We start from the raw sequence: 57,280 nt of genomic DNA on the forward strand, positions 1-57,280 counted from the left end.
CGGAGCGAAGCGGGATGGGTTGATGGGGTGTGAAGGGCATTAAGGGTTGGATGGGTCGATGGGGTTGAGCGGGTGCGGAGGGTTGGCGGGTGCGGAGGGGTAGCGGGGGTGGGTGTTGTTGGAAACGATGACGGGGATTTTTGACAACCGGGATTGGGGGATGCTGAAAAAATCATGGGGACTTCGGTCTGCCGCACGGCCAAAATTGCTACATTTGAGGCAAATTTTTTGGCCATGACTGAGTTTAATTTTATGGAAATGCTGTCGGCATTTATTGTGCTTTTTGCCGTGATAGATATTTTGGGTTCCATACCCATTGTTCTGGATATTCGAAACAAAGGCGGACAAATCAATGGATTTCAGGCCGCATCCATTTCTTTTGTTATTCTCATCGTCTTCCTGTTTGTGGGGGAAGCCTTGCTGGGGCTCTTTGGGGTGGATCTCTCGTCCTTTGCCATTGCCGGCTCCTTCATTCTCATGATCATGGCCATTGAAATGATACTGGGTGTCCAACTCTTCAAACATGACTCTCCGGCCGGCGCATCCATTGTACCCATTGCATTTCCGCTGGTGGCCGGTGCCGGTTCGTTTACCACCCTTCTGGCACTTAGGGCCGAATTTGCATTGTCGACTATCATTACCGCCCTGTTTCTAAACATTGTCATCGTCTTTTTCGTCCTTCATTACACCAATCGAATTGAAAAAATCATAGGCGGTGGCGGTGTTTATGTGATGAAAAAGTTCTTCGGCATCATTCTGATGGCCATGGCCATTCGACTGTTCATGTCTAACTTTGCCACACTATTGTCGGACTTCCTCTCAAAACTTTAAACCCCCTCCACCGAAAAGCGACATCGCTCATGAGTCAAAAGTATAGCAAAAAAGCCTACTATGTGGTCTGGACAGGCCGAAAACCGGGCATCTATAAAACCTGGGACGATTGTAAAGCCCAGGTGTTCGGTTTCGAAAAAGCGTCGTATAAGAAATTCAACTCCCCGGAGGAAGCCGATGCGGCTCTGAAAAATGGACCTTCTTTCAGCAGAAAACCCTCGAAAATCAGGCCCACAACCAGCGTCTCCATGGGACAGCCCATCACCAACAGCCTGTCGGTAGATGCCGCCTGCAGCGGAAATCCGGGTGTCATGGAATACAGAGGCGTGCATGTCCAAACAGGACAGGAATGGTTTATTCAAAAGTTTCCCCTGGGCACCAACAACATTGGTGAATTTTTGGCCATTGTACATGGATTGGCAGAACTACAACGCAGAAAAATAAACATCCCGGTTTATACCGATTCCATGACGGCCCTCAGCTGGGTAAAAAAGAAGAAATGCGGGTCGAAACTCCCGATCGATGCCACGACAAAACCTCTTTTTGAACTGGTGCGTCGGGCAGAAAAATGGTTGCAGAGCAACACCTGGGAACAAGCACTTCTAAAATGGGACACCGCGAAATGGGGCGAAATCCCGGCCGATTTCGGTCGGAAATAAGCCAGATGATCCTAATTGATCATTAAAGGCAGACTAAAACGGACACGATGGCCCTCTTTTTTGTCGCCATCAAAACGCTCCTCGGTCATAAAACAACCAAAACCATTGACGCCATTCCTGTTTCGTTTCCGACTTCTCAGTTGGTCCAAAGTAACGGCCAGCCCCATAGTCCTGTGTCGTTGTTCCAGCTCAACATTCTTATAGCTGTCCATTCCGACACCATTGTCCTCAATAATCACATCCAGCACATTGCCCCGTCGCACAAAAGCCAGATTCAATTTGGTTTCAGTGGCGCAAGCCAAATGGTCCCCATGGCTCAAAGCATGCTCAAGAAAGGGCTGAGTCATCATCGAAGGCACCATAATCTCTTCAGTATTATGGGCCATGTTGCATTCCACCCTAAAATGAATGGCCTTCTTCATCTGCTGTTCATGAACGGCTATGAAAGATTTACAGTACTCGATTTCCTGACTGAGGGGAATGAGCTCCTCACATGAATGCTCCAGCATCTTTTTAATGAGGGCCGACACATTATCCACCTGCCTTAAGGCATCTTCGCTTTTATGTTCAGAAATGCTGTTTTTTAAAGAGTTCAGCACATTAAAAACGAAAAGCGGATTGACCTTTTGCATCATCAATTGCTTCTTCAGGACATCCATCTCCTTTTGGTCTGTCAGTCGCTTTCGTCGCACAGAAGACATCCAAAAACCCAAAAGTGCCAACAAGCTCACCACCACAATGATTCCCCAAAAAATACGCTCCCTGATTTGAGCCTTATATATGAGATAATCCCGATCGGCCATGCGCTGCTCCATTTCCATGCTTAGGGTTCCGCTTCTAAAATCCGGATTCTCAAGCATCATCTCTTCCTTAATTTCAGAATAAAGTTCGTAGGTATGCAAAGCATCCTGCCATAACTCAATATTCTTATACGCAGCGTAGAGGGACAACAAATTCCTGATGCGGACATCCTTCATCCCCATTTCTTCCGCCAACTCTTCCGCTCTTTGGTACAAAAAAACCGCCTGGTGGTAATCCCGCTTACTGCTATACAAATCCCCCAGCATACTATAGGCATTCACCTCCCCCAACTTATCCCCTTCTGCTTTCAACAAAAACAAGGCCCGCTCAATTAAATGGCTGGCTTCTTCATAATTCTCCTGGCGCATTTCCATGGCCCCCATATTGCACAGCACTCTGGCTTCGTTTTGGCCGTTACGCAAGCGCTGATATATCCCAATGGCCTGATTGTAATAAACTTCCGCCTTATCAAAAACCCCATCCTCCGAGTAAATAGCCGCCATATTGTTATAAACACCAGCGGCATCCTCCAAGGCCTCTTCATCCATATAGACATTCAAAGCATTGTTATAGAATTCAAGGGCCTTTCCGTCCTGATCACCAGCCGCAAATACAATGGCCATGTTCTGGTAACATTGAGCGATTCCAACGGCATTCTCCAGTCCCATCTCAACCTCAAGCGAGGCCGAATACGCGGCCAATGCTTGGTCGTAATTGCCCTGAAATGATTGCACCAATCCAAGATTGTTGTAAGCTGCGGCCAATTTAAGGGAGTCTTCAATCAACAAAAAAGAATCAATGGACTTTTGATAGTGTTCACCCGCTTCCGGCCACTGTCCCAGCGAATAACTCAGTTCCCCTCTATAGTAGGCCATCATCCCACCTACCAAATCCGGATGATAGTCCTCCAACAGCACAAGCGAATCAATAAGGTGCACGGCCTCTTGAGGATTCACCTCAATGGCTTCAATGATTATATCTTCAGCGAGGGAAAGCGCATTACTTTTTGATTCCTCCGGGACAATGGATGCCGCGGCGCCTGAAGCCAAACAAGCAGCAAGGAGAAAAAGAGCAAATCGGATAAAATTCATAATTCTTTGGGTAGATCAGTAACTTAGCTTGGTAAAATTAAACAATTTGTAATTAAAATTCCATTAAACATGACAAACAAAAAGAATAAAGCCATTATCGGTTATATCCGATAATGGCTTCATTCTTTAAACCTCTATAGGCGTATCCTCCTTCGGCTACTCCGTATAGTTAAATTTCGCGCTTAATTCAGCCACATGTACCTCAAATTCTCCCGACTCAGTAACCCTTGAATTCCCTTCATTGATAAAGGAAATATCCGCAGGTGTCAATGAAAAAGTCAATGTTTTTTCCTCACCCGGCTTCAGATTAATTTTATCAAAAGCCCTGAGTCGACGAACATCGGGTGTTATGGAAGCATACATATCAGAAGTATACAACTGAACCACTTCTTTTCCTTCCAGCTCACCGGTGTTGGTCACCGTTACACTTACATCGATCTTGCCATCTTTGCCCAGCTCTGTGTTACTCAACGACAAATTACTGTATTCAAAAGTCGTATAACTCAAGCCATGTCCAAAGGCATATTGAATGGCAAAATCCGATTCATAGTCGTACACACCCGACATACGCGCCTGGTGCTCAGAAGGCTTATGATCATAAGTCACCAGGGAATTGGCATACAAAGGATAGGTAAAAGGCAGTTTCCCGCTGGGATTAACATCACCAAACAGAACATCAGCCACCGCCAGACCGCCATAGTTACCGGGCAAATAGGCATTGATCACACCTTTCATGAGTGGCTCAATGGAGCGGATGATGCGCGGACGTCCCTGATTCAACACCAAAATCATGGGCTTTCTGGTTCTGGCCAAAGCTTGCGCCAAGGCCAACTGATTTTCTGAAAGCGTCAAATCGTGCAAATCACCCGGTTTTTCGGTATAGGTATTTTCGCCCAGCGCCAAAACAATATAGTCCACGCTGGCAGCCGCCCTGACAGCTCCTGCAATATCATAAGCCTCATCAACCCAGTAACTGGCAGCGTTATCGTAGCGCACGCCTTCCCTGAACACCACTCTGTTAGCACCTACTTTGGCTGTAATGGCATCCAAAATGGTTGAATAATCCGCCGTAAAATCATCGATGTTATTACCTTGCCAGGTATAAGACCAACCGCCGTTGAGGGCACGCATCGAGTTGGCGTTGGGACCGGTCACCAAAATACGGGCGTCCTTCGGAAGCGGCAAAACCTGGTCCTCATTTTTCAATAGCGTCATCGACTCCTGCGCCATTTTATGGGCGTCATCGGTAAAGGCCTCACTGCCAAACAACGGATAGTCCTCATAATGGGTAACCGGTGTCTCAAACAATCCCAGTTTATGCTTGGTATTTAAAATCCTGCGGACGGCATCGTCAATGCGGGCCATGGGGACTTCCCCATCGTTTACCAACTCCACCAGATAATCACAGAAGTCGAGTGAATAAGGAATCATCGACATGTCAATACCGGCATTAATGGCCATCTTAACAGCCTCTTTGGCATCTTTGGCCACCCGGTCGCGGTTGTGAAGATTATTGATATCGTTCCAGTCGGTCACCACCAATCCCGTGAAGCCCAGCTCGTCTTTCAGCAGTTCCGTCAACATTTGGTAACTGGCATGCACAGGCACGCCATTGATCAATCCGGAATTTACCATAATGGTGTGCGCGCCGGCTTCAATAGCCGCCTCAAAAGCCGGCAAATGACGTTCCCTCAGTTCAATTTCAGGAATCAGGGCAGGCGTGCGGTCCTTACCCGACAGCGGCGTACCATAGCCCAGATAGTGCTTCAAACAAGCAGCCACCCTTGTGGGATCACTGACATCATTATCATCACCTTCATAGCCTTTCACAATTTCAATCCCCAACTGAGAAGCCAGATAAACATCCTCCCCAAAAGTCTCCCACATCCTTGGAAAACGTGGGTCGCGCCCCATATCCAATACGGGTGAAAAATTCCAGGGAATGCCGGATGCTCTCGTTTCGTAGGCCGTTACTTCACCACCTCGACGCACCAATTCACGATTCCAGCTGGCCGCCTGTCCAATTTGCTGTGGAAAGAAAGTAGCACCGGCCGTGTAGGTCGTTCCATGAATGGCATCCACCCCATATAAAACGGGTATGCCCAGGCGCGATTCATTCATGGCCACATCCTGCAACTGGCTGATAATGGTGTGCCACTCTTCCAGCGTACGGGCACGGTTTCCGGCGGTATTCAAAACAGAACCCACCCCGTATTCAACCAATGCCTTGCGGGTCATTTCTTCATCGAGTCTCAAAGGCTCGGTGGTGCTAAAAGCATCCTCACCAACGGTCAATACATCCACCGTTAGCTGAGCCATTTGGCCCACTTTTTCCTCCACAGTCATCTGTGCAAGGAGTTCTTCAACCTCCGGGATGCGCTCAACCTTAGCTGACGCTTCATCCCCCTGTGCCGACGAACACCCCATCATTAAGCCTGCAACAGCCAGGCTTACCATCCAATTCTTCTTCATTGTGATATAAATTTTAGGTGTGAACATTATTTTCTTTTATGGTAAGTGTAAAAAATACACATTAAAAAACGACGTAAATTAACAATCATTTGAATTAATTTCCAAGTTCAAAAATATACTATTTTGATCCACACGCCTAGAATAAAACCTCACATAAACCTCATCCCAAAAATTGTCGACTACAAAAATAAATCATCTCCTGATATAAACCGGGACCAAAATGTCGTCCATTAGGGCACGGATCGTCTTTTATATTTTGAGAATCAGCCAAGGCTCCTATCTTTGTAAATCAACAAAACACCACCCAGATGCATACATTAATATCCGTACCCGAAAACCTGTGTAGCTCCTTCACCGCACTTTTTCCTGAGAAAAGAGCGACCCACTTTGCCTTGTCAGATCCGGCAGGCGCCAGAATTGGCTCCGGCGGCGGAACCGCCTGGTTGTTGGCGAAGCATTTCAGACAAATGGGCACAACAGACTTCAGCTCCTACCTCCGAGCGAGCCAAAAAATCATCATTCATGCGGGTGGACAAAGCCGTCGATTGCCGGCCTATGCCCCCTCCGGAAAAGTTTTGAGCCCCATTCCGGTCTTCCGCTGGAGCCGCGGTCAAAACCTGCAGCAAAACCTGCTCGATTTACAAGAGCCTTTTTACAAAGAACTTTTAGAAGTGGCGCCAAAAAACAACCATACCCTTATCGCCAGTGGCGATATCCTGATCCTTCCCGGTGAGCACTTCAACCATTTGCCCGAGGCCGATATCATTTGTCTGGGTATCTGGGCCGATCCGCACCTAGCCTCCCGGCACGGCGTGTTTTTCACACCCAGAACCAGGCAGAACGAACTGGCCTTTATGTTGCAAAAACCCAATCACCGTCAGATAGAGGAACTTTCGGCCACCCACCTGTTTTTGATGGATGCGGGTGTCTGGATATTGAGCGACAAGGCCATTGAGCGTCTCATGGTAAAATGTCAGTGGGACGACCGTAAATTCAAAAACGAAATTCCTGCCCCTTACGATCTGTACAGCGAATTTGGTCTGGCCCTGGGCACTGCCCCCTCCGTTTCTGATGCCGAACTTTCCGATTTATCCGTGGCCATTGTCCCCCTTGAGAAAGGAGAATTTTATCACTACGGCACCAATCTGGAACTCATCACCTCCACCGAAAAAATTCAAAACAGGATAAAAGATCAGCGCGCCATTTGGCACAACAGAGTAAAACCGCACCCCTCCCTGTTTGTGCAAAATGCCGTTACCGAAAAGCCCTTCACCCAACAAAACCACCACATTTGGGTCGAGAACAGTCACATCGCCAGTGGATGGCAACTCCAACATCACCATATCCTGACAGGCATCCCTCCAAACGACTGGTCGCTGCATCTGCCAGCGGGTATTTGTCTGGATGTGGTTCCTCTGAATGATGCACAGGTGGCCATCCGCCCCTATGGCATGGATGACACTTTCAGCGGAGAAGCAAAGGCGGCCCTGTGGATGGGGCAGGCGCTTCAACTGTGGTTGAGTGCCAGAGGCCTGACCCTTGAGGAGGCCGGCATTTCACCGGCTGACGACATTCAGGATGCACCGCTTTTTCCGATCACTGAAAAATCCCGGCTCAGACCGGAACTCATTGGCTGGATGACCGGGGAGAATAGCAACGAGGAGATGAAAGCCCTGTGGCTTTCATCCGAAAGAGTTTCGGCCACCGGCCTTAATGAACGGGCCGATTTAGTGACCCTATTCCGACAAAGAGCGATCTTCGCACATTCCACCCTCCCCAAATTGGCCGCCAACTATCAAAAAAGCATCTTTTACCAAAGCGACCTGAAAATACTGGCGCAGACCTATTATCAATCGGGACTCGACCTGCCCGCCTCACCACAACCAACGGAAGATCCTTTGCTGATGGCCCGCGACAGGATGTTCCGGGCAGAGCATGCCCGTGTATCAGGTAAAGCCAGCGTCCCCTTTGAAAACCAGGCCTACCACGCCATTCACGAGGCCTTTCTGAAATCGGTGCAGCACCCCACCGTCCCGAGACTCAGCGTATTTACCGACCAGATCGTCTGGGCCCGCAGTCCGGCCCGCCTCGATCTGGCCGGCGGCTGGAGCGACACGCCGCCCTATTGCCTGCAAAGCGGCGGTTCGGTGGTCAACATCGCGGTGGATCTCAATGGCCAACCCCCTTTGCAAGTATTTATCCGATTGTCAGATAAGCCGGAAATTACCCTGCGAAGCATTGACAACGGCGTTTCAGAAACCATTACCAACTACAATGAGTTGGTGGATTATACCAAGGTGGGATCCGCGTTTTCCATTCCCCGGGCCGCTTTGTGTCTGGCCGGTTTCCATCCCAACTATGGTCCCACCCAATACCCATCGCTGGAAGACCAGCTAAAAGAATTTGGCGGAGGCATTGAAATATCCTTGCTGGTAGCCATTCCCAAAGGCTCTGGTCTGGGCACCAGCTCCATCCTGGCCGCGACCATTCTGGGTGCCTTATCCGATTTCTGCGCTCTGGATTGGCATCACTCCGCCCTTTGTCACAACACCCTGTTGTTAGAGCAGATGCTGACCACCGGCGGCGGGTGGCAGGACCAGTACGGTGGCATATTGCCCGGCATCAAGCTGCTACATTCAACACCCGGCATGCAGAATGAAGTCCGTGCGCATTGGCTGCCCGACCGTCTCTTCAAAGCCCCCGAATACCAAAACAATTGGCTGCTGTACTACACGGGCATCACCCGGGTAGCCAAAAACATACTCTCAGAAATTGTTCAGGGCATGTACCTGAACGATGGAGAAAAATTGCGCATTCTGGACACGATCAAGGACCATGCCCAACAAACCGCCGAAGCCATTCAGAAGTGCGATTACCGGCAAACGGCCCAAATGATTGGGCGGTCGTGGCAACTCAACAATCAACTCGACAAGGGCACCAACACACCTGAGATACAATCCATTCTCAACCGGATAGAACCTTACACCTATGGCTACAAGCTACTGGGCGCCGGAGGTGGCGGCTACCTGCTGATCTGTGCCAAAGACACCGAAGCCGCCCAAAACATCCAACAATTACTCAAGGCCCAGGCCCCCAACAACAAAGCCCGCTTCGTGGATATGCGCATCAGCGAAACGGGCCTGCAAATATCCCGGTCGTGACGACATCGATTACCTTCACAACCACCAATTAAGGAAGATCAACCGGCATGAAATCTCATGTCGGTTGTTTTTTTAAAACGTCTCCTTCAATATCCGCTCAGTGGCCCCACACATACTTTGAACATAGCGATGTGCAGCATCACCGGAAGCCTTCAAAGAAGCTTCAGAGCCCGGCGACCAGAACTGATCCATCACTTTAAGAAAGTCGGCCTTATCCGAAATGGGAAAGCCGGCCCCCTGCTCAATTAAATCCATGGCCTCCTTAAACTTTTTGTGGTTGGGACCAAAAATCACCGGCATGCCATAAGTCGCCGCCTCCAATGTGTTGTGAATGCCCTTGCCAAAACCGCCCCCGATATAGGCCACACTGCCATAACGGTAGATGGATGACAGCAGTCCGATGGTATCAATAACCAATACCCGGGCATCGGCCGGAATGGCCCCACTCAGTTGGGAATAACGGCAAACAGGCACCTTGAAACGCCCCAGCAGCTGCGTGATGTGCGATTCGTGCACTTCGTGCGGCGCCACAATGCATTTCACATTTGGTGCAGCATGGTTGAGAAACTCTGCCAGAATAGCCTCATCCTGCGGCCAGGAACTACCAGCCACCAGCACTTGAGCATCTCTGGCAAAATCGGCGATAACAGGCACCTCCGCCGCACTGGCCGCAATGGCCGCCACCCGGTCAAAACGCGTATCCCCCGCCACCACATGGTTCGAAAGGCCAATGCTTGTGAGCAATCGGGCCGAGGGTTCATCCTGCACATAAAAACGGGTAACGCATGTCAGAATACGCCGAAACCAGGCACCATACCAACGAAAGAAAACCTGCTCTTTCCTGAAAATGGAAGAAACACTGTACAAAGGAATATGGGCACGTTTGAGTTGACTAAAATAGTGGAACCAATATTCATACTTCACGAAATAAACCTGGTCGGGATGAATGGCCCGGATAAAACGCTGCGCGTTTTTTCGGGTGTCTGCCGGCAAATAAACCACCACATCCACCTGATCGTAATTTTTCCGCACCTCGTAACCCGAAGGCGAAAAAAAAGTCAGCACAATTTTGTACTCGGGATGGGCCTCCCGGATGGCCTCAATCAAGGGACGTCCCTGCTCAAACTCCCCAAGGGAGGCACAATGCACCCACACCACCTGTCCGCGCAGATCACTGCCGGCCAGCTGATCCCATACCTGCCGGCGCCCCTTCGTCATCAAAGCCGCTCTGCTGTTAAACGGAGCTACCAGTCGGGCTACCCAACCAAAAAGACCAATACCTATATTATATAAAGTCTGCATGTTAAATATTTTTTTCCACCAATCGAAGATTGACGCAGTCAATAACGCCAATGACACTTATTTAAAAACAACCAAATGTATGAATCAATAATAAGCCTTGGCTACATCCCTCCCCTTCGTGTTCTTTGGCAAAAATATTGGATATCATTTTTACGGCATAAAAATACAACAAGCTGACCGACTGTCTCATCTTTTTGTCTGAAAAAAGCAGTTTGCGGTCAAAATCTTTTACTTTTGTGTTCTGTAATTACAAGACACCAACTATGAGTAACGAAGCATCAAAACCGAGCGTTGAAGAAGTTAAAACCAACTTTATTTTTCAGGAAATAGACAAAGATCTGGCAGCGGGTAAAAACGGAGGGCAAATACTGACCCGTTTCCCACCCGAGCCCAATGGCTATTTACACATCGGACATGCCAAATCCATTTGCCTGAATTTTGGCATTGCCAAGCATTATAAGGCAGGCTGCAACCTGCGCTTCGATGATACCAACCCCACCAAAGAAGAGGTGGAATACGTGGATTCCATTCAGGAAGACATCAAATGGCTGGGTTTTGAATGGGAAGGGGAGCCCAAATATGCCTCCGATTACTTTGAGCAACTCTATGAGTGGGCCGTTCTCTTAATAAAGAAAGGCAAGGCTTACGTCTGTGAGCTCAACGCCGAAGATATTGCTGCCCAAAAGGGCACACCCACCACACCCGGTAAAGAGAGTCCTTATCGCAACCGGTCGGTGGAAGAGAACCTCGATTTATTTGCCCGCATGAGAGCCGGCGAATTTAAAGATGGTGAAAAAATATTGCGCGCTAAAATCGACATGGCCTCACCCAACATGCACATGCGCGACCCCATCATGTACCGCATTTTGCACCGCCATCATCACCGGTCGGGCGACCAGTGGTGCATATACCCGATGTACGACTTTACGCACGGACAGAGCGATTTCCTCGAAGGCATCACCCACTCCATTTGCACCCTCGAGTTTGAAGTCCACCGTCCCCTCTACAACTGGTTTTTAGATCAGATACTGGAGGGAGAAACCCCTTCAGTTCGCCCGCGTCAAATTGAATTTGCACGGCTCAACCTGAACTACACCGTCATGAGTAAGCGCAAGCTGCTCGAGTTGGTGCAAAAGGGCATCGTATCCGGTTGGGACGATCCCCGCATGCCGACCATTTCGGGCTTGCGTCGCAGAGGCTACACACCGGAATCGATTCGCATGTTTGCCGACCGGGTAGGCGTGGCCCGTCGGGACAATGTCATCGACATTGCCCTGCTGGAATATTGCGTGCGCGAAGACCTCAACAAAAAAGCCATGCGCGTCAACGCCGTGCTGAACCCCATCAAACTCATCATCACCAACTACCCCGAGGGACAGGTGGAAATGATGGAGACCGTCAACAACCCCGAAGACGAAAGCATGGGCCAGCGGACCATTCCCTTTAGCCGGGAAATCTACATCGAGCGGGACGATTTCATGGAAGATGCCCCGAAGAAATTTTTCCGTCTGGGCCCGGGCCGTCAGGTCCGCCTCAAAAGCGCCTACATCATTCAGTGTGACGATTTCAAAAAGGAGGCAGACGGGACGATTTCAGAAATCTATTGTTCCTATTTCCCGGATTCACGCAGTGGCTCCGACACCTCCGGACTCAAAGTCAAAGGTACCCTGCACTGGGTATCGGCCCAACATGCCGTAGATGCCGAAGTAAGGTTGTACGACCGTCTGTTTATGGATGAAGAGCCGGACGGGCACAAGGACAAGGACTTTAAGGAATTCCTTAATCCAGAATCCCTGACCATCCTGCCGAACTGCAAACTGGAACCCTTTCTGGCCAATGTTCAGCCATTGGACAACTTCCAGTTTCAGCGCCTCGGCTATTTTGCGGCAGACAAAGCCTCAAAACCCGACCAGCTCGTATTCAACAAAACAGTGGGACTGCGCGACAGCTGGGCCAAAGCCAATAAATAGGCTGTGGCAAAAGCCCTTCGGCAACTGCCTTCAGGAAATAACAGTTAAGCAGCGGCCCTTTTTAGCGCCCCAATTGCAAATGATGCAGAGTCGGTATATCGGTAAATTACCGCCTTCGAGAAATATCGTTAAAAAATGAAGGATGGTTGCCGTAAAGAAGCCCGCGCTGTTTGTCCGGGAGTCGAAGTGAACAGCGTGAACACATACTTTCTGTAAAACCAGAAGTTTTTCCTGCCTCAGATAATTTCCGTAAAGAAAATTGTCGGTAGCAGCGGCCCTTTTTAGCGCCCCAATTGCAAATGATGCAGCGTCGGTATATCGCTAACTTACCGCCTTCGAGAAATATCGTTAAAAAATGAAGGATGGTTGCCGTATAAAAGCCCGCGCTGTTTGTCCGGGAGTCGAAGGAAACTGCGTGAACACATACTTTCTGTAAAACCAGAAGTTTTTCCTGCCTCAGATAATTTCCGTAAAGAAAATTGTCGGTAGCAGCAGCCCTTTTTAGCGCCCCAATTGCAAATGATGCAGCGTCGGTATATCGGTAACTTATCGCCTTCGAGAAATATCGTTAAAAAATGAAGGATGGTTGCCGTAAAGAAGCCCGCGCTGTTTGAGCGCAGCGAGTTCGCGGGGTTTAGGCGAGCAACCTTCATTTTAGATATTCATCGTCAGCGGCGGCCTTTTTTAGCTTCGCTGAATTTTGCTACGTTCGGCATTGATGCAAACAAGTTTGACCACTGCGCTCACTAAACGCAAAATTTGCTTACTTTTTTTGGCTGGAGCTGGAGCGAAGCGGATCATGAATGCCATAAATAGATAAACACAACATGAGTAAAAAAGTAAGATATAAGAATATTGTAACCTTGTAGCGGTTTTATAAGTTTAAACCCTTACAAGGTTTTCATATTTTATCTGTGATGGCATACTTCAAAAATACCGCTCGTTTTTTTCTACTACTGCTTGTTTTTTTTGCAGTCAGCACACCAACAGTCGTATACGGACAGGAAGGCTCGGTGAACCAACTGGACACGCAAGGAAAAAAAACCGGCCTTTGGCAAATCTCTTCAGATGAGGGCTATATTTTAGAAGAAGGATCTTATACCGAAGGACGCAAAAACGGTCTGTGGAAAGGTTACTATCCGGACGGGACCCTCAAACATGAAATCACTTTTGTGGAAGGCGTTGCCAACGGTCCGGCCCGCTTCTACTTCGAAAATGGTCAGGTTTGGGAAGAGGGTGTCTGGCGCGAGGCTTTTTGGGTGGGCGACTACCGCCTGTACCATTCCAACGGACAAGCAGCCTATGAGTTCACCTACAATAAGGTGGGCAAACGAGAGGGCGAGCAGCGTTACTACTACCGCGACGGCAACATCATGTACAAGGGGAAATGGGACAATGGCACGGTGGATGGCCATGTGGAGGTGTACGACTCAACCGGCACCTTGCAGCAAATAAGAAACTACCAGGACGGCAGCTTTGAAACCACTACTGACCTGCGGCAGAACAGGCCGGAGGACAATTCTGCCCGTCCCGACAAAATGATTACTCCTTTCTATGGAACCGGCTACCACACAGCCCGAAAACTCAATGGGAACATTTATCAGAAAGGTTACTACCGGGAGGGTGTACTGCACAACGGAGAAGAATACATTTACGACCACAACGACGCGTTGCGTCAAATCAGGGTCTATGAAAATGGTCGCATCATAAAAATAAAGTCGGGCTCAGAACTCAAAAACCTGCCCGAGTAGAAGGAAAAAAACGGCTTAGTCGCCCCGCACACAGCGCACCGAAAAGCCATATTTTTTTGAAAAACTGCCCCGGTACAAATAGTCATAATCGGGCAGTATATATCTGCTCCAGGCATTCTCCTCATCCCTTGGAGAGGCGGTCCACCAATAAGCATAATCCCCCACACTGTTGAAGTGGCCCTCATGGCTGCGACGCCCGGCTGGAAGCGCCGAGAAGCCAAAAAGATTGGTCCCCTTTTGGCCATTCCATCCCCGCAAGGTCTTCATTTTAAGGGCACCATCCTTACCCCGCCAACCGGTAGCAGAAGTAACATCAATGGCAGGATCCATCACTTTTTCAAGTTCCAGCCAATCCTCATCTGTTGGAAGCCGCCAGCCTTGGGGACAAAGCCCCGCATCTGACACCGCATACCAATTATACAAGGCGCCATACTGGTATCGATGATGATCATTGTTTTGGTACCAGCAATAAGCCGGAAGCGCAAGATCCTGCCAGTCATTATTATCCCGAACCTCCGGTAATTCCTCGCCCGAAACCAAATGGGTTGTGCGTAAATTTTCGGCCATCCAGAACCGTCCCCCAATTTCGACCGTGGCATAAGCATTTTTGTCCCCATCCACACAAGGCATAAATTGAAAAACCACCACAGAATCCTTGGTGGGGACCAGCGTCACATAATGGACCATCTCACCCGCCATCCCTTTCATAAGGAGGCGGTCCCCTGTCGCATACGGCCAGGAAATGGCCATTTTTGTCTGCTCCTGAGGGCTTGCGGCCTGCTTGCTCCAGACCACCAGGACCTTATTCGCAGCTAGGCGAGCGTCCGATCTGATCCAGTGGGTATGTTCGGCATGGGGTGTCATCAAAGACACTTTGTAGGCGCCACTTCTCAACCCTTCTACCCGCAATTGGTGCTGGCCGCGGGGCAGCTCCCGCTCCTCATTGACCACCACCCGCCCCATGGCATCCGAAATGCTTAGGAAAACATAACCCGGCCGGGCCAGCGCAAATGCGATGTCGCAAGCGCCTGCCGCCATATCCGGTGAAACCACCATGTCAGATATGGAATCGTTCTGAAGATCGCCACCGGAACCTCCCAACCATAAATACTCTCCGTTAAAAACCGACACCCTGCTGCCTGAATTCAGGTTCATCACTTCCACCTCATCCAGATAAGCCGCTGCCCCCTCAGCCTCAAAATCCAGAGAAAGCGGCTGGGAAATCGCCCAGCTTCCCGACAAAAAACAAATCAAACCCAAAGCGCATCTCACCATAATTCCTGGTAATTATTCCATTTCACTCAAGATATCCCGAATGGTAAGCCATTCCGCATACATCGATTCCATTAATAATTGTTTGACTTTTAGTTCTCCCCTGGCCTTGTTCTCCATTTCACGTGCCATAGCGGCCAAACGCTCAAAACCCATATTCAGGCTCAAGCCCTTAATGGTGTGACTCACCTCCTTGACCACCCCTTCATCTTCAAGCCCGGATGCCAATTGATCCAGAATACCAGACATCTGAAACGATACGGAATGAATCACTTTTTCCATCAATTCTTCATTGTAACTGATCCGTTCCATCAAATCCTTCACATTGAAATGGGTGGTATCTTCATTCGAACGAATGAGGAATTCAAGCACCTCTTCATCCACCAGTTCGAATCCCTCCAGAAATTTCATCAACACCTCCAACAGCTCACGAGAACTCACCGGTTTCGGTAAAAACTCATCCATACCAGAGGAGAGACAAGCATCCCGCTCCTCTTTATGGGCTCCGGCCGTCAGCGCCACAATGGGGATATGGACGCCGGACCCGCTTTCTAAATCACGAATGGCCATCGTGGCTTCAATTCCGCTCATCACCGGCATCTGCACATCCATTAAAATAAGATGGACCCGATGCTGCTTTAACAGATCCAACACCTCCCGTCCATTGGAGGCCTCGAGGATGCGTGCACCAGGGATCAACCGATGAATCAGAATCAGGATCAACTCCATATTCATAGGAATATCCTCCGCCACAATGAGCGTAGCGACTGCCGGTTAATCATTTTCCCTTTGGTATCCGGAGCCACAAAGCTCTTATCCAGATCCGTTGAAGGTGCCAATGGCGCCTTAATGGTGAACGAGAACACCGACCCCTTACCCGGCTCACTTTCCAGCTCAAAATGGCCACCCATTTTTTCAACAATGCGGTTCGAAATAATCAATCCAAGTCCCGTTCCCCCATACTTTCGCGTTGTGCTGGTATCGGCTTGAGAAAAAGCTTTAAACAAGCGGGTTCTTTGTTCATCGTTGATGCCAATCCCGGTGTCTCTGACAAAAAAAGTAAAAGCCCCCTCATCAGCACCCAGGGGGACATATTTTACAGAAAGCACCACGCCTCCTTTGTCAGTAAATTTCACAGCATTGGCCAGCAAATTTACCAGAACCTGTTTCAGGCGCGTTGGATCAGAGAAAATAAAACGGGGGACCTCCTCATCCATCACCCATTTTGCCGTCAACTTTTTCTTCCTGGCCTGCAAACGCACCATCTCAACAGATTGGTAAACCAATTCATGCAAATCCAACCCAACATTTTCGAGAATCAATTTACCGGCTTCAATCTTCGAAAAATCCAAGATGTCATTCACCACTGCCAGCAGAGCGTGACCGGATGAGCAGGCATTATCCACATAGCGCTTCTGGATGGAAGTCAGCGGGGTACTTTTCAGCACCTCGGTAAAGCCAATAATGGCATTTAAGGGGGTTCGGATTTCATGGCTCATATTAGCCAGAAACTCCGACTTGGCCTGATTGGCCGCCTCTGCCTGCTCTTTGGCCTGAATGAGCTGTCGCTCCACCTCAATTTTCAACAGAGTATCGGCCAGGGAATTGGCCAAAACATGAATGAGCGATATATCATTGGACGTCCATATTTTCGGTGCTTTAACCGCATCAAAACCGAACAATCCAACAATTTTTCCATTTTCAACAATGGGCACCGAAAGCAAGGACTGGATGTTCTGACCAATAAAAAGCGCTTTTTCCAAAGCAGCTTCTTCAGGAATGGCCTCTACACTGGCTATGTGCACCACCTTTTTTTGTAAAATCTGGTTCGACCACCAGGGCAGGGAGCTCAGGGGCAGCCGTTGCATATTGTCCATTTCGTGACTAACCCCTTCAGAACACCACTCATGCGTATTGGTGATACAGCGCTCTTCACTGGAAATTTTAAAGATATAAGCCCGGTCAACCCCAAAGAACTCACCGGTCACCCGCAGCATATGATCGATTTTTTCATCAATATTATCCGCCGAAGAGCTGATAAAATCATAGGAGATATCGGCCACCAACTTCTGAAAGCGCGTTTGATGTTCCAAAGCCTTCTGGGACCTGTAAATCTCGGTAATATCCTCTGCAGCCCCTTCCATCCAACCTTTATCCACCACCAAAGAAGCGGATAAGCGCACCCGGATAAGCTGATTCAACACCGTTCGAAATTCCGTTTCATACTTACTCACTTCCCCGTCCCGCCGCAAAAGATCCACCAACCGGGCTCTGTCCTCCAGGTTCACGTAGCGCTCCGACAAATAAAAGGGTTGCTTCATCAACTCCTCCCGGTTGTTAAATCCGCACATCACCGCAAAGGCTTCGTTCGCATCGAGCAGTCGGCTCGACACCAACTCCGTCCTAAAGAGTCCGATCTGCGAATTCAAAAATATATTTCGGTAGGTCTCCTCCGCCCTGCTAATGGACGCCTGCCTACCCGAATTCAACTCCCCTTTACCCTTCTCCATATTTAAATGAATTAAGTTTATGCCCCCCGGCATCTCACCCCACCAACCCCATCTTCCCATTTTACCTATTCTTCCCTATTTACCTCTCGACCTAATGACCCTTCCTACCCCATCATCCCTATCGACCCATCCTACCCCATCATCCCTATCGACCCATCCTACCCCATCAACCCTTTCTTCCCTATCTTCCCCTATTTACCTAATGACCTATCGACCTATCAACCTAATAACCTACCCAATAAACAACCAACCCCCCACAAAGGATTATTACCCATACGCACATTTACCAACAAAGTAGGCATTTTTTATCAATTTCTTTAATAGGGCTCATTTCCGTCTAATTTTGTAAATTAGCCGTTTCAAACAAATCACCAAACATCATGAAGTCAGAATTAAAGATTTTTAACACCCTTTCGAGGAAAAAAGAAATATTTACCCCTATTAAACCGCCCCATGTAGGATTGTACGTCTGCGGTCCCACCGTCTATGGTGACCCCCATCTGGGCCATGCCCGTCCGGCCATCACCTTCGACATCCTCTTTCGTTACCTGTCCACCCTGGGTTACAAAGTTCGTTATGTGCGCAACATCACCGATGTGGGGCACCTCGAAAACGATGCCGATGAAGGAGAGGACAAAGTGGCTCAAAAAGCACGGCTCGAAGAGCTGGAGCCCATGGAAGTGGTGCAATACTATACCGAGCGCTACCACACCTTCATGAATGCCCTCCATGTCAAGAGTCCCTCCATCGAACCCCGCGCCTCCGGGCACATCATTGAACAACTGGCCATCGTGGAGAAAATCCTGAAAGAAGGCTTTGCCTACGAAAGCAACGGCTCGGTCTATTTTGACGTAGAGCGCTACAACCAGGAACACCAATACGGCACCCTGTCGGGACGCGTCTTAGAGGATCTGCTCAGCACCACCCGACAACTGGAAGGGCAGACAGAAAAGAAGAACAGCTACGACTTTGCCCTGTGGAAAAAGGCCACCCCCTCGCACATCATGCGATGGCCCTCCCGCTTCAGCGACGGCTTTCCCGGCTGGCACCTCGAATGCACCGCCATGAGCGCCCGGTACCTGGGCGAAACCTTTGACATCCACGGGGGCGGGATGGATCTGCTGTTTCCACACCACGAATGTGAAATTGCTCAATCCACCATCGCCCACGGCCATGGGCCCGCCCGTTATTGGATGCACAACAACATGATCACCATCAACGGTCAGAAAATGGGCAAATCACTGGGCAACTTCATCACCTTAGAGGAGTTTTTCACCGGTAACCACGCCCTGATTGAAAAAGCCTACGGTCCCATGACCATCCGATTTTTCATTCTCCAGGCCCACTACCGGAGCACCGTGGACTTCTCCAACGACGCCCTAATGGCGGCAGAAAAAGGCCTGCTGCGCCTGATGGATGGCATGGCCCAATTAGCAAAAATAAAAGCCGGAACGTCCACCACCTTCGATGTAGAAGCTTTTAAAAACAAATGCTTCGAGGCCCTCAACGATGATTTAAACACCCCCATTCTCATCGCCCACCTCTTCGACGCGGTCAGAATCATCAACCAGTCCGTCAGCGGTCAGGCCCATTTCACAGAGAAAGACCTGACCTCCTTTACAGAGTTGCTCCACTTATTGGTCTTTGACATTTTAGGCCTCGCACCGCCGGAAAATTCCGGCAGCAAAAGTTCGGAGACACTGGACGGTGTCATGCATCTGGTACTCGACATGCGTCAGCAAGCCAAAGCCAATAAGGACTGGGGCACGGCCGACCAGATCCGGGATGCTTTATCAGCTCTCGGGATCGTTGTCAAGGACAGCAAAGAAGGCGCCACCTGGGAAATAAAATAACAAAAATGGCATTCATACATACGGTAATATGACACAATTCCTCCTTTCCATCACATTGACGCTGATTTTGTCGGCTTGCGGACAAAAATCGGGTCAGCAACAATCGGCCTCCAAGCCTTTACAGCTAGCCAGGCCCGATTTAGTCACCCCCGATTTCAATGCCGACTCGGCCTGGCACTACATCGACACGCAAGTGGCTTTTGGTCCCCGCGTGCCCAATACCCCCGAACATCTGGCCTGTGCCGCATATCTGTCCAACCAGCTCAGCGCCTTCGGGGCCGAAGTCATCGTACAGGAAGCGCAGGTAACCGCTTTTGACAACACCCGTCTCAACATCCGCAACATCATCGGGCAATTTCAGCCCGAAAAAAACGACCGCATCGTGCTGTATGCCCATTGGGATACGCGGCCGTTTGCCGACTACGACCCGGATCCGGCCAAACGTGACCTGCCCATCGACGGCGCCAATGATGGCGGAAGCGGCGTCGGCGTGTTGCTCGAAATAGCCCGCCACTTGTCGGACCACCCCACCTACCCCGGCATCGATATCATCTTTTTTGATGCGGAAGATTATGGGCAGCCCGACCATCGGCAGCTGGCTTATCAACCCGACACCTGGTGCCTGGGCAGTCAGTACTGGGGCCAAAACCCCCATAAAAAGAATTATTATGCCCGCTTTGGATCTTACTCGACATGGTAGGTGCCAAAGATGCCCAGTTCTACCGCGAACAGTATAGTCTGCAGATGGCCCCCAAACTGGTCGATCACATCTGGGGCATTGCCGGCGAGCTGGGCTATTCGGCCCGCTTCAACTACCAGCGTGGCGGAATGATTACCGACGACCACGTTTACGTATACAAGCACCTGCAAATCCCCAGCGTCAACATCATCCAGTACGAACCCGGAAGTCAGACGAGCTTTGGCCACTACTGGCACACCCACGATGATACCATGGACAACATCGACCGGGAAACCCTCAAGGCAGTGGGACAAACCGTTATGGAAGTCATTTACCGCGAAAAATAAGCACGGAGAAAGTCTGGCAGCATGATAAAAACCCCCTTACAAGCCTGCTTTAAACAGGGAGAAACAGAGGCCGGCTGCGACGAAGCCGGAAGGGGCTGTCTGGCCGGCCCCGTGGTCGCCGCCGCCGTTATATTGCCCGACCACTTCAGCCACCCCTTGCTCAATGATTCCAAGCAACTCACCCACAAGCAGCGAAATTTGCTGCGCACCATTATCCAGGACCAGGCCATCAGCTGGGCGGTGGCCATGGTACACAATCAGGAAATCGATCAAATCAACATCCTCAACGCCTCCATCAAAGCCATGCACCTGGCCATTGAACAACTGAGCACCAAACCCACCCTGCTATTGATAGATGGGAACCGCTTCCACCGCTACCCTGACACCCCCCATCAATGCATCATCAAAGGCGATGCGACCTTCTTAAGCATCGCTGCGGCCTCCGTGCTGGCCAAGACCCACCGCGACGAATACATGGAAGCGGCCCACGCCAGGCATCCCCATTACGGATGGGACAAAAACAAGGGCTACCCCACCAAAGTCCACCGTGCCGGCATCGCCGCCCACGGCATCACCCCCCTTCACCGGAAATCCTTTCGGCTGACCGATCAGCAACTAAGTCTGGAACTCTAAAAAAAGGGCTAAAGAGATGAAAAAGTCCTGATTTTAGGCCAAAAAACTGCCCAAATTAAGCCGCCAAACAATAAAAATGACCTCTGAAACCGATTTTCCACCCAATTAATGAGGCATGTATTCAAAAAAAATATATTTTCGCACATATCTTAATTCCATTAAAAACTAAATTATGAAAAAATTGCTCTTTACGCTGGCCCTGATAACAGGTCTGGCATGTTTTAGCACCGACGCTTCTGCATCGTACACCATTGATGACAATCAGGTAGAAGCTTTATTCAGCAGCGCCAGTGAGGCGTCTTTTTCAATCATGAACGAAGCTCTGGAAATGGCGCCTTCAATGGCCATTGCCTCAGCCAACGGCGGTTCAAAAGATGCTTTAGTGGCCATTTTACTTGACTTTTTCCTGGGTGGTTTGGGTATTCACCGTTTCTACCTTGGAACCAAAACAATGACAGGTATTGGTTACATCCTGACTTGTGGTGGTATTTTTGGACTGGTTCCATTTATTGACCTGATTGTTTTGGCCATCAACTTTGATGACATCAGCGCCTTTGTTGATAATCCGAAATTCTTTATGTGGTAGTCACTCTATCGCTTAAAACACTTTAAGAGGCTTAAAATCATAAAAAACAATCCTGTTTTTTATATCTTTAAGCCTCTTAATATTTTAATCACTCAGCATGCCGATCCGCCACACTATTTCAGCCGCATTCCTGATTCTAATCCTGCCACTGGCCCTGCATGGCCAGTCATACAAAGGAAAGGTTTCCGTGAATGCCACCCATCAGGTGCACAAGAAGGGGCAGCTGTTCACTGTGCATTCCACCACCTTATACGATGGCAGCACAGGGGCCATTACTTGCCACTACACCTCCCCTTCCGAGTTTTACAAAACCATCAACACCCAGGGCGAAACCACCATTTACGTCCCCGAAAAAAACGAGGTATCCTTCACCCAAAACAGTCAGTATGGCAGCGACAGCGAGCTGCTGTATTATTTCGTCAACAACTTCACGCAACATCTGGGACTTGAGAGAGAGGGTTTTATTCGAAACGGTGCCAGAACAGAAGGCGCCTATTACATAACCACCTGGCAGGCCCCTGCCGGACTCAAGCCGGTTCATACCGTAGAGCTGGTCTTTGAAAACTTCCTGCCGGTCTATGCCGAATACCAGAACCTGAGCGGAAAACCCCTCAAGAAAATTTACTATTACGAATACCACCATGCCAATCATTTTTCGCTGCCGCGAAAAATCACAGAAATATCCTACACCTCAGAGCGCGATTCCACAGTCAGAAGAACCACCTTCTCCGATATAAAAACGGGCATGAACATGGAAGATGCCAGGTTTAACTTTCAAATACCGGACGATGCGGTTAAATTGGATTTATAAAGCAATATCGCTCCTGTTATGGGGCATGGTCATGGCGCCTGCTGGCGCCATCTCTCCGGAATTGCTGAATGATTTGGCGTTGATTGAAGCCAGGTCCCATCAGGCGACCGCCAAAGCCCAAAAAGCGCGCAGTCCCCAACGCCACTACCTGGTTGATAAGAACGATCCTTTGAGCGTCAAAATCAACCCGGCCTACCATGTATTTGGTGGCTTGCTATATTTTTACCAGACCTCACTTTCGCGCCAATTTTCGGCCGACTGCCTCTACGAGCCCACCTGCTCCTCCTTTTCCATGGACGTAATTGCCCATTATGGACCGGTAAAGGGTCTGGCCCTGACAGCGGACCGACTGTGCCGGTGTAACAGAATTGCCCAAACCGATCTGCACCCGCTCAGCATCAACGAAAAGACTTTGCGTTCCCGGGACAGTTATCAAATATACCGCCACCTGCATGCTAAACCTGGTCACGAAAACTGTGACCACCAGACTTTCAAACACGAGTAATGATGGCCCCATCGAAGACCATAAAGCATCTGATTTTTGTCCCCCTCCTCCTGTTATTGACCGGCACCGGTCATGCCCAGTCATTGAACCGGCAAATCAAATTCATCAACCACCTGACCAACTCGGGTTATTATGAGGAGAGCCTGGCGGAAAACCTGCGCACGCCCCGTCAGGGGCTCAGCCAACCGGCCAGTGACTCCCTCAACTATCTGGCCGGCTGGGCCGCTTACTATCTCAAAGAATTGGCGACATCCACCTCCTATCTGACCAAAGTGAGCCCGTCATCCGAGCTTTATCCCAAATCACATCTCTTTGCTGCCTACAACCAAATACACCTGAGCCATTACCAGGAAGGGCAGAGCATTCTGTCCGATTTTAAGCCCCAAAACACCCCCGATCAACACTTTGTGCACTACCTGAGCTCGGGGGTCCAACTTTTACAAAGGGACCTGGCAGGATTTGACAGTACCCTTCTTCAACTGCCCAAAGACTACTTTGGCTTTTCAAAAGAACTGGCCAACCTGCAAAGCATCCAAACAGACCTGCTCGCGCGCAAAGACAAATCCGTTTGGTTGTCGGGCCTACTGTCCGCCATCCTACCGGGCAGCGGTAAAATATATGCCGGAAAAACGGGGCAGGGCATCACCACCTTTTTACTCACCACGGGACTGGCCCTGGTCACTTTTGAAAACTATCACAAGAATGGCATAGAATCGGCATCGACCCTCCTGTTTGGATCTGCCTTTACCGTATTCTATGCCGGCAACATATATGGTTCCATGTATTCAGCTAAAACGGCCAACGATGATTTCTACCACTTACAGAATCAGAAAATTCTCTTTAATCTTCATATTCCTCTGCGCAACATTTTTGACTAAGGCCGAATCGCCCTTCATCCTGGCAGATTCGCTTTTTGCCAGCGGTCAGTATTTCAGAAGCGCCATTGAGTATGAAAGAATCCTCTTTGAGCAGGAGGATGCAGGCATGCAACGCCGCGCCTTGCTGCAAAAGGCCCTGTCGCTCAAGCATCAGCAGAGGTATGCCGACGCCATCCAGGAGCTCAACCGCATTGCCATCCGACATGCACAGGACACCCTATTGGCCGAAAAAAGCTATCAACTGGCGTCCTGCCACTACCTCAGCCAAAACTACCAGCAAAGCATCGATGCCATCAGCATGGTAGAGCAGGCATTAAAAGGACACCCGGTGCTCCCCGATCTGCTGACACTTAAAACACTGGCCTACAACCAACTGTTTCAACACGAGGAAGCCAAACAAACCCTGCTAACGCTTTCCCAACAGGCGGACAATGGCCCACTGTACCAACAAATCGCGCAGGATTTGTACCAAAACAAAAAGCCCAAAAAATATAAGAATCCCGAAAAAGCCCACAACCTGTCCATGATCATTCCCGGCACCGGTCACCTCTATTCCGGCGCCATTGGCGAGGGAGCCATCAGCTTTTTGCTGAATGCCTCGGCCCTGGGCTTTGGCGCCTGGCATGTATACACCGGTTACTACTTAACCGGATACGTCATTGGGGTAACTACCCTGGAGCGCTTTCATACCGGTGGTAAAAAGAGGGCCGAAAATCTGGCCATCTGGAAAAACACCGAAAACGCCCATCAACTCAACCTGAGAATCATTTCCTACCTCAACGGCGAGGCACAGTAGGACGAAATACGAATAAATATCATCTATTTCCCAAGCATTTTTCGCTATTTTTGTGTCTTAAAAGCAATTATAAAAAACACGATAATGAGAAAAATTTTAACAGTTTCCCTGATTTTTCTGGTAACACTGACGGCTAAAGTCAAAGCCGATGAAGGCATGTGGTTATTGCCACTGGTGCAGCAACTCAATATGAACACCATGCAGGAAATGGGGCTGGAACTGTCGGCCGAAGACATTTACAGCGTTAACCAGTCGAGCCTCAAAGACGCTGTCGTCATTTTTGGCGGCGGTTGCACCGGAGAAATGATATCCGATCAGGGGCTGCTGCTGACCAACCACCACTGTGGCTATGGACAGATTCAGGAATTAAGCACTTTGGAGAACAACTACCTCGATGATGGCTTCTGGGCCGCCTCCTTTGAAGAAGAATTGCCGGCACCGGGACTCAGCGTCACCTTTCTGAAAAGAATGGAAGACGTCACCGCTCAGGTACTGGCCACCGTTACGCCCGAAATGAGCGCCACCGTAAGAGCCGATTCCATTCGTGCCAGTATCAAAAGAATTACCGACACGCATAGTGCCGACAACGACTATCGGGTGTTGGTGCGCGATTATTTCGCCGGCAACCAGTACTTCCTGGTGGTGTATGAAGTCTTCACCGACGTCCGTTTTGTAGGCGCCCCCCCCAGCTCCATTGGCAAATTTGGTTACGACACCGACAACTGGATGTGGCCCCGCCACACAGGTGATTTCGCCCTCTTCCGTGTATATGCAGATGCCGATGGTAATCCGGCAGATTACTCGGCCGACAATGTGCCTTACCAACCGGCGCACCATTTGCCCGTTTCCCTAAAAGGCTATGAGAAGGGTGACTTTGCCATGACCCTTGGTTACCCGGGCAGTACGCAACGCTACCTGCTCATGGGGGATTGAAGAGCGCATGGATATTTCCAACCAGACCCTGATCACCGTACGTGGCGAAAAGCAGGACATTTGGGCCGAAGACATGGCCGCCAGCGACCAAATCCGCTTACAGTATGCCACCAAATTCTCCCGCAGTTCCAACTACTGGAAAAACAGCATTGGCATGAACCGCGGTCTGGAAGCCCTCGACGTCCTGTCGCAAAAACAATCGCTGGAAGCCGAGTTTGCCCAATGGGTAGCCGCCTCAGAAGCACGCCAGAAAAAATACGGCGATGTCCTATCAACGGTACAAGAGGCCTATACCTCGCGCGCTGCACACTACCTGGCCAGCAACTACCTGCGCGAAACGCTCATCAGAGGCACCGAAATCCTGTCCTTTGCCACCAACGCCAAAGACCTGGAAGAAGCCCTTAAAAAGGATGATCCGGCCAAAACAGACTCGGCCATCACCGAACTTCGGGAAAGGGCCAAGACCTTCTATAAGGATTACAGTGCCGGCACCGACCGCAAGGTCCTCGCCGCCATGCTCAACCGCTATGCACTGGATATTCCCTCAGAATACCATCCCTCCCTTTACAAGGAGATCAACAAAAAATTCAAAGGGAATTTTGTGGCCTATGCCGATAAGCTATTCGACCAATCCATTTTTGCCAGCGAAGCCGCACTGAACGACTTTCTGGACAAGCCCAAACACAAAAAGCTGATCAAGGACCCAGCCTATAAAGCAGGTCTTTCAGCCATGGACCAGTATCGCGAGCTACTCAAAATGAACCGGGAGGCCGGACAGCATATTGACGAGGCTTCCCGTTTGTTCATTGCGGGCTTGATGGAGATGCAACCCGAAAAGGTCTTCTATCCCGATGCCAACTTCACCATGCGTTTGAGCTATGGAAGCGTGGGCGACTACGAGCCACGTGATGCCGTTATATACAAGCACTACACCACTCTGGAAGGCGTCATGGAAAAAGAAGATGCCGAGAACTTCGAATTCCACGTTCCCGAAAAACTCAAAGAGCTGCACGCCAAGAGAGACTACGGACCATATGCCGATGCCGACGGCCGACTGTATGTCAATTTCACCTCCAACAATGACATCACCGGTGGCAACTCGGGCAGTCCCGTCATCAACGGCAAAGGCGAATTAATTGGTCTGGCCTTCGACGGCAACTGGGAAGCCATGAGTGGCGACATCGCCTTTGAAACCCAACTGCAAAAGTGCATCAATGTAGACATCCGCTACGTCCTTTTCATCATCGACAAATTCGCCGGTGCCACTCACCTGATTGATGAGATGACCATCGTTAAATAAAGCATCCACTGCTTTAAGCAGCACAGCCTTTAAACAGACAAAAGCCGGTTTTAACCGGCTTTTGTTATATCCCCGGGTAACACTGTTGCCCGTATAAAAGAGATGCATTATCTTCGCGCCATCAATCAAACAACAGCTCAAATGGAATCCAGTCAAAATATCGCCACCATCGATTTGGAAGAGATGGTCTTTTACGCCTATCACGGCTGCTTTAAAGAAGAACAAATGGTCGGCAACCGCTTCCTGGTCAACATCTCCCTGCAGACCGAAGTCAGCCTTCCCATGCAGTCCGACCGCATTCAGGATGCCCTCAATTACGTCAAAGTCTACGATGCCGTCAAGGAAGAGATGATGATCACCTCCCACTTGCTGGAACACATTACCGGCCGCATCATCGAGCGCCTGATGAATGACTTTCCCGCCATTTTACATGCCCGGGTCAAAGTCTCCAAAATGAATCCCCCCATGGGCGGTCAGATGCAAAACGTCAGCGTCACCCTCGAGCGCTAATATTTTTCATAAAAACCAGCCCAAAGCTATAGCCGTATGGAATAATTTTGTATTTTTGCACACTCTAAACGGTCGGTTGGCCGAGTGGCTAGGCAACGGTCTGCAAAACCGTCTACGGCGGTTCGAATCCGCCACCGACCTCCAATGAAAAGCCTCCTTGTAATTATCAACGATTACAAGGAGGCTTTCTTTTACTATATATCACTACTTAAAAATTGAATGCAACTTCTCCTTAAGTACCAAAATAATAAACTTACTATTACCAATAAGATATCGTTTCCACATTCTATTTGGTTCTTGAATGAACCGATAAAACCATTCTAATCCTGATTTCTGCATCCAGATAGGAGCCCTTCTGGTTTTACCGGCCAATACATCAAAACTTCCGCCAACCCCCATTACAAAGGGTAATTGAATTTTGTTTTTTATCTTATTTACCAGGTATTCTTTTCTCGGAGAACTAATACCAACAAACAGGAGATCAGCCCCACTATTAACTATTTCGTCGGTTATCTCCAGATCCCTTTCTTCATCAAAATAACCATGATGATATCCACCAATCACCTCTTTACCATATCGTTGCCCCACAATAGACACAAGTTTCGCTAAAATATTACTTTCAGCACCTAAAAAGTAGCATTTAAGCTGATTCTCTTTGGCTATCGACAAAAGTCTTAACATCAGATCTATGCCTGGCACCCTTTCTGGAAGAGGTTTTCCTAAAAATTTTGACGCCCAAACAACCGACATACCATCCGCATTAATAATGTCCGCATCAAGGACGGACTCCCGTAAATAAATATCATCCTGTATGGCGACAACCTTTGCCGCATTCAAAGAAATCTGTTGGGTAAAACGACCTTCTTTGATTCTTTCAAGGATTAAGGAGACTGTTTCATCCATTGTTAAAGCATTAATTCGGGTGTTAAAAATTAAGTATTCCTTTTCCATACCTCCTTAATAAAATATTTCATTTTTAGCATTACATTATTCTTATCATAACAAGTGGCAGTTTGCAATGCACAACCCCTCATTCTAATTTTTTCCTCCATACTCAAACCAATATACTTCTCCACAGAATTACATAAGTCTAACGCATTGCCAGCTTCAAACGCAATTCCATTAACCTCATCTTTTAAATAGGAAGAAATCCCATCAATTCGACTTCCTATCACGGGCGTTCCGCACGCCATGGCCTCAAGACCGACCAACCCTAAACTCTCTCTTAAACTTGGAAAGACAAAAATGTCGAAATGATTATAGAAATCAGTAAGCTGAGATCGTGGTTTTTCTCCATAAAAAGTAACATGCTCTTTTAACTTTTTAGAATTGTTCACCTTTGTCCGATAAATTTCCTCAAGACTTCCACATCCAACAACGTGGAGATGAAGCTGCTCATATTTCTCAATTAGCAAGCTAAAACCATTAATCAAGGTATCAAAACCCTTACCGGGATCTAAGCGACCCACAAACCCTATGTGAACAACATCAGATTGAATTTCACCATTAGGTTGAAAAACCAAACTATCAACACCACCCGAAGGAGAAACAAAAATCTGTTCCGAAGATATCCCATAATTTTCTGCAAACGTTCTGCCATAATCTGCAGACGGTACAACAAAAGCCCCAATATGGGAAAAAAAAGTACTTGTAATGCGCAACAAAAACTTTCCAGCCCAACGTCCGGGAAACAAATCACTTCCATGAAAGTTAACTATCACTCTTTTAAGTACTCTTTTTCTATAAAACAATAAGGGCAACAAAGAGTGATTCCCAAAATGGAAATAAAACAAAGCATTAGAATCACCCAATACCCATAATATTCGTAAATAAAAAACAAAGTATTTAGCGAGTTTGGCTATAATATTTGTTCCACGCCCTCTTATAAGGACAGAGCTAATTTTGAACGTACAATCATTTTTTAATTGGTCCAACCATTCTTTCACAAAAATACCATAACGTGGCTGTTTTCCGGTGGGAAACATATTGGATACAACCACAATTTTCAAGTTACTCATTATAAGATAAAAAAACACTCAGAAGATAAGCGTAACGTTGTTCATAACCATTTTCATTAGCTATATTTAAAAACCGATTCGTCAAGAGCCTATACCTCTCTGGATTGTAATTATTACTTAGCATTTGGTGAATATTATTGTAATCAGCCACTGATGCAAACAAAGGGTAATCTACTCCAAGTAACTCAACCAATGGAAGATGCTTCTCTGTCACAAATGGCAGCCCTAAAGCCAAAAAATCCATCACCTTTATTGGAAAAGTTAAATCATCATAATCATTACGTGGCCGACTATGAAATGCATAGGCAATGTTATTCTGGGCCAAAAAATCCGGAATCTGGAGCAAAGGTAATTGAGTCCAGACCACATAAGGCAAATCAGAAAGAACTTCTTTTAAACTATTGTCTCCTGAAAGAACAAAAAAATCATAATACTTCTGATAAAGCTTGGCAAACTCCAAAAACTGTTCGAAGCCAGAATTTTTGTAACCAGTACCTCCCAAATATACTATACCAGGCCTTGCGCCAAAATCGGGCATATCCTGTCTACTAAGCCCAATAGGCACCCCGGGAGGCAGCAGGTAGTACGGCTTTTCAACATAAGTGCCCCTCCTAAAAAAGACAGCTCCCATTTTATTGGTAGGAAAGAAAAAACAATCGGCAATCCAACTAAAGAAAAGGTTTGTAATGTGATTGGCCAAAGTCAATAAGCGCCCTTTTGGAGAACGGTAATTCTCCGGAAAAAAATCAAAATACACATCTCTTATAAAAACGAAGACTCTTTTCGATTTTAAACGTAATATAGACAATGATAAAAGATCTATTAACGCTATCCTGTTCGTTGCGGACTCAACATAAGTAAAATTAACGGATGGGGATTTTATTGCTTTCAATAGCTTCTTTTCACCCACTATGATACTGTCCCCCTTATGCTTAAACACCTGCCCAAGAAGGCTTATCCTATTGCGTGGCCCACCTGAAACCTTTTTCAAATCGGGCACGACGTATAAAACATTTGTATTAGATTCCATTGTATTATGAACCAGATTTCTTAAACACATTTAAGGCGGAAAGCAGTGTCAAAACTTGGGCTTTCTCTGTACCTGTGCCATCAAAATATAATCTTTCACAGTCTCCTTTTAGCTTAGGAAAATTATTTAACAATACGATATGATCACGGAAATAATTTTCTAAAAAGGAATTTAATTGTTCATTGTTATGAATCCAATACCCTAAGGGATTCATATCCTTTTTTGTATTACTTCCATAGGTGTTAATGCCAATCTTTGACAAAAGCTTGGTATAAAGTTGAGAGAGAGGCACGTGCTTTCCGCCAAACGATACCATTAAAGAATAGTTTACTGGAACTTTTTCCTTTTCCCAAATATATTTAGCAGCTTTAGGGTATTTCGTATTAATCCACTTTTTATAAATATGATGCTTGCTCCTTAGCTTTATAGGGATACTTAAAGCGAACTCCATAAAATCGATATCATAAAAGGGCGACCATGTCTCCGTGTATTCTAATGCGGCTAATAATCCTTGATTAGCCCCATTAAAGCCCCTTATGTAAAGTTTAAAATTCTCTTTATCTGGATAAAAGTCTTTAAACGTGAAGTTTTTTAGAACAGGAACAAGCTTTTGCGAGTAGCCTCCATCGCCAAATTTATAATGCTTATGCGCTTTGATATTAGAAAAACTCCCTAACACAACATCTCCTAATTGCCCAGAATGAAGTAATCCGAAATCAGTAAAATTAATGTATTTATAAAGGCTCAAGGCATGAGCTAATCCTGAATATAGAGCGTTTCCCCCGGTAACTTCTGTCGTTTCATCCAGATTTTTTAAATACATACCATTATCTAATGATTTAAACAACCATTCATGTTCTAGATCTGAAGATATTTGCTTCGCAACCGTTTCATCCAAATAATTACTTTGAGAAAAGGTAATATTTAACTGGTTGGTATAACCTAAATCATGAGCAACCCACACGGTCATTCTAGAGTCAAGCCCCCCACTTAAAGCAGCAAGATGTTTATAACCATATTCCTTGTCCTTTTCAAATGCTAAAGACACAGCAGCTCGAAATCGAATATCTATTTGGTCAACAGCTTCCTCTTCGGATATTTCTATTGGGTTAAGGCCTAACTTATAAAATGCTGTTAACGATAATGAATTATCTTTAATGGTAGCAAAATGACCAATCATCAATCGTTTAACTTCCTTGCAAATAGTTAGGTCTTCAAAAACAAAACCATAGGTAAGTACCAAATAGGCCGCCTTCTCATTTAAACCAATTGAAACACTTTTCTCCTTTATATATTTCAACAACTCCATGTAGTTATTAGAAAAACAGAAAAAAATCTGATTCTCAAAATAGTAGATTGGCTTACTCCCAATATGGTCAGAAAAAACAATCCATTTTTGCTTCTTTTTGTCAAATAAGCACCCGTAATATGATCCTTTTAACTTGCTAAAGAAACAACTTCCATACTTATCATATAAAGAAATAACATAATTACTCCAAGCTTCACCGGAACCTTCGTTAAAAAGAAGTTTCTTATTAAGAACAATTCCATCAAGAACTAAAATGTAATCTATATTCTCATAATTTATTTTATCATTTCCAAACTTAGTAGAAGTTGAATAGGTGAGTGTGTAGGGTTGTCTATTGTCTCTTCCAGGATATTTTATTACATCCAAAATAAATATTGACATACTTAAAACTATTATCAAATTGAAGAACTAAAAAAAACATTAAAAAGAACCCTTCCAAGCAAGATCTAACGGCATTCCCACATATGCTTTGCGACGTTTAAGGATCAGACTCTTAGGCGGAGTTTAATAATAGATAGTTCCTTTATCGTCTTATAGTCGAAAACAAACATGAAAACTAAATACATAAGAATAACAGTGCCAGTTTTAACCAAAACGCTCACAATTTCACTTTCAAACAATTGAAAGTCAAACATTTTCAATTTCGAAATTAAAACCATGCCAATAAAGAACAAGAAAGGCTTAAAAAATTGTTTTAAATACTCAAGTAGACGAATTTGCCCCATGGGTAATAATTGAACGTACCATAATGGAACTATTAGAATTATGGACAGAAGGGCATACAAAACAGCCACCGTTCCAATATCGAAAAGGGCCCCTACAAATATAAAGATAGGAGAAATTACAACTCTGAAAATAGTCCACTTGAACCCTAAGTCTGTTCTTCCAGTTGCAATTTGCAAACTTCCTACAGGGTTAGACAGTGATGCCAAACAATAGGCAATGGCAAGGAAAACTAAAACCGATGAGCCATCTTCATATTCACTGCCGTATAAAAGATATAATATCTCCTTAGAACTAACAATCAGAATTAAAAAGGTCGGAAAATTAATCAACGCCAAATACTTAATCACTTTCAAATAAGAAATCTTCAGCCGCTCCCGATCCTTCTGAATAGTTGAGAGCAACGGACTTAAAACATTCACAACCACAGGATTAACAACCCTAAAGAGTTTAATTACAATTTGCTTAGAAAGCTATAAAGGCCCAAACTTTCTGCGCCCAACATCTTTCCAATTATTAACACATCTGTTTCCCGCGAAAAAAAATCAAGTAATGTACTTCCCATAGAGAAGCCACCAATTCTTAAAAATGGTCTGACTTCTTTTAGGCAAAAATGCAACAAGATCGAATTCTGTCTTAAATTTTGAATTAAAAATAAGGCATTGGATACAAGAGAGGCAGTTAAAGTTGAAAACACTAAACTATATACGCCATATTCATAAATTGCTAAAATAATGGCTAAAACAACACCTGAGAAAAATGAAATAAGATCAATTAGAGCGATCTCTTTAAATTGAAATCGCTTTTGCATAATAGTTCGATGCTGCCGCCCCATAGCAACAAAAAGCAGATTCAACCCCAAAACAGGTAATAGCATACGTATTTCTGGCTCTTCATAAAACTGAGCTATGTAAGGCGAACTCAAGACAAGCAGAATATACAAGAAACCAGATATAAAGATATTTAGCCAGTAAATACTGCTATACTCCTTACTTGATGAATTTTGGTGATGAAGGATAGCTGAAGACATCCCCATATCAACAAAGACATTGGTAAACTGCACCACAAATAAAGCCATCGCAACTAAACCAAAAGCTTCTTTAGGCAAGAACCTGGTAAGAATAGAAATTTGAATTAATTGAAACAACGAACTTCCAATAGTGCCGACAATCGACCACTTTGCCCCGGACACAGCAATTTTACGTAATATCATGACTAATTTAAAAGCGCCATTGTTAATGAATACAGATCTCCTATAACTTTCTCCCGGGAAAACATTTGTTCCAGTTTTTCCCTGTTTAGAATCTGCTCATGCACTTCCAGTGTTCTGTTGCCATATATCTCAAAATCGTTTTCTATATTAAAAATTGCGATTCCGCTTCTTTTAAAATAAAGATAGGCTGGATTCTTCGTAGAAAGATAAACACGAGCTCCCATATATAACATAGCTATGATATTACCCATCGCTTGTTGTCTGAAGTGATAAAAGATTCCTACAGAACAACTTTGAAGGATTTTTATGTATTCAGCCCGATCTAAAAAATTAAGCAAAGGATGGAATCGGCCTTTTAACTTTTTCTTTCCCTTTTTCAATACAGCTCTACTATGTCCGGGATCATTTCCATAACTCAAAACAAAATAGATTGTTCCAGTCTCCTTAACCCCATAAAGAACATCTATGGCATCCAAATAATTAGATTCTAAAGAATTAGAGTTTCCGACCAAAATATTTCGGGCTTTCCCATCAATTTTTAGATCTTTTGTGCCAGCTAGATATTGATGAATTGTACTAAAAGCAACTTCATGATAACTCAGATTAGTGTGTGGAAATAAGTTTTTAAAAAAAACATAATCTTCATAAATATAAGTCGCCAAAAAATGAATTCTTTTAAAAGATTTCTCTTGCAAGTCAATATATGAATTAGTCAAATTCAAGACATTGTTAGTCACGAACCTTAAATAATTCCACTTCGTCAAATGCCATTTCAACAGGACAAGAGGTCTTTTCTGGATTAAGAACTGCTTCGTCTTCTTAGCATACAAATTTCGGCGGTTTTTGGGATGCATATATATTTCAAACCCCCACGCTATCCATGCTATACGGATATCAATATTAATTTTATCAATTACTTTGGTAAACAAATAATCCAGAGAATGAAGCACTATTGCTTGAGCTTCATTCATTATCAACACCTCATTTATATCATCTCGCTTGATATTATAGGCCTTAATAATTGCTTCATCATTAAAACTAATATGCTTAAAATTTCCAGTATCATCATTCGAAAAAACTAGAAAAACATTATGTTGGGAGACTAATAAAAAATTCTCAATGATCTGATCGATTATCTTTTCATCTTTCACAAAATGTATGATCATTTTACAAACTCCTTGACTTTTTTTAAAACAAGCTCAACATCCATAACAGACAAATCAAAAAACAAAGGCAGACGCACAATTGCCTGGGAATATTTATCTGAGTTAACCAGTTCCTTGCCGATATACTTATCTTTATAGTAGGGGCTGCTATGAAGACTTAAATAATGAAAAACAGAATGAATGGTGTCCCTTTTAAGTTTACTAATTAACCCAGAACGAACTTCCTCATTATTGCATACTAAATAAAACATATGTCCGTTAACTGTAGCATAGTGAGGGATAGAAGGCAGTCTAACCTCCCTTAAATCAGAGTTCGTAAAAGCAGAAAAATAGGTATTCCATAACAGGATTCTTTTCTCCTGAATTAAATCCAACTCCTCCAACTGTGCCCATAAAAATGCAGCAGTTACTTCTGATGGAAGAAAACTTGAACCCGTATCCACCCATCCATATTTATTAACTTCACCCCTAAAAAACTCAGCTCTGTTAGTTCCTTTTTCCCATATTATCTCAGCCCTTTTAATAAACCGTTCATCATTAATCGCCAAAAGACCACCTTCGCCACTCTGAATATTCTTTGTTTCATGAAAAGAAAAGGCAGCAAGATGCCCTATGCTTCCTAGAGCTGCTTTTGTTCCATCCGTATTAATGTAATAGCTATCAATTCCCTGTGCAGCATCTTCAACTACAAAAAGATTGTACTTGTTGGCCAGTGTCATTATTTTCGCCATATCACATGACACCCCCGCATAATGCACTGGCACAATGACCTTTGTCTTAGCAGTTATTAACTCCTCAATCCTTTCTTCGTCCATCCCTGGATGATCACTGCGACTATCGGCAAAAACTATTTTAGCACCTTGTCTAACAAAGGCTAATGCAGTACTCACAAAAGTGTAAGAAGGGATAATTACTTCATCACCAGCTTTTATATCCAACAACAAGGCACACATTTCTAAGGCATCCGTACAGGAGGTGGTCAACAATGCCCTTTTAAACCCAAACCGCTCTTCAAAAAAACTTTGACATAGTTTTGTGTATTTCCCATTACCGGAAATATGACCGGATGCTACCGCGTCGTATATATAGTGTACTTCTTTGCCAGTGATATGAGGTTTGTTAAAGGGTATTATTTGTTCCATATATGGTAAATATATTCAAACGATTTAATAACAAAGTCATTTCTCTCATACAATTTCATTGCCGGCAAATTATTTCTTTGAGTAGATACTTCAAGCGTTTCAAATCCTTTTTTCTGACAAAAACGCATAGCAGCCTTTAACAAGCAACTTCCAATCCCTTTGCCTTGATAATCAACATTTACAGAAATCAATCCTATGTTTGCCGTGGTTAAAGTTTTAGCTCCCAAGGTTACAAACCCACAAATCTGATCATCTATCCGATATACCAATACGATATTTGCTATTGTATGATCGACACTCTTGCCAAGCCATTCACTGTACAACAACGAAAATTCGTTGTTCTGGAAATTTTCATCAACAAGGAATCTGCTATACTTACCACTAAGAAATGCAAGTTCCAACAATTGGTTATACGAATGAATCATATCATTGTATTCCTCGATAAAACCATTATCACCGAAATCATCAAATTCAATTAATTCATCACATGATCTATGCCATGTTATTCTAATATCAGCAAGTTTTAACCTCTCTGGTATCAAAAGCTCCTTATTAGAAAAAATGTACGTAAGTACAAAATCTTTAGATTCATCTATAATCTTATCTACATCAACCTTTCCTGTAGCTTCAATTCTATATTGTCCAACATTATACCCAAAGAAATTTGAATCCCAATTCTTTTTTTCTATCATAAAATCCTATTGAGAAATTCTAAAACACAAATCTTTTGAAGGTCTTCGAATAAAAATATTCATTAAAACATCCTTCTTAGGAAACAATTGTCATAGACTTGATTATCATAACCCCACATCAAGTTTTAAAAAGCCACGCTTAAACCCCCACTCCTTAATGATTAAATAGGGAATTAATAAATAAAACAAATAAGTGAAATAATGAATAGTCAGAAGGTTCGTTACCAAAACGATAAGAGCGAGTGCCAACCGCCCTTTAAGACTTGGAATTAGTTTCAATAAAAAATAGTGGCTCAAAAAAAATATCAAAAGCAATGCCAATCCTCCTCTATGAAAAACATAGTAAAAACCATTGTCAATCTCATGGAAATTATAGTAACCACTTAAGGACGGAGCGATGGTGTTAACCCGGAAAACCCGGGAAGTAGCCCCAAAACCCTCTCCGAAAAAAATAGTTTCAAAATCAAATCGAGTATTGCCTAACACCTGCACCAGATCAATAATCCTCATCTGGAAACTGGCATACTCCCATGGTCTGAATAAATAATTCATTTTGGATGCTAAAATATCTGGCAGAAAATCCCTAAAAACATAACCCGATAAAACCAAAACAATAACAGCCCCCGCAGTCTTCCCAATAGATTGAAAATCCAAAGCAAGTAGCAAAAATAGACCAACCACAATAATAAGGTTCATAAAATTTGTTGTCAATACGATACTTGCCAAACCAATTATAAAAGCTGAGAAGGCAATCCAATCAAGTGGCTTCTCTTTAATAACATAAAAAAACAATAGCAGTATTACACTGATAATTGGTGGTCCATACATTCTTCCTCCCAATCCAAAAGTCCCCCAGCTCCAAAAATTGGGGATCAGGTTAAAACTCAGAGCGATATAAAGAAGCAAAACCAATGCATTTATTATATATAAAACCTCAACTATATATATATCACGGAATTGAATTAGAGCTAACCAAAAAATCAAGTAAAACAATTGAAATTTAATATCAATCTGAGGATCGGTATGATTATTAGATATGCCTATTATTAGGAAAGGCAAATAGACCAAAATGATCAAAATAAAATAAAATGGAATAGCAATTCTCTGCGTAAACGAAAACAAGAGCACCACGCCTAGTAAGGCTAGGACAATAGGTGCCCCTGAATTTACTCCCTGCAGGAAGTAAATCAGGGTCAGCAAAAGAATTATTCCAGCTCTCAAATTAAAAATCCCATTTTACACGCAATAAAGCCCCTACTACCATCTATCACGAACTAGATATCCAACTCTAAAACCCAACAAAACAAGCACACCCATAATTGCTCCCAAGAGAATACTAGTCAGGACAATTCTAGAACGTTTAGGAGAGAACCTCTCAATAGGCACTTTTACAGGTTCAATCACTGAAAAGACAGGCGTATCCCTACTAACACTAATTTTTGCTTGCTCAACTTGCTCGGCCAAATTATTATTGAGCATCTGTGTTAAGGAATATTTGTCTTGAAGTAGTTGATGTCGAAAATCATCTCTTTCACTTACTCTGTTTCGATTTGCATCCCGGTATTCAAACAGTTCGGCTCGTACCGTTTCAAATTCACTTCTCTTTTCTCGATATTGTTCCTCAATAAACTCAAGATTTAATCTTGACTGGCTCGTTTTATATTCAACAATATAATCCTCCAGCATCTGCTGTACCCTTTCTGTCAACTGCGCTGACAAAAGGGCGTCATGTGAATTAACTGTGATAGAAACTAATCCATTATCTTCATTGAGCACAACCGAAACATCCTCTTTAATCCTATCCACGAACTGAGAAGTTATCTCATCAATCAGAATAAAACTGGTAGAATCCTGTATCCAAGAAGATGGAACTTGTTCAACGGGCGAAGAAATCAATTCTTTAACTGTCCATGGCAGTTTGACTGTATATTTAACAATTGTTTTACCTATACCTGCAACCGAATCATTCCTCATCCAGTCAATGTACGTCATCGTATCATTTTCTTCTGGAAAAAAAAACGATGAGTTGATCAATTGAATTATAAATGGAGTGCTATAAACAACATCAGAATATAGCATCGGTGACAACTCAGAGGAACTCCCTATCATCATTCCTCCCAAGTCAACACCGGCCAAATTAGCCAACCCTCCTAATCCCCCTAGACTCCTATCGGAAGATTCGGAATGGGGCAAAATTACTACCCGGCTCTGAAAACGTTCAGGACTCAGAAGTGCTATCAACACTCCCAATACCACAAAAAAGAAAATCATGGATAGAATGACCCCACGCCCAAGCCACAAAGATTTCAGAAGTCCAAGAATCTTCAATTGGTTATCTACCAAAATCGGAGGATAATCCTTCCTGGTCCATCCCTCTATAAATAACTTTTTCATATTCGACATAAAATATTAAACGGGATCCCTCGAGTTAATTCATTAATAATGACATAGAAAGACCTAGCCCTACAACGCATTAATCATTGTCACCAACGTCAGCGCGATGGTTGAAACGCCGCTGCCTATGGCAATCCATGCCGTAACGGGCAGAGATTCCCTCTCTGGCTTTTGAGGCACCACAATTTCACTTCCAGGCGTTATTTTGGGATAAGAGCGAAAGAACAGGAAATTGCTGGTAGCACCGGCACTGCCATTGGGATAAATAACGTAGGTACGGTTTCGCTTGGCACGCAAGGCAAAACCCCCACTGTTTTTTACATAGTACTTAACACCGCGTCCTTCGATGAAAGGCATGCTCAAAGGGTTGAGCACTCCGCCTCCCACCTGTATCGTTTGGTTGCGACGGGGAACGACGAGCTCATCGCCATCGCGCAAATAAATGTCATCCCGGCCTCCGGGGTTGTTCAGCGCTTTGCTCAGATCCACCCCCACCACTTCAAAATTCATTTCATTCAATTCCAATCCCTCATTCTGGGAACGGGCAAATTCTCGTAATCGACGCTCTTTGGCGGTCAGACTGATAGGGCGTGTCAACATCGCCCCGGGCAAGTATGCCTCTGCAGTAAATCCACCGCTGCGCTTAATTAAATCGGACAAACGCTCATTCTTTTTGACCAAAGCATATTCTCCGGAATAATGCACCTCACCGTTAACACGAACACTTCCTTCTCGAATGCCACCCGGAGCTCTTCGTACATAGACCTCATCAAAAGGTGCCAACTCAAAGGCGGCATCTTCACTGTTTAAAGTCAGGTTTCTGGGAATGGTGAACTGAAAAAGATGTGCCGAAACAGCGCCGGGGTCAGCGGCCTCTTCGTAGCTCAAGCGACGCGTCACCTCAATGTAACTTTCCGATGCCCGTTCTTTAAAACCACCAGATAGCATAATCAAATCACCCAGCGACATGCTTTCCCGGTAATCAAAACGGCCTGGGCGCTGCACTTCCCCCATTATTCTGACAGATCGATCTTCTCGCATATCATCGATGGTCGAGATGGTCACCACATCCTCACGCTGAAGGGCGACATCTGAAGCTCCCGAAACCACGCGGGAAACATTGAATGACACATTGGTCATGGTCAGGTCTTCATTGCGACGCAATATCAAGGCACGCTCGACAAAAGCATCCTCACGAACCCCATCGGCCCGCGCAATCAGATCGCTCAACATCATGCCTTCCGACAATTCGAAAGTTCCGGGACGAAAAACAGCCCCCTTGATGGTGACACGGTTGGCAAAACGATCCAGAACCTTACCTACGTATATGCTGTCTCCGTTCTGCAATCCGGTATCGGCAAAGCCTTCCGGCAGTACATCCTTCATGACCCGCTCACGACCATTGTTACGATAAAGTTCCACCCTGTTTCGATAGGCCGTTTCGTTAAACCCACCGGCAAAATCAAGTAATTCAGCCAGCGTCTCCCCTTCTTTGGACTCAAAAATCCCAGAGCGAATGAGTTCACCACCAACGCGTACCCGGCGATTATAGGTAGGTACCATGATCACATCGCCATCGTTAAGAACAACATTAACCGATCCATTGCCATTAATCAGATAATCATAAACATCCAATTGCTGAATAACCTCACCATTGCGAATCACCTGAATATTTCTAAACGTTCCCCGAATATTGGGACCTCCCGATAAATAAAGTGCGTTAAATGCCGTCGCGCTACCCGGCAAAGAATAAGTCCCCGGCGCAAATACTTCACCAATGACATTTACCGTAATCGGCTGTATCGATCCCAAATGAATATTGGCAAAAGTTCGGGGCGGATCAGAAATTAAATCCCGATAAATGAGCGCCAGCTTTTCCTGAATCATTTCACGGGCAACACCCAATTGTCGCCCCCCCACACCTACGGGTCCCACATTGGGAATCCGAATCTGGCCATTTTTATCCACAATGGCCACATAGCTTTGCTGCGATGCGCCGTATACGTCAATGCGAAATTCATCTCCAACCCCAATTTGGTAGGCATCGGTAACCGGAAAGTTAGCTCCGGACTCAAAGGACAGGTTTTCACTGTTAAAAAGCTGGAAACCAAATAAGCGCTCCTCCTCTTGCGTGGGAATAAAAAAGGCTTTCTCAGAGAATTGACCGTCACCGCCAAACAAAAAATCAGACGAAAAACCCGACTCCAAATCCAGACCGGTTTCTGAGCTCCTGGAAATATCCTGATCGGTGTTAACGGACAACATCCGTTGTCGCAACAGATTGATTTGCTCTTCACTCACACCCTTGGCACGTGCCAAGGCCAAGGCCTGATCTTCCGTCATGCCTCTTTTCTGCATCTCTGCAATCAATCTCTGAATTTGTCCCTCACTCAACGCCGAAACATCCACCGAAGCAGGGTTGATATTTTGTCCCCAAATTGGCCCGACCAATAGCAGACATACAGACATCAGAATAAAAAAAACTCTCATGTTAAACACTTGTTATTAAACGAATTACTTCTAGTAAACCATATCATAGGGTACGCTCACGCTTCCTCACCCCCACCCATTTGGCGAGTCGGAAATAACAATTATTCGGTTAAACAAATCCCTGTGCTCACCGACCAATCACGTTATAGTGGCATATTTCAAGCCCGTTGTATCAAACGTGAAATACCTTAAAAAATTGTAAACACTGGGCGCCAAAGATGTCCATTTCATCAAAAAAAGAACATCCGCCACCTAAGCTGTTAAAATCTGAGCTATAATTTACGGCCAATCAACGGCTTAAAACGACCTTCAGAAATAAAAAATCCTGAAAATTGCGGGCGATAAAATCAAAGATCCAGCCTTTCAATGGCCATCTGCACCCTTTTAACCGTTTCCTCCCGGCCTAAAAGCTCTGCAATGGTAAACAAATCAGGTCCAAAAGCACCTCCGGTCAGTGCCAAACGCAGAGCATTCATCACATTGCCAAAGCCTATTCCCCTGGCATTAATGAGGTCTGATGCCTTTTCCTTCAATTCGGTTGCGTCCCAGGCAGCAGATTGTTCAAAAAAGTCTGCCAGCTCCTTCATAAAAGCAGGCACTTCTCCCTTCCAGCGCTTCTTAGCGACCTTTTCATCGTATCCGGTCGGCGCTTCAAAGAAAAAGAAAGTCTGTTCCCACAGTTCACTCACAAAACTCACCCGTTCCTTCACCAAACCAACAATCACCTCTACTTTCTCAGTCTCTACTGCCACGCCCTTTTCCTTCAAAAGAGGCCTGAAATCGGCCGCCAATTCCGCCTCACTTTTCTGAACAAGATATTGGTGATTGAACCACTTGGCCTTTTCAGGATCAAAGCGGGCACCAGCCTTGTTCACCCTTTCCAGAGAAAAAGCTTCCGTTAATTCCGTCAAGGAAAAGAGTTCCTGCTCGGTGCCGGGATTCCATCCCAGAAAGGCCAGCAGGTTATTGACCGCCTCCGGAAAGTAGCCCGACTCCCGATACCCGGAAGCCAGCTCACCGGCAGGTGAGGTATAGGCCAGCGGAAAGACCGGGAAACCCTCCTTGTCGCCATCCCGCTTGCTCAATTTCCCCTTACCACTGGGCTTCAGAATCAATGGCAAATGGGCAAAAGCCGGCATGCTGTCACTCCAGCCAAAGGCTTTATACATCATGACATGCAAAGGCAGGGATGGCAACCATTCCTCACCCCTTATCACATGTGATATCTCCATCAAATGATCATCCACAATATTGGCCAAATGGTAGGTGGGTAGTTCGTCGGCCGACTTATAAAGCACCTTATCATCCAGCGTGGAGGTATTAAAAGTGACCTGTCCCCTGATTAAATCATCGGCCGTCACCTCATAATTCTCGGGCATTTTAAAGCGAATCACATAGGGTTCTCCGCTATCCATACGTGCCTGTACCTCATCGGCAGACAAGTTCAAGGAATTGTTCAAGGTGTTTCTTGTCTGAATATCGTAGGCAAAAGTCTTTTTCTCCGCTTCATACGCCGAACGAATGGCCTCCAGCTCTTCAGGGGTATCAAAGGCATAGTAAGCCCAGCCATCCGCCACCAGGCGGTTGGCGTATTCCTTATAAATGGCTTTCCGTTCCGATTGTTTATAGGGTCCATAGGCACCGCCCTCCTGAACACCTTCGTCCACTGTCAGGCCCAACCACTGAAGCGCTTCATTGATGTAGGCTTCTGCCCCGGGCACAAAGCGGTACTGTCGGTATCCTCAATCCGTAAAATAAAAGTCCCGCCCTGTTTTTTGGCAAACAGGTAATTAAAAAGAGCTGTTCGTACACCGCCAATGTGCAGGGGACCGGTGGGACTTGGGGCAAAGCGCACCCTTATTTTTTGCTGACTCATAGATTCCAATTTTAAGGCTACAAAGGTAATCAAATACGGCATCCCGACAAGCGGTCGAGCGTCTCTAAATTTTAGGTTTTTTAACAAAAAAACCTTATTTTTACCCCCTAAAAACTTAGTCTATACGCTATGCTGACATACCAAACGAAATACCTCCCGCTGATCCTCCTGACCGTCCTGATTACCTATACCACCGTGCCACTTTCAGCACAGGAGCCACCGGCAGTGGCCATCAGTGAATTCATGGCTTCCAACTCCCATACGATTTCGGATGAAGACGGGGATTTTTCGGACTGGATAGAAATCACCAACCATTCCGATGTTCCTGTGAATCTGGAAGGTTGGGGCCTGTCGGATGACGACGGTGATCCCTTCAAATGGGTGTTCCCGTCCATCACTCTGGAGTCGGGGGAGTTTCTGATGGTCTGGGCTTCCGGCAAAGACCGGAAACCCGATCAGAATGGCCTCACAAGCGGCCTTCGTCAGGAAGTCTTCCTCGACCTGTCCGGCACCACCATCAGCCACCTGACCAGCAGTTCCAATTATCCCGGTAATCCTTCCTACCACACAACCATCACCGATTTTTTTGAAGCACCCACGGATATCAATGACGATTACGGGCAGCGACTACATGGTCTGTTACTGGCCCCTGAAACCGGCAACTACACTTTTTGGATCGCCAGTGACGACAATGGGCACCTTTATTTGAGTTCGGATGATCAACCCGGCAATGCCCAGTTGATAGCCAGTGTTCCTGCGTGGACCAACAGCCGCGAGTGGGACAAGTTTGATTCTCAGCAAGCGGACCCGGTTCACCTGACAGCCGGCGAATACTATTACATATCTGCCCTCATGAAAGAAGAAGGCGGCGGTGACAATCTGGCCATTGGCTGGCAACGTCCCAGCGGCGCCATTCAGCGCCCCATGTCGGCCAACCACCTATACACCCCAGCCGGTGAACTGCATACCAGTTTTGCCATTTCTTCCAGTGGCGAGCCATTGCTTCTGACCAATCCACAAGGAGTAAGCATCCATCAAATCCCGCCGGTGGAGTTGGCCAGCGACCTCTCTTACGGTTTAAGGGATGGAGAGGCCGGCTTCTTTTTCTTCGATGCACCCACACCCGGTGAAGCCAATACCACCAGCGGCTATAACGAAATTTTATCGGGCAACATCACCTTTTCACATACCGGCGGATTTTACACCTCGGCTTTTGATCTGAACATTCATTCAGATGACCCGACCGCTACCATCTATTACACCCTCGATGGTTCCGAACCCGATCCGGACAATACCACCGGAACAAGCTATACCTATAAAAACAATTACCCTTCAGGTGGATTCCTGAGCCGATCAACCCAAACGCACGTCTATACAGGCCCCATCAGCATCACCGACCGCTCAGGGGCGCCCTACCAACTGGCAGGCATCAATGCCCGCTATACCGATTCACCCCGTTACCCGAATCAAAACATCTACAAAGGAACTGTCATCCGGGCGAAGGCCGTCAAAGACAATGCCCTGACGCCACATACCGATACGCATACCTATTTCATTACGGCGGAAGGAGACAACAGATACGATCTACCGGTCGTTTCCATCTCCACCAACGAGCCTGATCTCTTCGATTACAACACCGGCATCTATGTGCCCGGGGTGTATGCCGACGAGTGGGTGGCCAATAATTCCATTAATAGCTGGAACGACGGGCGTCCCGCCAACTACAACCAGCGTGGAGACGCCTGGGAGAAACCGGCCCATTTCGAATATTTTCCGAAAAACGGAGACCCCGTTTACAAGCACAATGTTGGCATTCGGGTTCATGGAGCTGGACCCGCGCCTACTACCGCAAATCCCTTCGCTTATATGCCCGCAACGCTTACGGCACAGGAGACACCTTCACCTATCCCTTCTTTGGGGACCTGACGCCCAGGGGAGATGTCAACCAACCAGTCACCGATTTCAGGCGAGTGGTTCTGCGAAACTCAGGTAACGACTACAACATCACCCTTTATCGGGATGCCCTCATGCAAGACCTGGCCAAGGATTTGCCCCTGGCCACCATGGCCTACAATCCGGTGATTCACTTCATCAACGGCGAATACTGGGGCATCATCAACATGCGCGAACGTTACGACGAATACTATCTGGAAAGCCACTATGGCATTAACCCCGATGACGCCGCCATCCTGGATGCCTGGGGCAATGTGGACCAGGGCGTACCGGAGGACCGGACCCAGTTTTTTGAAATTGTGGACTACGCAGAAAACAATGACCCGGCGAACAACCTCCACTACCAGTGGATCAGCGAACGCGTGGATATTGAAAACCTGGCCAACTACTACGCCGCACAAATTTACTTTTACAACAGCGACTGGCCACAAAACAACATGACCTATTGGCGCGACCGCACAGGTGTATATACCCCGGATGCACCAGAGGGGCACGACGGTCGCTGGCGATGGATGCTTTACGACACCGATTTTGGCATGAACATCTGGGGGACCAATCAATGGCAGGATGGACTCAACCGGGTGATCGACCATGCCAATGATCCGTCATCCCGCATCTTTAAAAGATTATTGCGCAACACGAATTTTAAAAACCAGTTCATCAACATTGTCACCGATCAGCTCAACAGCTGTTTCAGTCCCGCCTACATCCAACAAAAAGTAAATGAATACAATGCGCAACTGGCCAGTTCACGTATCGAACACTACAACCGCTGGGACAGCGGCGGCGACCCCGGCCATGCCATTAAAACCTTTGCCGATGAACGTCCAGAGTACGTCTTGACCCATACGGGCAATCAATTCGGCCTATCGGGCACAGCCCTTTTAACCGTCAACCGGGAAGGTCATGGCGGTAAAGTCACCGTCAACACCATCACCATCGACAGCGACATGGCCGGCCTCCCCAATCCGGAAACCCCCTTTCCCTGGTCGGGCACCTACTTTTTAGATGTCCCCGTCACCCTCACAGCCGCAGACGAACCCGGCTACCGCTTTTCGCACTGGCTCATCAATGGCAACCATGTGACCGAAAAAGAAACAATCCTCCACTTAGAGGCCGACACCGATGTTACCGCCGTGTTCAACGCCACCGAATACCACCTGATTCATTACTGGCATTTTAACAATCTGCCGGAGGGATTGCTGGCACCCTTGCAGGCGGATTATACCCAAATGGAAACCCAGGTTTCCATTTCCTACCCCGGCACCGGCGATGGGTATATGGATCGCGTGGATGATGGCTCCGCCATCAATGCCCGCAACAATTTTGAAGCCGTCCGTGCCCTGCGGGTGCGGAACCCCTCCGACACCCGCCACCTGGAACTCTTCATTCCCACCGCGGGCTACGAAGATATCCTTCTGAGCTATGCCGTTACCCGCACCGGCAGCGGGGCCGAATTTCAAAACATCTGGTACCGCACCTCCAGCACCGGTAACTGGATCCTCTTCAAAGAGGACCTGCTCATCACCGAGCTGTATCAGCACGTTGAACTCGATTTTTCAAACCTACCGGCCGTAGAAAACAACGATGCGTTCACCGTAAAAATTGAATTCACAGGACCCACTGTATCCGGCACCTCCGGCAACAACCGTTTCGACAATGTAAGCGTTGAAGGCTATCGCGTCAGCACCAGCAGCCAGGCACCTGAAGCGACCACCATTTTAAACATCTTCCGGTGCCCGCCAGTCATCAGCTCAACATTGCCGCCTCGCAAGCCATGACTCAGGTCGTACTTTACAACACGCATGGACAAACCGTCAGACGCGAATCCGCCCGTGGCCTGTCCCACCAACTAAACATCGCCGGCCTCAGCCCCGGCATATACATCTTAGAAGTCACCACCCCCAACAACCTGCAACGCCAAAAAATCACCATCCAATAAAAAAATCCCCGGTCCAAATCGACCGGGGATTTTTTTAAACATTCCTATGTATCTACTCGACATCGTTTCGTTGTAAGCTCGCCGTAGTCATAAATCGTCCCATCAAACCCCATCTCACCCATCTCACCCTTCCTACCCTTCTCACCCTATCAACCCTTCCTACCCTTCCTACCCTTCCTTACCAAATCACCCACACTTCGAACTCCCACAATCCTGACAAATCAAGCACCCTTCCTGATACACCAGACTGTCCGAGTTACAATTCTCGCAGTGGCCCTTCTTGGCCTTGGTACCATTGGGAATATACTTTTTAAGGGCACGTTCCACACCATTCTTCCAGTTGTTGATGTTCTCATTATCGAGTTGCAGTCCGGCCACCAGATTCAACACATCTTCAATGGCCATGCCGTGGCGCAATACACCTGAAATCAACTTTGCATAGTTCCAGAACTCCTTGTTGAACTTAAAGGACAAGCCCTCAATGGTGGTTTTATAACCCCGCTTGTTCACATACTGGAAATCGTAGCGGGAAGTATCGTCTTCATCGTAATTCTTGATAATGCTTCCCTTCTGCACCGACTTAGGCACCAAAATACCCTCTTCATCGTCGGCCAGACCGGTAAATATTTCATAGGGACGGCCATCCAGCAGACCCACAAAAGCAATCCACCTCTCCTTGTTGTTCTGGAAACGCACCACATCCGCCTCCAAAATCTGGGGACGTTTTTTCGGGAACTTGTAGCCTCCTTCATCGTTCTTCTTTTCATTGCCCGAAATCAACACACCCGCACGAGAACCGTCGCGATAGACCGTCACCCCTTTGCATCCGCTCTTCCAGGCTTCCACATACAACTGGCCCACCAGCTCCTCATTCACATCGTTGGGCAGGTTAATGGTTACGCTAATGGAGTGATCCACCCACTTCTGCACCTGGCCCTGCATGCGCACCTTGCTCAACCAGTCCACATCATTGGACGTCGCTTTGTAGTAAGGCGATTGCTTCACCAGTTCATCCAACTCTTCGCTGGTATATTTGCGTTTCGAATCGTGCCCATTGGCATCCATCCAAATCAAAAACTTATGGTGAAACACCGGATACTCCTCCCAGCTGTCGCCCACCTCATCCACAAAGTCCACACGCGTCTCCGGATCATTGGGATTCACCTTTCTGCGGCGCTTGTACACCGGCATAAACACCGGCTCAATACCGCTGGTGGTTTGGGTCATCAGACTGGTTGTACCCGTCGGTGCAATGGTCAGCAAAGCAATGTTCCGTCGACCACTCTTGGCCATTCTGGCATACAAAGCAGGATCAGCCTCCTTAATGCGCTGCACAAATGGATTATTCTTTTCACGTTCAGCGCTGTAAATAGGGAAAGCACCACGTTCCTCGGCCAATTCCACCGAGGCACCATAGGCCGCCAAGGCCAGACTCTTATGCACCTCTACCGAAAATTCCGTAGCAATGTCGGTTCCGTAAATCAAACCAAGTGCCGCCAGCATATCTCCTTCGCCGGTGATACCAACACCGGTCCGGCGACCCTCCGTCGCCTTGTGGCGGATATTCGACCACAAATTATGCTCCACACGCTTCACCTCTTCTCCCTCGGGATCGGCATCAATTTTTTCAATAATGGCATCAATCTTCTCCAGTTCCAGATCAATGATGTCGTCCATAATACGCTGGGCGAATCCCACATGCTTACGGTACAATTCAAAATTAAATTTCGCCTGAGGGGTAAATGGATTCTCCACATAGGCATATAAGTTCACCGCAATCAAACGGCAGCTGTCATAGGGACACAACGGAATTTCACCACAAGGTTGGTACTGACCGTCTTGTAGCCCAGATCTGCATAGCAGTCGGGCACCGACTCCCGCGTAATGGTATCCCAGAAAAGGATACCCGGCTCAGCCGATTTCCAGGCATTGTGCACAATCTTATCCCACAGCACGCTGGCATCCACCTCTTTGCTGTATTTGGGATTGCGGGCATCCACCGGATACTGCTGAATGTAGGGGGTACCATCCACCACCGAGCGCATAAAATCATCGTCCATTTTCACAGACACATTGGCACCGGTAATCTTGCCCTGCTCCATTTTGGCATCGATGAACTTTTCGGAATCAGGATGCTTAATAGACACACTCAACATCAGGCACCGCGACGACCATCCTGGGCCACCTCACGGGTAGAATTGGAATAACGCTCCATAAAAGGCACAATACCCGTCGACGTCAAGGCCGAATTCTTAACCGGTGAGCCTTTGGGACGGATGTGTGACAAATCATGCCCCACACCACCCCGGCGCTTCATCAGCTGCACCTGCTCCTGGTCAATCTTCATAATACCGCCGTAGGAATCAGAATTGCCATCGTTACCAATCACAAAGCAATTAGACAAAGAAGCCACCTGGAAGTTGTTACCAATTCCCGACATGGGACCACCCTGCGGAACGATATAAGTAAAGTTACGGAACAACTCATACACCTCTTCCACCTTCAGGGGGTTTGGATAGCGCTCCTCAATTCGAGCGACCTCACGTGCCAGACGCCAGTGCATATCATCCGGCGTCAGCTCATACAAGTTGCCGTCTGAATCCTTCAGCGCATATTTATTAACCCAAACGCGAGCCGCCAGCTCATCGCCTTTAAAATATTTTAACGCCGCCTTGAAAGCTTCGTCGTTGGTATAAACATTTTCTGTCCCTGTTTCAGATGGCCGATGCATTGTTGTTACTTCCATTTTGATTGAATGTTTTAATCTCCTGTTAAGATGAAGGTTAATATTTTTGAGTTCTAAAATTATCGTGCTTGCAAGTTAGGCAAGCAATTCTTATTGGACAAATAAATTTTATCAACAATGGCCAAAGTTGTCCATTTCAAAACTTTAAAAAACTAAATATCAGACACATAACCAAACAACAACACCCCAAAAGTTTTCCAAAAAGAAACTTTTGGGGTGTTTACTCATAATTAACGTCTGGCATTTGGAAATGTCTCCCGTCCTGAAAATGCGACGACTACCGCGCCTCTTGAATATATTTTAACATTTGTGCAAAACTATTAAGTACAGGTTTTCCATTTTTTGGAATCGCAATTAACAACTACAACTTTCAATAACCCGTTAATAAACCCATATCTAATTGACAAACAATCAAATTTTAGTTTTGCTGGATTTTAAAGCCCTAGCTCTAAACGCCATCTTCTCCTTCATAGATGCCTTTTTACGTTTTTTAAAAAACTCACTTAAAGCTTTTTCCTCTTCTATAGACAAAGCTTCTTGACTACCTATGAAATCAACATCCAATTTTATTTTCTTGCTTTTCATCCCCACCTGATTTTATTAAAAATTTCTTTCTCACTAAATCTCAATCACCCATTATGAAAAATATCTATCAATAAGCTTTAAAGCAGCATGTGTTTCAAGTATCATGATTCGACCCCCAAAATGGATCGCGCCTAAAGTCTCTATATAATGATCGACAAGTTGTGTCTTAGACAGAAAAGAAACATTACCTTCATGTCCTCTTTGAAATGAAAATTTACATGCAAATGCCACTAAATTACCAGGAACCCCAGAGTACATCTTTGTCTTCCCCTTATTAAAAGGAGCACTTTCAACCAAGTGCATAAAAACGTGATCTTCTTTCACTTCAAGACTAATTAACCCTTGAATAACAGTGGGGTTACCAACAATCGTTATTTTAAAAATATCTCGGGCTGGTTCTTTCATTTCCGTCCGCCAGTTAAACAGCCAGCCTTTCTTCTTGGAAACCAACTTAAGGTCAGATTTTGTCAAAATGGCAATTTCAGTTTTGAAACTGTCACCCGTTACCACGTTTTCAATTGAGTTTGTCAATTTATCAACTATAAAATCTAAGCCTATGCTTTCATTCCTTATCATGATACTAAGTTAAGAAGAAACAGCCGATTTTCACAATCAACTTTCACCTATCTTCTTTCTCTTATTCCTAATTCCTATCTAATCTGCGCCAATGAACAACGATGATCTTCGATTCTAAAAAAAACAGACCTACACCTCCCTGAGCAACTCCAAAAGATCCGTTGTTGAAAGGCGGGCACTTTGATCGGTGCCCTCCAGCAGACTGTTCGCCATATCGCGCTTGGTAGCGTGCAGCTGCACAATCTTTTCCTCAATGGTATTCTTAGCCACCAGTCGGTAAATGGTCACCGGCCGCATTTGCCCCATACGGTGTGCCCGATCGCTCGCCTGATCCTCAATGGCCGGATTCCACCAAGGGTCCAGGTGCAAGACATAGTCCGCCGCCGTAAGGTTGAGTCCCAGTCCACCGGCCTTGAGACTGATCAGGAACAAGTCGCTTTTCCCCGACTGGAAAGCCTTCACGGCCTTTTCACGCTCGGGAATGGGCGTTGAACCATCCAGGTACTGATAGGTAATACCCTTTTCATCCAGCGCTTGTCGCACAATGGACAAATGCCCTACAAACTGACTAAAGATTAAGGCCTGATGGTTGTTCGAGCGCAGCTCTTCCACAATGGTCAACATCGCCTCCAGCTTCGATGAGGGCAAATGCATCTCCTTATTGACCAGGGCGGCGTTACAACAAGCCAGACGCAATCGGGTGATTTCCGCCAGTGCCTGAATGTGTTTCTGTCCGTTGGCCCCATCGCTGGCTTCAATCGCTTCCACGGCCTGGCGCCTCACTGCTTCATAAAAAGCCATTTCCGCCTCACTTAGCTCCACACCAAAGGTAATCTCCGTTTTAGAGGGCAGTTCATCCAGCACCTTGTTCTTGGTCCGCCGTAAAATAAAGGGCGCAATCAATTTTTTCAAATGCCCCTTTTGCGCAGCAGTCCCATTCTTCATATAGCGATCGGTAAAGTGCGCCAGAGTACCCAGCAGACCCGGATTGCAGAAATTAAACAAGTTCCACAGCTCTCCCAAATGGTTTTGTACCGGCGTACCCGTGAGGGCCAGTTTGAAATCGGCCTCAATGCTCATGGCGGCCTTCGACGATTTCGTCTGCGTATTTTTTATGGCATGCGCCTCATCCAAAATCGCCATCGACCATTTAATCTCCGAAATGCGTGCCTCTTCGCTCTGCAACAAGCCATAGGTTATCACCAGCACATCAAAGGAAGTGAGGGCCGACAGCGTCTCCTCCCGGTTACCCGCTTTCAGCACGATGGGATTCAGCGTGGGCGAAAACCGGCGCAATTCGCTGCACCAGTTAGGTGCTACCGAGGCTGGACAAACCACCAGTGAGGGACCCTTTTCCGCCAAATGCAGCAGCATACCAATGGCCTGCACCGTTTTGCCCAGACCCATGTCGTCGGCCAGACAAGCGCCGGCGCCCCAGGCATGCAGGCGCGTCATCCACCGGAAACCCTCCTCCTGATAAGGACGCAGCTCTGCTTTCAAAGTTGATGGAATGGGGACCTCCACATTTTCCGTGGCATCCACCTTTTTTCGAAAATCCTTCCACGACTTATCCGCCTTGAAGGAAGCGGCACTTTTTGTCAGCTCATCAATGGAATGCGCCGCAAAACGATTGACCTTCACACCACTTTTCTCCAGAGAAACAAAAGCATCCAGCTCATCAATCTGCCTTTTCAATTCTTCTGTAAGGGCCAGAAACTCATTCTTCTTCATCTCAATAAAGCGGCCCCTGCCCTTACGCGACAGGCTCAGCAAATCCTTGATGGACAAGACCGTCTCCTCGTCCACCTTCAGCTCCCCCTGTAGCTCAAACCAAGCCCCCTTGCTTTTCACCTTCAAATGAAGGTTCTCAAAAGAAGCATGCTTGTTCATTTTAAACCGTTCCCCCTCCGGCCATTCCACGATCGCCAGCTCAGGCAGTCGGCCAATGGTCTCCAATAAATGGAGGCAGAGATAAGGATCACTGAACAGGACAGCGTCCTTGGACAAGTCCGCATCCACATGCTGTGCCAACTCATTCGAAAACAGCGTCGCGTTTTCCGCTTCCGCCTCCATGTTGCGCACAGCCTGACAACGCTCCCCATCAATATTTCCATAAACCGCCTTGCCGCCAATTCCAGGCTTCAGGTAGGGCGGCACACTCCCCAGCGGCTTCACAAACACCTCCGCCTTTAATCCATCCCCCATGGGCAGAATCTGAATCCGCAGTCGCGCATCCCCTTCCACCGCCCTGGTCGATTCAGAAGTCTCCACCATATCTGATTGTACCGACATAATGGCACTCAGCTGCTCCACCACCTTCAGCAGCTTTTGGCGCCCCTTGGCGGGAATTAGAATGCCTTCATTGATCATGCGTACCGCACTGCGTTGTTGCGCATTGAGCGCAACAACCTTGAAACGTGTCTGCGTTTCCTTCACCACAACAACGTCACTATAACTATCCGTAATATTTGTTTTCAGCCGAATACCCTTCTTTGTTTCTTCCGTAATCAAATCCGGCTCCCCCTTAATCAGTTCGATGGGAATATCCGGGTTATTATACAAAAACAGGAAAGGATGACCACAGAGCTCAGGCAAAACCTTGTCACCATTCATGAAGTACTCCTTCGAACCCCGATAACCATAACCCGTTGAAATCCCCATAGCTACCCGCTTATCCTGCTCCGTCAGTCCCTCCACCATCTGCTCTTTAAAGCGCTTCAGAGAAATATTGCGCCCTTTGGTCCACCTGCCCGTAGCCCCACAAGTCTGCAACAGCGGTTGAACATAGCCCTTTTCAGGCTCCACCAGATAACAAATGCGGGTATCCACATCGATCTTCCTTTTATCATCTGCGGCCGGATCCACCAGCGAAATCAATCCCTCCAGTGTCTGCTCCCACTTTTCCAGTCGTGGCACCCGGCTCATCAAGCCGGGCGGCAATTTCACATCTGCAGGAATGGCAATATCCGGCGGCACCTCATTCCCCGTGGCCTCCAGAATAAAGATCATCTCATTCAAAAGCAGCCACAAACCATTGTTGCGCAAGCTATAGCAGAACGTTCTGGCAAAATTCACTTCATCGTCGGACAACTCTCCCATGACCATGTATGTATTGAAGAATTGCACCAGCGTAAAGAGACTGTTTTGCGACAAGTCCATCCGATTACTAAGGTCAAAAGTAAACATGCACGATTGGGCCTCCAGATAATCATTCTTAACCAGGTACAACAAGGGCAACACAAAACGAAGCTGATTATCGCGCGTCTTTAACACCTTTTTAATAAAAGCCTCCAGATTTTTCATCTTGAGACCCTCCGGTTTCAGCAAAAAGTTAAACCAGTAAAGATACTCCTCAAAAAAGTCAAACGTCATTTTAGAGACCTTGTGGCCATCCAGGCCTGTCACCCGACCGTCCTCAAACAGTTTTACAGATTTTTCATAATCCCCCTCAACCAAGGCGAAGTGGGAAAAAAGAATCATGTGCCCTCCATGGGAAACGTATGGCTCACTCTTCTTGGCATCCTCAAGGCTGCCCTGTAAAAAATCAATTTGAGCCAGAGCAAAAATGACCCCTCTATTATTAGTTGGCAGCAGACGTGTTAAAAAATGGCGTAGCGTGTTTATGTTTGAAAGCCTCCACCGACTGGTCCGGGAAACATTCATACAAATATTAGTAAAAACGGCCGGAGAATGCAGCAAGGCTTTATCATATTCGGGAATCTCCATCATGCGTACATAGTACCCATAAAGATGGCTCAGGCTGTCAAGCAGCTCAGCATAACGCATTACCTTTAACCCATCCTTATCATACCCCTTCAGAAATCCCGAAATCAGATATTCCCGCAGGTAAAAAGTCGAAGGCACCGTCCATGCCTCACAAAAATCCGTTCTATCCGTATATCTGGCCAAATCCTCATAAGCAGGTTGACAAATGAGCTGGGGAAACAGCTCCATCTTTAAATCAAAGGGTACGGTATAATAATGCGACTCAACAACAATCAACCCACGCTTCTCCAAATCTTCCAGAACAACATTTATTTCCTTGGCCTTGTGGTCACCCTTCACCAACCGCACCAAATTGGCCTTCTTGTTGTACTTATAAAACCCACAAAAAAAAATGGTCAGGGTATCCACCACCTTGCGGTGCAATTCAGGCAGAGCCTCATACTTTTTCAGGAGTGCCACCGCTCTTGATGGCCTATTAGGACGAGTCATTCCGTGTCAATTAGTATCTTAAAGCAGATTATTCTGTTCTCCAAAAATAGAAAAACTTCCCTTAGTTTGGAAAGTCATCTATAATTAGTCCAGCAGAAACGCCTCCATATTATCCGGGGTGACCACAGACAAAGTAGCACCTGTGTATTTCTCAAGAAATTGATTGGGCACTTTATATTTGGCTGAGGGATTCCACTTGAACTCAAAAGCCTGGATTTGTCCATCACCTTCCTCTACATAGTCAATCTCCTTTTGGTCCGTTGTTCGCCAAAACCAGCTGTTTCTCCATAGTAAATCATATTCCAGCCTTTTCTTTCGTTCCGAAATAATGTAGTTCTCCCATAAAGCCCCCACATCCTGGCGGCTCTCTGCCATCGAAAAATCAGCAATGATCGCATTCCGGATACCGTTATCATAAAAGTAAATTTTCTTGCTGCTTTTCAGCTCATTTCTCAAATTGCGGCTAAAAGAGCCCAAACGGAAAATCACAAAACACTGTTCCAGAAGCACAATATATTTTTCAACCGTTTTAGAGTCCAACGAACAAATCTGTCCCAGCTCTGAATACGACACTTGATTACCCACCTGAAAAGCAAGGGCTTGCAAAAGCTTCAAGAGCTTATCAGGCTTCTTGATTTGCTCCCACATCAGGATATCCTTATAAAGATAACTATCTGAAAGTTGTTTGAGTATTTCCTTTTCATTGCCCGGATTACTCACCACGTCGGGATAATAGCCATAGACCAGACGATGCGGAAGCAATCGTTTTTCATCCAAAAGCCCATGATGTAAAACCATCTCCGCAAAAGAAAGCGGAAACAACCGATACTCCCATTTTCGTCCGGTAAGCGGCTCATTCACCTGATTGGCCAGGTCAAAAGAAGAACTCCCCGTTGCTATAAGCTGTATTTCCGGCAACTCATCCGTAATCAGTTTTAATTTCAGGCCAATATCATTAATCCGTTGTGCCTCATCAATGACTACATACCTCTTATTCCCAAAAACATATTTCAAGCGCGTAGAAGAAATGTTTTCAAAAAGCTTCTGCACATCCAGTTCATCCCCATTCAACCAAAGCATTTCATCCGACCCTTCAAAAAGCCCTTTAACCAAAGTCGTCTTACCCACCTGCCTGGCCCCCATTAAAACCAGAGCCTTCCCCTTGTTCAGCTTATCCTTCAGCGTATTTTCCAATAACCTATGTATCATTTCGGATGTGTTTACATCAAAAATACAATAAATTAGGATTTGAATCCACAAAATTTGCCATTTTTTCGGAATTGAGTTTTCATTAGCGACACTCTAAAGCACATCCAATAATTTCCAAGCCTGAATATGCCGAATGCCATTATTCGATGGAAAGGAAACATCATCTAACGAAATGACCATTTTTTCATAATTATCCGGAATGGCTTCCAATGGCGTATACTCCCGGCGTATCGCTTGTTCATCAACCAAAACATAAGTGCATTGCAGATATATAAGCCTTTCACCCTTTTTGGCCACAAAATCAACTTCCTTATCACGCAGCGCACCAACATAAACATCATATCCGCTTC

At 46.4% G+C, this 57,280-nt stretch carries 45 protein-coding genes, 1 tRNA gene and 4 pseudogenes; 22 read left to right on the forward strand and 28 right to left on the reverse strand.

The features are described 5' to 3' along the window. Positions 1–236: hypothetical protein (locus tag JCM15548_RS24005; RefSeq protein ID WP_227625760.1), on the reverse strand; the 236-nt coding region annotated here is incomplete at its 3' end. On the opposite strand from JCM15548_RS24005, the gene JCM15548_RS12080 reads away from it, so the two are divergent. Together JCM15548_RS12080 and JCM15548_RS12085 are read left to right on the forward strand one after the other, a co-directional pair. Continuing rightward, the gene (locus tag JCM15548_RS12080) at positions 235–831 is read left to right on the forward strand and encodes a MarC family protein (RefSeq protein ID WP_062125747.1); all 597 of its coding nucleotides are present in this window, start codon (positions 235–237) and stop codon (positions 829–831) included. The genes JCM15548_RS24005 and JCM15548_RS12080 overlap by 2 nt on opposite strands. 29 nt (positions 832–860) lie before the next feature. Beyond that, positions 861–1,490 carry a ribonuclease H1 domain-containing protein gene (locus JCM15548_RS12085; RefSeq protein ID WP_062125669.1) on the forward strand — a complete coding sequence of 210 codons (630 nt, stop codon included), beginning with the start codon at positions 861–863 and terminating at the stop codon, positions 1,488–1,490. A gap of 11 nt (positions 1,491–1,501) precedes the next feature. Here JCM15548_RS12085 and JCM15548_RS12090 read toward each other — a convergent pair whose 3' ends face one another. After that, positions 1,502–3,382 (reverse strand): tetratricopeptide repeat protein, encoded by a 1,881-nt coding sequence (locus JCM15548_RS12090; RefSeq protein WP_062125671.1) that lies wholly within the window; start codon positions 3,380–3,382, stop codon positions 1,502–1,504. A gap of 156 nt (positions 3,383–3,538) precedes the next feature. Further along, the gene (locus JCM15548_RS12095; protein WP_062125673.1) at positions 3,539–5,854 is read right to left on the reverse strand and encodes a glycoside hydrolase family 3 N-terminal domain-containing protein; all 2,316 of its coding nucleotides are present in this window, start codon (positions 5,852–5,854) and stop codon (positions 3,539–3,541) included. A 278-nt stretch (positions 5,855–6,132) separates the two neighbouring features. Between JCM15548_RS12095 and JCM15548_RS12100 the strand changes: the two genes are divergently transcribed. Next, positions 6,133–9,015, forward strand: a complete 2,883-nt coding sequence (locus JCM15548_RS12100; protein ID WP_262487036.1) for a bifunctional fucokinase/fucose-1-phosphate guanylyltransferase — start codon at positions 6,133–6,135, stop codon at positions 9,013–9,015. A 72-nt stretch (positions 9,016–9,087) separates the two neighbouring features. On the opposite strand, the gene JCM15548_RS12105 is transcribed toward JCM15548_RS12100, so the two are convergent. Next, a complete protein-coding gene (locus tag JCM15548_RS12105; RefSeq protein ID WP_062125677.1) occupies positions 9,088–10,317 on the reverse strand; it encodes a 3-deoxy-D-manno-octulosonic acid transferase in 1,230 nt (409 codons plus the stop codon). Positions 10,318–10,580: 263 nt separating this feature from the next. Here JCM15548_RS12105 and JCM15548_RS12110 point away from each other — a divergent pair, with 263 nt between their 5' ends. The 3 genes from JCM15548_RS12110 to JCM15548_RS12115 all read left to right on the forward strand — a co-directional run bounded on the left by JCM15548_RS12110 (position 10,581) and on the right by JCM15548_RS12115 (position 14,038). Beyond that, positions 10,581–12,287: a glutamine--tRNA ligase/YqeY domain fusion protein gene (locus JCM15548_RS12110; RefSeq protein WP_062125749.1), complete on the forward strand. Its 1,707-nt coding sequence runs from the start codon at positions 10,581–10,583 to the stop codon at positions 12,285–12,287. A gap of 582 nt (positions 12,288–12,869) precedes the next feature. Then, on the forward strand, positions 12,870–13,037 hold the full coding sequence (locus JCM15548_RS21690) for a hypothetical protein (protein ID WP_157482713.1): 168 nt from the start codon (positions 12,870–12,872) through the stop codon (positions 13,035–13,037). A 167-nt stretch (positions 13,038–13,204) separates the two neighbouring features. Further along, complete coding sequence (locus JCM15548_RS12115; RefSeq protein ID WP_062125679.1) at positions 13,205–14,038, forward strand: toxin-antitoxin system YwqK family antitoxin; 834 nt, start codon at positions 13,205–13,207, stop codon at positions 14,036–14,038. 15 nt (positions 14,039–14,053) lie between these two features. Here JCM15548_RS12115 and JCM15548_RS12120 read toward each other — a convergent pair whose 3' ends face one another. Genes JCM15548_RS12120 through JCM15548_RS12130 form a run of 3 tightly spaced genes read right to left on the reverse strand, consistent with a single transcriptional unit; the run spans position 14,054 to position 17,820 of the window. Further along, positions 14,054–15,313 (reverse strand): fibrobacter succinogenes major paralogous domain-containing protein, encoded by a 1,260-nt coding sequence (locus JCM15548_RS12120; protein ID WP_062125681.1) that lies wholly within the window; start codon positions 15,311–15,313, stop codon positions 14,054–14,056. A 12-nt stretch (positions 15,314–15,325) separates the two neighbouring features. Beyond that, a complete protein-coding gene (locus tag JCM15548_RS12125; RefSeq protein WP_162198229.1) occupies positions 15,326–16,039 on the reverse strand; it encodes a response regulator in 714 nt (237 codons plus the stop codon). 2 nt (positions 16,040–16,041) lie between these two features. Then, positions 16,042–17,820, reverse strand: coding sequence for an ATP-binding protein (locus JCM15548_RS12130; RefSeq protein WP_162198230.1), 1,779 nt, complete (start codon positions 17,818–17,820; stop codon positions 16,042–16,044). Between the two features lie 380 nt (positions 17,821–18,200). Here JCM15548_RS12130 and cysS point away from each other — a divergent pair, with 380 nt between their 5' ends. The 12 genes and pseudogenes from cysS to JCM15548_RS12185 all read left to right on the forward strand — a co-directional run bounded on the left by cysS (position 18,201) and on the right by JCM15548_RS12185 (position 27,795). Beyond that, positions 18,201–19,673 (forward strand): cysteine--tRNA ligase, encoded by a 1,473-nt coding sequence (gene cysS, locus JCM15548_RS12135; protein WP_062125687.1) that lies wholly within the window; start codon positions 18,201–18,203, stop codon positions 19,671–19,673. Positions 19,674–19,701: 28 nt separating this feature from the next. Then, entirely contained in the window at positions 19,702–20,373 is a 672-nt protein-coding gene (locus JCM15548_RS12140) for a M28 family peptidase (protein ID WP_262487028.1), read from the forward strand. Further along, entirely contained in the window at positions 20,367–20,699 is a 333-nt protein-coding gene (locus tag JCM15548_RS25510; RefSeq protein ID WP_262487029.1) for a M28 family peptidase, read from the forward strand. Before JCM15548_RS12140 ends, JCM15548_RS25510 begins: the two co-directional genes overlap by 7 nt. 21 nt (positions 20,700–20,720) lie before the next feature. Continuing rightward, positions 20,721–21,332, forward strand: coding sequence for a ribonuclease HII (gene rnhB / locus JCM15548_RS12145; protein ID WP_062125689.1), 612 nt, complete (start codon positions 20,721–20,723; stop codon positions 21,330–21,332). A gap of 172 nt (positions 21,333–21,504) precedes the next feature. Next, positions 21,505–21,918, forward strand: a complete 414-nt coding sequence (locus JCM15548_RS12150) for a TM2 domain-containing protein (protein ID WP_062125691.1) — start codon at positions 21,505–21,507, stop codon at positions 21,916–21,918. A gap of 97 nt (positions 21,919–22,015) precedes the next feature. Then, positions 22,016–22,729: a hypothetical protein gene (locus tag JCM15548_RS12155; protein WP_062125703.1), complete on the forward strand. Its 714-nt coding sequence runs from the start codon at positions 22,016–22,018 to the stop codon at positions 22,727–22,729. Then, positions 22,707–23,234, forward strand: a complete 528-nt coding sequence (yidD, locus tag JCM15548_RS12160) for a membrane protein insertion efficiency factor YidD (RefSeq protein ID WP_062125705.1) — start codon at positions 22,707–22,709, stop codon at positions 23,232–23,234. Before JCM15548_RS12155 ends, yidD begins: the two co-directional genes overlap by 23 nt. Continuing rightward, positions 23,234–24,112 (forward strand): hypothetical protein, encoded by an 879-nt coding sequence (locus tag JCM15548_RS12165; protein WP_227625761.1) that lies wholly within the window; start codon positions 23,234–23,236, stop codon positions 24,110–24,112. Before yidD ends, JCM15548_RS12165 begins: the two co-directional genes overlap by 1 nt. After that, positions 24,105–24,908, forward strand: a complete 804-nt coding sequence (locus JCM15548_RS12170; RefSeq protein ID WP_062125707.1) for a tetratricopeptide repeat protein — start codon at positions 24,105–24,107, stop codon at positions 24,906–24,908. The genes JCM15548_RS12165 and JCM15548_RS12170 overlap by 8 nt, the downstream gene beginning before the upstream one ends. 84 nt (positions 24,909–24,992) lie before the next feature. Beyond that, positions 24,993–27,141 (forward strand): annotated as a pseudogene (locus JCM15548_RS12175) (S46 family peptidase). Positions 27,142–27,282: 141 nt separating this feature from the next. After that, positions 27,283–27,651 carry a dihydroneopterin aldolase gene (gene folB, locus JCM15548_RS12180; RefSeq protein ID WP_062125710.1) on the forward strand — a complete coding sequence of 123 codons (369 nt, stop codon included), beginning with the start codon at positions 27,283–27,285 and terminating at the stop codon, positions 27,649–27,651. Between the two features lie 70 nt (positions 27,652–27,721). Then, positions 27,722–27,795, forward strand: a tRNA-Cys gene (locus JCM15548_RS12185). 60 nt (positions 27,796–27,855) lie between these two features. Here the strand turns inward: JCM15548_RS12185 and JCM15548_RS12190 are convergent. The 13 genes and pseudogenes from JCM15548_RS12190 to gltX form a co-directional block, all read right to left on the reverse strand. After that, positions 27,856–28,602 carry a WecB/TagA/CpsF family glycosyltransferase gene (locus tag JCM15548_RS12190; RefSeq protein ID WP_062125712.1) on the reverse strand — a complete coding sequence of 249 codons (747 nt, stop codon included), beginning with the start codon at positions 28,600–28,602 and terminating at the stop codon, positions 27,856–27,858. Further along, positions 28,584–29,651, reverse strand: a complete 1,068-nt coding sequence (locus JCM15548_RS12195) for a glycosyltransferase family 4 protein (protein ID WP_227625762.1) — start codon at positions 29,649–29,651, stop codon at positions 28,584–28,586. Before JCM15548_RS12195 ends, JCM15548_RS12190 begins: the two co-directional genes overlap by 19 nt. Positions 29,652–29,661: 10 nt before the next feature. Continuing rightward, on the reverse strand, positions 29,662–30,699 hold the full coding sequence (locus JCM15548_RS12200; RefSeq protein WP_157482716.1) for a glycosyltransferase family protein: 1,038 nt from the start codon (positions 30,697–30,699) through the stop codon (positions 29,662–29,664). A gap of 4 nt (positions 30,700–30,703) precedes the next feature. Next, positions 30,704–32,389, reverse strand: a complete 1,686-nt coding sequence (locus tag JCM15548_RS12205) for an asparagine synthetase B family protein (protein WP_062125719.1) — start codon at positions 32,387–32,389, stop codon at positions 30,704–30,706. Positions 32,390–32,493: 104 nt separating this feature from the next. Further along, positions 32,494–33,153, reverse strand: coding sequence for an oligosaccharide flippase family protein (locus tag JCM15548_RS25515; protein ID WP_262487030.1), 660 nt, complete (start codon positions 33,151–33,153; stop codon positions 32,494–32,496). A 32-nt stretch (positions 33,154–33,185) separates the two neighbouring features. Continuing rightward, the gene (locus JCM15548_RS25520) at positions 33,186–33,944 is read right to left on the reverse strand and encodes an oligosaccharide flippase family protein (RefSeq protein ID WP_062125723.1); all 759 of its coding nucleotides are present in this window, start codon (positions 33,942–33,944) and stop codon (positions 33,186–33,188) included. 2 nt (positions 33,945–33,946) lie between these two features. Continuing rightward, on the reverse strand, positions 33,947–35,095 hold the full coding sequence (locus JCM15548_RS12220) for a TDP-N-acetylfucosamine:lipid II N-acetylfucosaminyltransferase family protein (RefSeq protein WP_162198232.1): 1,149 nt from the start codon (positions 35,093–35,095) through the stop codon (positions 33,947–33,949). A gap of 11 nt (positions 35,096–35,106) precedes the next feature. Further along, on the reverse strand, positions 35,107–36,252 hold the full coding sequence (rffA, locus tag JCM15548_RS12225; protein ID WP_062125727.1) for a dTDP-4-amino-4,6-dideoxygalactose transaminase: 1,146 nt from the start codon (positions 36,250–36,252) through the stop codon (positions 35,107–35,109). Next, positions 36,240–36,944 (reverse strand): GNAT family N-acetyltransferase, encoded by a 705-nt coding sequence (locus JCM15548_RS12230; RefSeq protein ID WP_062125728.1) that lies wholly within the window; start codon positions 36,942–36,944, stop codon positions 36,240–36,242. Before JCM15548_RS12230 ends, rffA begins: the two co-directional genes overlap by 13 nt. A 105-nt stretch (positions 36,945–37,049) precedes the next feature. Next, entirely contained in the window at positions 37,050–38,165 is a 1,116-nt protein-coding gene (locus JCM15548_RS12235) for a hypothetical protein (protein WP_157482718.1), read from the reverse strand. A gap of 36 nt (positions 38,166–38,201) precedes the next feature. Beyond that, positions 38,202–39,338, reverse strand: a complete 1,137-nt coding sequence (locus tag JCM15548_RS12240; RefSeq protein WP_062125732.1) for a Wzz/FepE/Etk N-terminal domain-containing protein — start codon at positions 39,336–39,338, stop codon at positions 38,202–38,204. Positions 39,339–39,407: 69 nt separating this feature from the next. Next, entirely contained in the window at positions 39,408–41,828 is a 2,421-nt protein-coding gene (locus JCM15548_RS12245; RefSeq protein WP_062125734.1) for an SLBB domain-containing protein, read from the reverse strand. Between the two features lie 347 nt (positions 41,829–42,175). After that, positions 42,176–43,746: pseudogene (gltX, locus tag JCM15548_RS12250) on the reverse strand (glutamate--tRNA ligase). 87 nt (positions 43,747–43,833) lie between these two features. Between gltX and JCM15548_RS12255 the strand changes: the two are divergent. From JCM15548_RS12255 to JCM15548_RS21160, 4 genes and pseudogenes are all read left to right on the forward strand, one after another. Continuing rightward, complete coding sequence (locus tag JCM15548_RS12255) at positions 43,834–45,630, forward strand: lamin tail domain-containing protein (RefSeq protein WP_062125737.1); 1,797 nt, start codon at positions 43,834–43,836, stop codon at positions 45,628–45,630. Next, a pseudogene (locus JCM15548_RS26350) lies at positions 45,594–46,433 on the forward strand (CotH kinase family protein); the annotation flags it as partial. The gene JCM15548_RS12255 and the pseudogene JCM15548_RS26350, both read left to right, overlap by 37 nt. A 174-nt stretch (positions 46,434–46,607) precedes the next feature. Then, positions 46,608–47,438, forward strand: coding sequence for an InlB B-repeat-containing protein (locus JCM15548_RS26355; RefSeq protein WP_369403699.1), 831 nt, complete (start codon positions 46,608–46,610; stop codon positions 47,436–47,438). Continuing rightward, a complete protein-coding gene (locus JCM15548_RS21160) occupies positions 47,393–47,599 on the forward strand; it encodes a T9SS type A sorting domain-containing protein (RefSeq protein WP_157482720.1) in 207 nt (68 codons plus the stop codon). The genes JCM15548_RS26355 and JCM15548_RS21160 overlap by 46 nt, the downstream gene beginning before the upstream one ends. Positions 47,600–47,785: 186 nt before the next feature. On the opposite strand, the gene JCM15548_RS25530 is transcribed toward JCM15548_RS21160, so the two are convergent. From JCM15548_RS25530 to JCM15548_RS21955, 8 genes and pseudogenes are all read right to left on the reverse strand, one after another. Next, positions 47,786–49,372, reverse strand: a complete 1,587-nt coding sequence (locus tag JCM15548_RS25530; protein ID WP_262487037.1) for a ribonucleotide reductase barrel domain-containing protein — start codon at positions 49,370–49,372, stop codon at positions 47,786–47,788. Between the two features lie 5 nt (positions 49,373–49,377). Further along, positions 49,378–49,755, reverse strand: coding sequence for a ribonucleotide reductase barrel domain-containing protein (locus tag JCM15548_RS25535; protein WP_262487033.1), 378 nt, complete (start codon positions 49,753–49,755; stop codon positions 49,378–49,380). After that, the gene (locus tag JCM15548_RS25540) at positions 49,755–50,345 is read right to left on the reverse strand and encodes a ribonucleotide reductase barrel domain-containing protein (protein WP_262487034.1); all 591 of its coding nucleotides are present in this window, start codon (positions 50,343–50,345) and stop codon (positions 49,755–49,757) included. The genes JCM15548_RS25535 and JCM15548_RS25540 overlap by 1 nt, the downstream gene beginning before the upstream one ends. A 411-nt stretch (positions 50,346–50,756) precedes the next feature. Beyond that, positions 50,757–50,930, reverse strand: a complete 174-nt coding sequence (locus JCM15548_RS21695; protein WP_157482722.1) for a hypothetical protein — start codon at positions 50,928–50,930, stop codon at positions 50,757–50,759. Positions 50,931–50,981: 51 nt separating this feature from the next. After that, positions 50,982–51,506, reverse strand: coding sequence for a hypothetical protein (locus tag JCM15548_RS12270; protein ID WP_062125741.1), 525 nt, complete (start codon positions 51,504–51,506; stop codon positions 50,982–50,984). 129 nt (positions 51,507–51,635) lie between these two features. After that, positions 51,636–55,721, reverse strand: coding sequence for a DEAD/DEAH box helicase (locus tag JCM15548_RS12275; RefSeq protein WP_083985119.1), 4,086 nt, complete (start codon positions 55,719–55,721; stop codon positions 51,636–51,638). 84 nt (positions 55,722–55,805) lie between these two features. Beyond that, the gene (locus JCM15548_RS12280; protein WP_062125745.1) at positions 55,806–56,930 is read right to left on the reverse strand and encodes an ATP-binding protein; all 1,125 of its coding nucleotides are present in this window, start codon (positions 56,928–56,930) and stop codon (positions 55,806–55,808) included. Between the two features lie 93 nt (positions 56,931–57,023). Beyond that, positions 57,024–57,280, reverse strand: a pseudogene (locus JCM15548_RS21955) (ATPase); the annotation flags it as partial.

This window comes from Geofilum rubicundum JCM 15548, from assembly GCF_000974365.1.
Lineage (GTDB): Bacteria > Bacteroidota > Bacteroidia > Bacteroidales > Marinilabiliaceae > Geofilum > Geofilum rubicundum.

Bases quoted from the DNA above. Each gene is read 5' to 3' on its own strand.
- JCM15548_RS12205 (WP_062125719.1), bottom strand. From the start codon at position 32,389: ATGTCAATATTTATTTTGGATGTAATAAAATATCCTGGAAGAGACAAT.
- JCM15548_RS12095 (WP_062125673.1), bottom strand. From the start codon at position 5,854: ATGAAGAAGAATTGGATGGTAAGCCTGGCTGTTGCAGGCTTAATGATG.
- JCM15548_RS12080 (WP_062125747.1), top strand. From the start codon at position 235: ATGACTGAGTTTAATTTTATGGAAATGCTGTCGGCATTTATTGTGCTT.
- JCM15548_RS25510 (WP_262487029.1), top strand. From the start codon at position 20,367: ATGGTAGGTGCCAAAGATGCCCAGTTCTACCGCGAACAGTATAGTCTG.
- cysS (WP_062125687.1), top strand. From the start codon at position 18,201: ATGAAGTCAGAATTAAAGATTTTTAACACCCTTTCGAGGAAAAAAGAA.
- JCM15548_RS12085 (WP_062125669.1), top strand. From the start codon at position 861: ATGAGTCAAAAGTATAGCAAAAAAGCCTACTATGTGGTCTGGACAGGC.
- JCM15548_RS25520 (WP_062125723.1), bottom strand. From the start codon at position 33,944: ATGATATTACGTAAAATTGCTGTGTCCGGGGCAAAGTGGTCGATTGTC.
- folB (WP_062125710.1), top strand. From the start codon at position 27,283: ATGGAATCCAGTCAAAATATCGCCACCATCGATTTGGAAGAGATGGTC.
- JCM15548_RS12110 (WP_062125749.1), top strand. From the start codon at position 10,581: ATGAGTAACGAAGCATCAAAACCGAGCGTTGAAGAAGTTAAAACCAAC.
- JCM15548_RS12140 (WP_262487028.1), top strand. From the start codon at position 19,702: ATGACACAATTCCTCCTTTCCATCACATTGACGCTGATTTTGTCGGCT.
- JCM15548_RS12245 (WP_062125734.1), bottom strand. From the start codon at position 41,828: ATGAGAGTTTTTTTTATTCTGATGTCTGTATGTCTGCTATTGGTCGGG.
- JCM15548_RS12115 (WP_062125679.1), top strand. From the start codon at position 13,205: ATGGCATACTTCAAAAATACCGCTCGTTTTTTTCTACTACTGCTTGTT.
- JCM15548_RS12130 (WP_162198230.1), bottom strand. From the start codon at position 17,820: ATGGAGAAGGGTAAAGGGGAGTTGAATTCGGGTAGGCAGGCGTCCATT.
- JCM15548_RS12240 (WP_062125732.1), bottom strand. From the start codon at position 39,338: ATGAAAAAGTTATTTATAGAGGGATGGACCAGGAAGGATTATCCTCCG.
- JCM15548_RS12120 (WP_062125681.1), bottom strand. From the start codon at position 15,313: ATGGTGAGATGCGCTTTGGGTTTGATTTGTTTTTTGTCGGGAAGCTGG.
- JCM15548_RS12280 (WP_062125745.1), bottom strand. From the start codon at position 56,930: ATGATACATAGGTTATTGGAAAATACGCTGAAGGATAAGCTGAACAAG.
- JCM15548_RS12200 (WP_157482716.1), bottom strand. From the start codon at position 30,699: ATGGAATCTAATACAAATGTTTTATACGTCGTGCCCGATTTGAAAAAG.
- JCM15548_RS12230 (WP_062125728.1), bottom strand. From the start codon at position 36,944: ATGATAGAAAAAAAGAATTGGGATTCAAATTTCTTTGGGTATAATGTT.
- JCM15548_RS12270 (WP_062125741.1), bottom strand. From the start codon at position 51,506: ATGATAAGGAATGAAAGCATAGGCTTAGATTTTATAGTTGATAAATTG.
- JCM15548_RS12190 (WP_062125712.1), bottom strand. From the start codon at position 28,602: ATGGAAAAGGAATACTTAATTTTTAACACCCGAATTAATGCTTTAACA.
- yidD (WP_062125705.1), top strand. From the start codon at position 22,707: ATGCGGTTAAATTGGATTTATAAAGCAATATCGCTCCTGTTATGGGGC.
- JCM15548_RS25535 (WP_262487033.1), bottom strand. From the start codon at position 49,755: ATGTTGAGTGTGTCTATTAAGCATCCTGATTCCGAAAAGTTCATCGAT.
- JCM15548_RS21695 (WP_157482722.1), bottom strand. From the start codon at position 50,930: ATGAAAAGCAAGAAAATAAAATTGGATGTTGATTTCATAGGTAGTCAA.
- JCM15548_RS12150 (WP_062125691.1), top strand. From the start codon at position 21,505: ATGAAAAAATTGCTCTTTACGCTGGCCCTGATAACAGGTCTGGCATGT.
- JCM15548_RS12090 (WP_062125671.1), bottom strand. From the start codon at position 3,382: ATGAATTTTATCCGATTTGCTCTTTTTCTCCTTGCTGCTTGTTTGGCT.
- rnhB (WP_062125689.1), top strand. From the start codon at position 20,721: ATGATAAAAACCCCCTTACAAGCCTGCTTTAAACAGGGAGAAACAGAG.
- JCM15548_RS12165 (WP_227625761.1), top strand. From the start codon at position 23,234: ATGATGGCCCCATCGAAGACCATAAAGCATCTGATTTTTGTCCCCCTC.
- JCM15548_RS25540 (WP_262487034.1), bottom strand. From the start codon at position 50,345: ATGGAAGTAACAACAATGCATCGGCCATCTGAAACAGGGACAGAAAAT.
- JCM15548_RS12125 (WP_162198229.1), bottom strand. From the start codon at position 16,039: ATGGAGTTGATCCTGATTCTGATTCATCGGTTGATCCCTGGTGCACGC.
- JCM15548_RS12155 (WP_062125703.1), top strand. From the start codon at position 22,016: ATGCCGATCCGCCACACTATTTCAGCCGCATTCCTGATTCTAATCCTG.
- JCM15548_RS21690 (WP_157482713.1), top strand. From the start codon at position 12,870: ATGGTTGCCGTAAAGAAGCCCGCGCTGTTTGAGCGCAGCGAGTTCGCG.
- JCM15548_RS12275 (WP_083985119.1), bottom strand. From the start codon at position 55,721: ATGACTCGTCCTAATAGGCCATCAAGAGCGGTGGCACTCCTGAAAAAG.
- JCM15548_RS12105 (WP_062125677.1), bottom strand. From the start codon at position 10,317: ATGCAGACTTTATATAATATAGGTATTGGTCTTTTTGGTTGGGTAGCC.
- JCM15548_RS26355 (WP_369403699.1), top strand. From the start codon at position 46,608: ATGGCCGGCCTCCCCAATCCGGAAACCCCCTTTCCCTGGTCGGGCACC.
- rffA (WP_062125727.1), bottom strand. From the start codon at position 36,252: ATGGAACAAATAATACCCTTTAACAAACCTCATATCACTGGCAAAGAA.
- JCM15548_RS12255 (WP_062125737.1), top strand. From the start codon at position 43,834: ATGCTGACATACCAAACGAAATACCTCCCGCTGATCCTCCTGACCGTC.